General features: G+C 67.3%; 55 protein-coding genes and 1 pseudogene. 26 read left to right on the top strand and 30 right to left on the bottom strand.

The window, feature by feature from the left end:
• Positions 1 to 81: 81 nt before the first annotated feature.
• From A5712_RS22675 to A5712_RS22660, 4 genes are all read right to left on the bottom strand, one after another.
• Positions 82 to 312 (bottom strand): dsRBD fold-containing protein, encoded by a 231-nt coding sequence (locus A5712_RS22675; protein ID WP_068110070.1) that lies wholly within the window; start codon positions 310 to 312, stop codon positions 82 to 84.
• 222 nt (positions 313 to 534) lie between these two features.
• A complete protein-coding gene (locus tag A5712_RS22670; RefSeq protein ID WP_068110067.1) occupies positions 535 to 1,362 on the bottom strand; it encodes an SDR family NAD(P)-dependent oxidoreductase in 828 nt (275 codons plus the stop codon).
• A 288-nt stretch (positions 1,363 to 1,650) separates the two neighbouring features.
• Positions 1,651 to 2,877, bottom strand: a complete 1,227-nt coding sequence (locus A5712_RS22665; protein WP_068110147.1) for a cytochrome P450 — start codon at positions 2,875 to 2,877, stop codon at positions 1,651 to 1,653.
• Between the two features lie 11 nt (positions 2,878 to 2,888).
• Positions 2,889 to 3,911 carry an LLM class F420-dependent oxidoreductase gene (locus tag A5712_RS22660; RefSeq protein ID WP_068110063.1) on the bottom strand — a complete coding sequence of 341 codons (1,023 nt, stop codon included), beginning with the start codon at positions 3,909 to 3,911 and terminating at the stop codon, positions 2,889 to 2,891.
• Between the two features lie 140 nt (positions 3,912 to 4,051).
• Here A5712_RS22660 and A5712_RS22655 point away from each other — a divergent pair, with 140 nt between their 5' ends.
• The gene (locus A5712_RS22655; protein ID WP_068110059.1) at positions 4,052 to 5,548 is read left to right on the top strand and encodes an acyl-CoA carboxylase subunit beta; all 1,497 of its coding nucleotides are present in this window, start codon (positions 4,052 to 4,054) and stop codon (positions 5,546 to 5,548) included.
• 4 nt (positions 5,549 to 5,552) lie between these two features.
• Here the strand turns inward: A5712_RS22655 and A5712_RS22650 are convergent, their stop codons facing one another.
• Genes A5712_RS22650 through A5712_RS22630 form a run of 5 tightly spaced genes read right to left on the bottom strand, consistent with a single transcriptional unit; the run spans position 5,553 to position 10,175 of the window.
• Positions 5,553 to 6,599 carry a TIGR03857 family LLM class F420-dependent oxidoreductase gene (locus A5712_RS22650; RefSeq protein ID WP_068110058.1) on the bottom strand — a complete coding sequence of 349 codons (1,047 nt, stop codon included), beginning with the start codon at positions 6,597 to 6,599 and terminating at the stop codon, positions 5,553 to 5,555.
• Positions 6,596 to 6,976 carry a nuclear transport factor 2 family protein gene (locus A5712_RS22645; RefSeq protein ID WP_068110055.1) on the bottom strand — a complete coding sequence of 127 codons (381 nt, stop codon included), beginning with the start codon at positions 6,974 to 6,976 and terminating at the stop codon, positions 6,596 to 6,598. Before A5712_RS22645 ends, A5712_RS22650 begins: the two co-directional genes overlap by 4 nt.
• A complete protein-coding gene (locus A5712_RS22640; protein WP_068110053.1) occupies positions 6,976 to 8,094 on the bottom strand; it encodes a PHB depolymerase family esterase in 1,119 nt (372 codons plus the stop codon). Before A5712_RS22640 ends, A5712_RS22645 begins: the two co-directional genes overlap by 1 nt.
• 19 nt (positions 8,095 to 8,113) lie before the next feature.
• Positions 8,114 to 9,733 (bottom strand): NAD(P)/FAD-dependent oxidoreductase, encoded by a 1,620-nt coding sequence (locus tag A5712_RS22635; protein WP_068110144.1) that lies wholly within the window; start codon positions 9,731 to 9,733, stop codon positions 8,114 to 8,116.
• On the bottom strand, positions 9,723 to 10,175 hold the full coding sequence (locus A5712_RS22630; RefSeq protein ID WP_068110050.1) for a nuclear transport factor 2 family protein: 453 nt from the start codon (positions 10,173 to 10,175) through the stop codon (positions 9,723 to 9,725). The genes A5712_RS22635 and A5712_RS22630 overlap by 11 nt, the downstream gene beginning before the upstream one ends.
• Positions 10,176 to 10,258: 83 nt before the next feature.
• Between A5712_RS22630 and A5712_RS22625 the strand changes: the two genes are divergently transcribed.
• The 5 genes and pseudogenes from A5712_RS22625 (at position 10,259) to A5712_RS22610 (ending at position 14,210) form a co-directional block, all read left to right on the top strand.
• Positions 10,259 to 11,251, top strand: a complete 993-nt coding sequence (locus A5712_RS22625) for a Rieske 2Fe-2S domain-containing protein (RefSeq protein ID WP_068110047.1) — start codon at positions 10,259 to 10,261, stop codon at positions 11,249 to 11,251.
• 4 nt (positions 11,252 to 11,255) lie between these two features.
• Positions 11,256 to 11,318, top strand: a pseudogene (locus tag A5712_RS32735) (hypothetical protein); the annotation flags it as partial.
• 2 nt (positions 11,319 to 11,320) lie between these two features.
• The gene (locus tag A5712_RS22620) at positions 11,321 to 11,938 is read left to right on the top strand and encodes a cysteine hydrolase (RefSeq protein ID WP_068110044.1); all 618 of its coding nucleotides are present in this window, start codon (positions 11,321 to 11,323) and stop codon (positions 11,936 to 11,938) included.
• Complete coding sequence (locus A5712_RS22615; protein ID WP_068110141.1) at positions 11,935 to 12,549, top strand: PaaI family thioesterase; 615 nt, start codon at positions 11,935 to 11,937, stop codon at positions 12,547 to 12,549. Before A5712_RS22620 ends, A5712_RS22615 begins: the two co-directional genes overlap by 4 nt.
• A gap of 8 nt (positions 12,550 to 12,557) precedes the next feature.
• A complete protein-coding gene (locus tag A5712_RS22610) occupies positions 12,558 to 14,210 on the top strand; it encodes an acyl-CoA synthetase (RefSeq protein WP_068110041.1) in 1,653 nt (550 codons plus the stop codon).
• A gap of 3 nt (positions 14,211 to 14,213) precedes the next feature.
• Here the strand turns inward: A5712_RS22610 and A5712_RS22605 are convergent, their stop codons facing one another.
• The gene (locus A5712_RS22605) at positions 14,214 to 15,044 is read right to left on the bottom strand and encodes an SMP-30/gluconolactonase/LRE family protein (RefSeq protein WP_068110038.1); all 831 of its coding nucleotides are present in this window, start codon (positions 15,042 to 15,044) and stop codon (positions 14,214 to 14,216) included.
• A 259-nt stretch (positions 15,045 to 15,303) separates the two neighbouring features.
• On the opposite strand from A5712_RS22605, the gene A5712_RS22600 reads away from it, so the two are divergent.
• The 7 genes from A5712_RS22600 (at position 15,304) to A5712_RS22570 (ending at position 22,634) form a co-directional block, all read left to right on the top strand.
• Positions 15,304 to 16,512, top strand: a complete 1,209-nt coding sequence (locus tag A5712_RS22600; protein WP_068110036.1) for a cytochrome P450 — start codon at positions 15,304 to 15,306, stop codon at positions 16,510 to 16,512.
• Positions 16,513 to 16,533: 21 nt separating this feature from the next.
• On the top strand, positions 16,534 to 17,745 hold the full coding sequence (locus A5712_RS22595) for a CaiB/BaiF CoA-transferase family protein (RefSeq protein ID WP_068110138.1): 1,212 nt from the start codon (positions 16,534 to 16,536) through the stop codon (positions 17,743 to 17,745).
• Entirely contained in the window at positions 17,742 to 18,548 is an 807-nt protein-coding gene (locus tag A5712_RS22590; protein WP_068110033.1) for a thioesterase family protein, read from the top strand. Before A5712_RS22595 ends, A5712_RS22590 begins: the two co-directional genes overlap by 4 nt.
• A gap of 25 nt (positions 18,549 to 18,573) precedes the next feature.
• On the top strand, positions 18,574 to 19,722 hold the full coding sequence (locus A5712_RS22585) for a thiolase family protein (protein ID WP_068110030.1): 1,149 nt from the start codon (positions 18,574 to 18,576) through the stop codon (positions 19,720 to 19,722).
• A gap of 66 nt (positions 19,723 to 19,788) precedes the next feature.
• Positions 19,789 to 20,502 carry an NAD(P)-dependent oxidoreductase gene (locus tag A5712_RS22580; protein ID WP_068110027.1) on the top strand — a complete coding sequence of 238 codons (714 nt, stop codon included), beginning with the start codon at positions 19,789 to 19,791 and terminating at the stop codon, positions 20,500 to 20,502.
• Between the two features lie 210 nt (positions 20,503 to 20,712).
• The gene (locus tag A5712_RS22575; protein WP_369830425.1) at positions 20,713 to 21,003 is read left to right on the top strand and encodes a DUF485 domain-containing protein; all 291 of its coding nucleotides are present in this window, start codon (positions 20,713 to 20,715) and stop codon (positions 21,001 to 21,003) included.
• Complete coding sequence (locus A5712_RS22570; RefSeq protein ID WP_068110021.1) at positions 21,000 to 22,634, top strand: cation acetate symporter; 1,635 nt, start codon at positions 21,000 to 21,002, stop codon at positions 22,632 to 22,634. The genes A5712_RS22575 and A5712_RS22570 overlap by 4 nt, the downstream gene beginning before the upstream one ends.
• 32 nt (positions 22,635 to 22,666) lie before the next feature.
• On the opposite strand, the gene A5712_RS22565 is transcribed toward A5712_RS22570, so the two are convergent.
• Positions 22,667 to 25,420 carry a LuxR C-terminal-related transcriptional regulator gene (locus A5712_RS22565; protein ID WP_068110019.1) on the bottom strand — a complete coding sequence of 918 codons (2,754 nt, stop codon included), beginning with the start codon at positions 25,418 to 25,420 and terminating at the stop codon, positions 22,667 to 22,669.
• A 264-nt stretch (positions 25,421 to 25,684) separates the two neighbouring features.
• Between A5712_RS22565 and A5712_RS22560 the strand changes: the two genes are divergently transcribed.
• Positions 25,685 to 26,011: a hypothetical protein gene (locus A5712_RS22560; RefSeq protein ID WP_082973598.1), complete on the top strand. Its 327-nt coding sequence runs from the start codon at positions 25,685 to 25,687 to the stop codon at positions 26,009 to 26,011.
• 57 nt (positions 26,012 to 26,068) lie between these two features.
• On the opposite strand, the gene A5712_RS22555 is transcribed toward A5712_RS22560, so the two are convergent.
• The 7 genes from A5712_RS22555 to A5712_RS22525 all read right to left on the bottom strand — a co-directional run bounded on the left by A5712_RS22555 (position 26,069) and on the right by A5712_RS22525 (position 33,382).
• The gene (locus A5712_RS22555) at positions 26,069 to 27,259 is read right to left on the bottom strand and encodes an acyl-CoA dehydrogenase family protein (protein WP_068110016.1); all 1,191 of its coding nucleotides are present in this window, start codon (positions 27,257 to 27,259) and stop codon (positions 26,069 to 26,071) included.
• Positions 27,260 to 27,286: 27 nt separating this feature from the next.
• Positions 27,287 to 28,345, bottom strand: coding sequence for an acyl-CoA dehydrogenase family protein (locus A5712_RS22550; RefSeq protein WP_068110013.1), 1,059 nt, complete (start codon positions 28,343 to 28,345; stop codon positions 27,287 to 27,289).
• Position 28,346: 1 nt separating this feature from the next.
• On the bottom strand, positions 28,347 to 29,177 hold the full coding sequence (locus tag A5712_RS22545) for an amidohydrolase family protein (protein WP_068110011.1): 831 nt from the start codon (positions 29,175 to 29,177) through the stop codon (positions 28,347 to 28,349).
• Entirely contained in the window at positions 29,174 to 30,793 is a 1,620-nt protein-coding gene (locus A5712_RS22540) for an acyl-CoA synthetase (RefSeq protein ID WP_068110008.1), read from the bottom strand. The genes A5712_RS22545 and A5712_RS22540 overlap by 4 nt, the downstream gene beginning before the upstream one ends.
• Positions 30,794 to 30,815: 22 nt before the next feature.
• Positions 30,816 to 32,018 (bottom strand): amidohydrolase family protein, encoded by a 1,203-nt coding sequence (locus tag A5712_RS22535; RefSeq protein WP_068110131.1) that lies wholly within the window; start codon positions 32,016 to 32,018, stop codon positions 30,816 to 30,818.
• 31 nt (positions 32,019 to 32,049) lie between these two features.
• Positions 32,050 to 32,904, bottom strand: a complete 855-nt coding sequence (locus A5712_RS22530) for an enoyl-CoA hydratase (protein WP_068110128.1) — start codon at positions 32,902 to 32,904, stop codon at positions 32,050 to 32,052.
• A gap of 205 nt (positions 32,905 to 33,109) precedes the next feature.
• Positions 33,110 to 33,382, bottom strand: a complete 273-nt coding sequence (locus tag A5712_RS22525; protein ID WP_068110005.1) for a GlsB/YeaQ/YmgE family stress response membrane protein — start codon at positions 33,380 to 33,382, stop codon at positions 33,110 to 33,112.
• 104 nt (positions 33,383 to 33,486) lie between these two features.
• On the opposite strand from A5712_RS22525, the gene A5712_RS31005 reads away from it, so the two are divergent.
• Positions 33,487 to 33,699 carry a hypothetical protein gene (locus A5712_RS31005; protein WP_156766723.1) on the top strand — a complete coding sequence of 71 codons (213 nt, stop codon included), beginning with the start codon at positions 33,487 to 33,489 and terminating at the stop codon, positions 33,697 to 33,699.
• 95 nt (positions 33,700 to 33,794) lie between these two features.
• Positions 33,795 to 34,034, top strand: a complete 240-nt coding sequence (locus A5712_RS22520) for a CsbD family protein (protein ID WP_068110003.1) — start codon at positions 33,795 to 33,797, stop codon at positions 34,032 to 34,034.
• Between the two features lie 81 nt (positions 34,035 to 34,115).
• Here A5712_RS22520 and A5712_RS22515 read toward each other — a convergent pair whose 3' ends face one another.
• Together A5712_RS22515 and A5712_RS22510 are read right to left on the bottom strand one after the other, a co-directional pair.
• Positions 34,116 to 35,123, bottom strand: coding sequence for a dihydrodipicolinate synthase family protein (locus A5712_RS22515; RefSeq protein ID WP_068110000.1), 1,008 nt, complete (start codon positions 35,121 to 35,123; stop codon positions 34,116 to 34,118).
• A gap of 34 nt (positions 35,124 to 35,157) precedes the next feature.
• Entirely contained in the window at positions 35,158 to 35,955 is a 798-nt protein-coding gene (locus A5712_RS22510; protein WP_068109997.1) for an SDR family NAD(P)-dependent oxidoreductase, read from the bottom strand.
• Positions 35,956 to 36,094: 139 nt separating this feature from the next.
• On the opposite strand from A5712_RS22510, the gene A5712_RS22505 reads away from it, so the two are divergent.
• On the top strand, positions 36,095 to 36,901 hold the full coding sequence (locus A5712_RS22505) for a TetR/AcrR family transcriptional regulator (RefSeq protein WP_068109993.1): 807 nt from the start codon (positions 36,095 to 36,097) through the stop codon (positions 36,899 to 36,901).
• 181 nt (positions 36,902 to 37,082) lie between these two features.
• Here the strand turns inward: A5712_RS22505 and A5712_RS22500 are convergent, their stop codons facing one another.
• Both A5712_RS22500 and A5712_RS22495 read right to left on the bottom strand, forming a co-directional pair.
• Positions 37,083 to 37,988: an enoyl-CoA hydratase/isomerase family protein gene (locus A5712_RS22500; protein ID WP_068109990.1), complete on the bottom strand. Its 906-nt coding sequence runs from the start codon at positions 37,986 to 37,988 to the stop codon at positions 37,083 to 37,085.
• The gene (locus A5712_RS22495) at positions 37,985 to 38,668 is read right to left on the bottom strand and encodes a hypothetical protein (RefSeq protein WP_068109987.1); all 684 of its coding nucleotides are present in this window, start codon (positions 38,666 to 38,668) and stop codon (positions 37,985 to 37,987) included. Before A5712_RS22495 ends, A5712_RS22500 begins: the two co-directional genes overlap by 4 nt.
• A gap of 130 nt (positions 38,669 to 38,798) precedes the next feature.
• On the opposite strand from A5712_RS22495, the gene A5712_RS22490 reads away from it, so the two are divergent.
• The 6 genes from A5712_RS22490 to A5712_RS22465 are packed head-to-tail and all read left to right on the top strand — an operon-like array spanning position 38,799 to position 45,738.
• Positions 38,799 to 39,620, top strand: a complete 822-nt coding sequence (locus A5712_RS22490; RefSeq protein WP_068109984.1) for an enoyl-CoA hydratase/isomerase family protein — start codon at positions 38,799 to 38,801, stop codon at positions 39,618 to 39,620.
• Between the two features lie 10 nt (positions 39,621 to 39,630).
• Complete coding sequence (locus A5712_RS22485) at positions 39,631 to 40,443, top strand: enoyl-CoA hydratase/isomerase family protein (protein ID WP_068109980.1); 813 nt, start codon at positions 39,631 to 39,633, stop codon at positions 40,441 to 40,443.
• Positions 40,440 to 41,234: an enoyl-CoA hydratase/isomerase family protein gene (locus tag A5712_RS22480; RefSeq protein ID WP_068110126.1), complete on the top strand. Its 795-nt coding sequence runs from the start codon at positions 40,440 to 40,442 to the stop codon at positions 41,232 to 41,234. The genes A5712_RS22485 and A5712_RS22480 overlap by 4 nt, the downstream gene beginning before the upstream one ends.
• Positions 41,234 to 42,694 (top strand): class I adenylate-forming enzyme family protein, encoded by a 1,461-nt coding sequence (locus A5712_RS22475; RefSeq protein ID WP_068109977.1) that lies wholly within the window; start codon positions 41,234 to 41,236, stop codon positions 42,692 to 42,694. Before A5712_RS22480 ends, A5712_RS22475 begins: the two co-directional genes overlap by 1 nt.
• The gene (locus A5712_RS22470; RefSeq protein WP_068109974.1) at positions 42,684 to 44,225 is read left to right on the top strand and encodes a class I adenylate-forming enzyme family protein; all 1,542 of its coding nucleotides are present in this window, start codon (positions 42,684 to 42,686) and stop codon (positions 44,223 to 44,225) included. Before A5712_RS22475 ends, A5712_RS22470 begins: the two co-directional genes overlap by 11 nt.
• Positions 44,218 to 45,738, top strand: coding sequence for a class I adenylate-forming enzyme family protein (locus A5712_RS22465; RefSeq protein WP_068109970.1), 1,521 nt, complete (start codon positions 44,218 to 44,220; stop codon positions 45,736 to 45,738). Before A5712_RS22470 ends, A5712_RS22465 begins: the two co-directional genes overlap by 8 nt.
• Here the strand turns inward: A5712_RS22465 and A5712_RS22460 are convergent.
• From A5712_RS22460 to fabG, 6 genes are all read right to left on the bottom strand, one after another.
• A complete protein-coding gene (locus A5712_RS22460; RefSeq protein WP_068109967.1) occupies positions 45,735 to 46,097 on the bottom strand; it encodes a hypothetical protein in 363 nt (120 codons plus the stop codon). The two genes, A5712_RS22465 and A5712_RS22460, sit on opposite strands and share 4 nt — an antisense overlap.
• A gap of 80 nt (positions 46,098 to 46,177) precedes the next feature.
• Positions 46,178 to 46,870 (bottom strand): GntR family transcriptional regulator, encoded by a 693-nt coding sequence (locus tag A5712_RS22455; RefSeq protein ID WP_068109964.1) that lies wholly within the window; start codon positions 46,868 to 46,870, stop codon positions 46,178 to 46,180.
• A gap of 4 nt (positions 46,871 to 46,874) precedes the next feature.
• Positions 46,875 to 48,068, bottom strand: coding sequence for an acyl-CoA dehydrogenase family protein (locus tag A5712_RS22450; RefSeq protein ID WP_068109961.1), 1,194 nt, complete (start codon positions 48,066 to 48,068; stop codon positions 46,875 to 46,877).
• Positions 48,065 to 49,267, bottom strand: coding sequence for a CoA transferase (locus A5712_RS22445; RefSeq protein WP_068109959.1), 1,203 nt, complete (start codon positions 49,265 to 49,267; stop codon positions 48,065 to 48,067). The genes A5712_RS22450 and A5712_RS22445 overlap by 4 nt, the downstream gene beginning before the upstream one ends.
• Positions 49,264 to 50,481, bottom strand: a complete 1,218-nt coding sequence (locus tag A5712_RS22440; protein ID WP_068109956.1) for an acetyl-CoA C-acetyltransferase — start codon at positions 50,479 to 50,481, stop codon at positions 49,264 to 49,266. The genes A5712_RS22445 and A5712_RS22440 overlap by 4 nt, the downstream gene beginning before the upstream one ends.
• 14 nt (positions 50,482 to 50,495) lie before the next feature.
• The gene (fabG, locus tag A5712_RS22435) at positions 50,496 to 51,269 is read right to left on the bottom strand and encodes a 3-oxoacyl-ACP reductase FabG (RefSeq protein ID WP_068109952.1); all 774 of its coding nucleotides are present in this window, start codon (positions 51,267 to 51,269) and stop codon (positions 50,496 to 50,498) included.
• Positions 51,270 to 51,368: 99 nt separating this feature from the next.
• Between fabG and A5712_RS22430 the strand changes: the two genes are divergently transcribed.
• From A5712_RS22430 to A5712_RS22420, 3 genes are read left to right on the top strand one after another with little or no spacing between them, the layout of a single operon-like run.
• On the top strand, positions 51,369 to 52,541 hold the full coding sequence (locus tag A5712_RS22430) for an acyl-CoA dehydrogenase family protein (RefSeq protein WP_068109949.1): 1,173 nt from the start codon (positions 51,369 to 51,371) through the stop codon (positions 52,539 to 52,541).
• Positions 52,538 to 53,359 carry a mycofactocin-coupled SDR family oxidoreductase gene (locus A5712_RS22425; protein ID WP_068109947.1) on the top strand — a complete coding sequence of 274 codons (822 nt, stop codon included), beginning with the start codon at positions 52,538 to 52,540 and terminating at the stop codon, positions 53,357 to 53,359. The genes A5712_RS22430 and A5712_RS22425 overlap by 4 nt, the downstream gene beginning before the upstream one ends.
• Before the next feature lie 49 nt (positions 53,360 to 53,408).
• Positions 53,409 to 53,834: a pyridoxamine 5'-phosphate oxidase family protein gene (locus A5712_RS22420; RefSeq protein ID WP_068109944.1), complete on the top strand. Its 426-nt coding sequence runs from the start codon at positions 53,409 to 53,411 to the stop codon at positions 53,832 to 53,834.
• Here A5712_RS22420 and A5712_RS22415 read toward each other — a convergent pair.
• Both A5712_RS22415 and A5712_RS22410 read right to left on the bottom strand, forming a co-directional pair.
• Positions 53,831 to 54,907 carry a phosphotransferase family protein gene (locus tag A5712_RS22415; RefSeq protein WP_068109940.1) on the bottom strand — a complete coding sequence of 359 codons (1,077 nt, stop codon included), beginning with the start codon at positions 54,905 to 54,907 and terminating at the stop codon, positions 53,831 to 53,833. The two genes, A5712_RS22420 and A5712_RS22415, sit on opposite strands and share 4 nt — an antisense overlap.
• A 68-nt stretch (positions 54,908 to 54,975) precedes the next feature.
• The coding region (locus tag A5712_RS22410) for an ABC transporter ATP-binding protein (protein ID WP_156766722.1) at positions 54,976 to 55,993 on the bottom strand (1,018 nt) is incomplete at its 5' end.

The following is a 55,993-nucleotide window of genomic DNA, read 5'->3' as shown; positions in this document are numbered from 1 at the left end:
GTTCGGGGCGGCGGCCTGCCCGACGCCTTCGCAGGACTAAGCGGACCGTAGTCCGATTTTATTCCTCGCTGGTCGGTGGCGTTACCGCGGTCCGGGCCCACCGGCCGCGGTGGCCGGGGATAGCGCGGCAACCCGGTCCGCCAGGTCCGACAACGCCCGCGCGGTCGCCAACTCCTCGCGGGCCTCGCGCACCAGACGGTCGGCGGGGTGACAGTAAGCGACACCCACCCCGGCCAGATGCGCGCTACCCCATCGCAGTTCGACCTTCGCGCATGTCCTTCCGTGGCGCTCGTCGAGCGCTAGCGTGATCATCGGTTGCGTAGCAGAATTCGGGCGACTGGCGTGGTACATGCACCGATCATGCTGCGGGACAGAGTCACTTTCCCGCTCATCGAGCGGCGTGGCGCGTACTGATGACTTTGGTCCCACCGGCAACCGCCAATGGCACTTCACGGTGCGGTGCGAGCTCGAGCGTCACGCCAGCGTGGCGCTCGACAGCGACAGTCACGCTGGCGCGGCGCTCGGCGACCCCACCTAGGCGATCTTCGCCGCCGTGCGATCCCACAGCTCGCGCGCGAGGTCGGCGTCGTAGGCCGCGCGGTGGGCCTTCGCGAGCTTGCCCTTCGCGTAGTACTCGCCGGACCTCCAATCCACTCCGGGGGTGCTCGACGCCAGCCAGACCATCTGGTCGGCCCCCTCGTCCGCGCTGGAGATAAACCGGGTGATGATCGGCACGCGGTACTTCATGAAGAGGATGGGCCGCGAGCCCGATGCGTCGCCGAAGTTGGTGTTGACATAGCCCGGGTGAAACGTCGCGGACGACACTCCCGCCGCGTGGTATCGCCGGTGTAATTCCTTGGTGAACAACACGATTGCCAGCTTGGTCAGGGCGTAGGCGGTGCTAGGCCGGCGTCGGGCGGTGTTCTCCAGGTCGGTGACGCGCACGCGGGGAAGCAACTTGTGTGACGAGCTGGTCGTGTTGACGACGGTGGCGCGGGAATCGACGAGCACGTCCATCAACCGCGTGGTCAGCAGAAACGGCGCCAGGTAGTTGACCTGAAAGGTCATTTCGTGACCGTCTCGGGTCGTATGGACCTCGGTGAACATGCCGCCGGCATTGTTGGCCAGCACGTCGACACGCGGGTAGGTGGAGCGGATTTTGTCCGCCAGGTCCCGCACCTGGGACAGGTCGGCGAAATCGGCCACGAAATGGTCCGCGCCGAACTCCGCGGCCACCGCGGCGGTCTTGCTCGGCGACCGTCCCACCACGACGACGTTCTCGCCGCTGCGATGCAACCGGCGGGCCGCCGCGGCGCCGACGCCGTCACTGGCGCCGGTGATGACGATCGTCCTGCGCGTCATTGCCAAGTCCTCCCGGGGGGAGTGTAGTGAGCGCCATTGACCATCGACGAGTGATTGGCCACCGTGGATCAGTAAGCGGTTCGCTCAGCCTTCGGAGGGGGAAAGGCAGCCGGACGGCCTGACATCCCCGGGCGGCTGCTCGAGCTGGATCGGCTTCACTCCGCCGGGTCCCCACCAGGAACCGTTGGGCATCGCAATTCTGGTCAACGGCTATTGGGACAAGGACGGGCCAGTGGTGATCGCCGCCAACCATGGGCCCGCGATGCTCAAGCAGATCTCCGCCGCTATCTAGCCCGGAGTCAGCGAATAGCGCACCGGCAGGTGCTTGAGGCCGCCGACGAAGGTGGTGGCCATTAGTTCCGGATCGCCGGTCAGCTCGATGGATTTCAGCCGGGGCAGCAACTCGGAGAAGAAGCTATTGACCTCCATGCGAGCCAGCGCCGCGCCCATGCAGAAGTGCACGCCATAGCCGAAGGCCACGTGTTTGTTCGGGTCGCGCCCGACGTCGAACCGAAACGGGTCGTCGAAGACGTCCTCGTCGCGGTTGGCCGAGACATAGGACAGCAGCAGGGAATCGCCTGCGGCGATGGGGATTCCGCGCACTGTCGTGTCCCGCGCGGCGGTGCGCATGAACTCCTTGACCGGGGTGACCCAGCGGATCATCTCCTCGGTGGCCAGGGGCATCAAGTCGAGGTTGCCGCGCAGGCGCTCGCGCTGGTCCGGGTTCTCGATGAGCGCCTGCATGCCGCCCGAGATGGTCGCGCTGGTGGTGTCGTGTCCCGCGGTGGCGACGATGAGGTAGTACGAGACGGTGTCGATGTCCGAGAGCGGTTCGCCGTCCACGCGCGCGTTGGCGATCGCCGACGCCAGGTCCTCGGTCGGGTGCTCGCGCCGGGCCGCCGTCACGCCGTTGAAGTATTCGAACATGTCGAACAACGCCGGCAGCTGATCCTCGTTCGTGGTGCCGCGTTTGAATTCGGAGTCCTCGCTTCCGAACAGCTCCTGCGTCAGTTTGAGCATGCGGGGAAAGTCGGCCTCCGGCAGCCCCAGCAACGACATGATGACGTAGAGCGGGTAGTTGACCGCGACGTGCTGGACGAAGTCGCACTCGGGGCTTGCCGCCATCATCTTGTCGACATAGATCTTGGCCAACTCGTCGACCCGAACCTTCAACGCCCGCATTGCCTTTGGGCGAAACCAGTCCGAGCCGATCGCGCGCACCACCCGGTGCTGCGGATCGTCGAGGTGGATCAGGGTTCGCACGCCCACGGCGAGCGCCTGCTCGTCGCCCTCCCGCGTCGTCAGGACCGGGCGCGGCCAGTTGGTGAACAACGTGTTCTCGCGCTCGATGTCCATGATGTCGGCGTGTTTGGTGATCGCCCAGAACGGCTTATAGTTCGGCACGTCGACCCACGACACCGGGGCGTTCGCCCGCAGGTGGGTCAGCGCCGCGTGCAGCCGCGGCTCGTCGGTGTATGCCAACGGATCCGTCAACAGCTTGGCGGCGTCGTCCATCGTCGGCGTGCTCACTGGCGAAACTCCTTCATTGCGGCGCTAATACAGTTTTGCGAGGCGGTCATAAAGATCGGCAGGACCCGATCGACGACGTTCGCACAGCGGTCTTTCAGGGCGCTACCGACTTCCCCGGCCGGGCCGACGACGGCGAAGGTCGCCAGCATTTCGTCGTCGATCAATGAAGCCATGGCGTCCCACTCCCCCTGCTTGGACAGCCGGTTCAGCTCCTCGTGCAGGTCCCCCCAGCCGTGCAGCTCCAGCACCTTGCGATAGGCCGGAGTCGACCCGTAGAAGGCGATCTGCTTGCGCACCGCGGCCGTGGCCGTCTGCAGCTCGGCGTCATTCTCGCCGGTGGCCACCAGCACTTCGGCCGACAGCTCGATGTCCTTGCGGTCGCGGCCCGCTCGCTGCAACCCGCGCAGCAGCGCCGGGGTGGTGACCTCGGTGATGTACCGCTTCGACACCATCGGGTGACCGAGGTGGCCGTCGGAGACCTCGCCGCACATTTCGGTCATCGCTTCACCGACCGCGGCCACGAACACCTTCGGCGGCGGATAGGGCTGGGGCTCGGGCGTGAACATCGGGGTCATGATCTTGTGCGTGTAGAAGTCGCCCTCGAAACGTAGCTTGGTGCCGTCGCGCCACGCCGTCCAGATCGCGTGCAGCGCCGCGACGAATTCCCGCATCCGGCGCGCCGGATGGCTCCACGGCATGCTGAACCGCTTCTCGATGTGGGGCTGGATCTGGGTGCCCAGGCCGAGGATGAACCGCCCCCTCGAGTACGCCTGCAGATCCCAGCCGATATTCGCGACGATCATCGGATTCCGGGCGAACGCCACGGCGATGTTGGTGCCGACATCGAGCCGCGACGTGTGCTCGGCGGCCAGCAACAGCGGCAGGAAAGGGTCGTGACTGGTTTCCGGGGTCCATCCCCCGTCGTATCCCTGCTCTTCCAGGACTCGGGCGGCCTCGGCGGCCCGCGCCAGCTGATTGGGGATGCCCCCGTCGATCTTGAGGCGAGGGCCGTCAGACATGCGGGTAACTTTACAGTAAGCAATCCAGTATGTGACCCTGCTGGTGTTGTGGCGATCGCAAGCGCGGCGTAGCCGGGCGCAGCGGGTCGCCACCATCGGACCAGGCGCGCGACCGATCTCCCGTGAGGTAGGACATAGGCATGACAAAACCCCCCGATTGGCAGGAGACGCTCGAGGACCTCGACCGTCGCCGGCGGCGCGCGTGGGGCATGGGCGGACCCGAACGCCTGGACAAGCACCGCGGCAAGGGCAAGCTCGACGCCCGGGCGCGCATCGACCGGCTCGTCGACCCGGGAACCTTCCGCGAGATCGGCACGCTGGTCGGTGGCGAGATCGCGGCCGACGGGCTGGTCGTCGGCTCCGGCTCGATCAACGGTTCGCCGGTGATGTTGGGCTCGGAGGACTTCACCACCATGGCCGGCAGCATCGGACCGGGTGGCAACTCGAAGCGCTACCGGATCGCCGAACTGGCGTTGCGCGACAAGATTCCCCTGGTGATGCTGCTCGAAGGCGCCGGCTTCCGTCCCGGCGGTGGACATTACGGCCGCACCCCGACCGACCTGCTCTCCCAGGCGCAGTGCTCGGGCCGGGTACCGACCGTCGCCGCCGTGCTGGGCCCGTCGGCCGGGCACGGCGCTCTGGTCGCGCCGGTCTGCGACTTCCGGATCATGAGCACACAGGGCGCGATCTTCACGGCGGGGCCGCCGGTCGTCAAAGAGTCGACCGGAGAAGACATTTCGAAGGAGGACCTCGGCGGGCCCGTCACCGCCCTGCCGAGCGGGGTGATCCACAACGTGGCCGAGGACGACGAGGCCGTCATCGCGGACATCCGGCGGTACCTGTCGTATTTCCCGCCGAGCGCGTGGTCGTACCCGGCGCCGCTGCCGCCGGACGAAGCCAGCCAGCCTCGTGCGACACCCGAACTGCTGGACATCGTCTCCCGCGACAACCGCCGCGTCTACGACATGCGCGGGGTGCTGGACGTGGTCTTCGACCGGCCCGACTGGTTCGAAGTGCAGCCGCAGTACGGCAAGGCGATCATCTGCGCGTTGGCCCACCTCGGTGGGCACCCGGTCGCAGTCGTCGCGAATCAGCCCAACGTGCTCGCGGGCTCCATCGACGCCGCCGCCGCGGATAAGGCGGCGCATTTCATCCTGGTGGCCGACTCGTTCCACCTGCCCATCGTGTTCCTCGCCGACAACCCCGGCATGTTGCCCGGCAGCCGATCCGAGCGCAGCGGCGTGCTGCGCGCCGGTGCGCGGATGTTCGCCGCACAGACCGCAGCGACCACGATCAAGCTGCACGTCACGCTGCGCAAGGCATACGGATTCGGCTCAATGGTCATGTCGCTGTTGGGTTTCGATCACCAGAGCGCGACCTTCGCCTACCCGGGCGCGACCATGGGCGCCATGAGCGCGGCGGCGCTGGGCCGGGCGACGCATGCCGGTGAGGACACCACCGCGAAGCTGCGTGACGCCGAGTTGCAGGCGTCCTATCGCTCGGCCGAACATCTGGGATTCGACGAGCTCATCGATCCCCGCGAAACCCGTGACGCCCTACTGGGTTCGCTGCTTCGCGGACTGTCCAGTCGTCAGGCCGCGGCCGAGCCCGTCAGCCGGACCGTCATCCTGCCCTAGCGGTCTAAGCGCCGCCAGCCCGGTAGGCCGCGACCACGGGTTCGAGCTCGTCGGGCGTCGCCCCGTGCATGATCACCGCGTCGGCCCCGTAGTCGAATTCCTTGCGGATGCGTTCCACGCACTGCTGGGCGGACCCGGTGGCCGAGGGTTCCAGCCACTCGTCGGGGATCAGCGTCGCGATGTGCTCGATCTGCTCGGGCGTGGCCTTGTGGTCGATCCCGCCGGCGATCGACGTCACCACCGAGTCTTCCCGAAAGCGCTGCAGCACAGCGGGATCCCACTTGTTGGTCTGCACCAGCAGATCGCCGTACCCCTGCAGATACGTGGCCAGGCGCGCCACGGTCTTCTTCAGCCGGAGCTGTTCGGGAAGGTGGTCGCCGACCGTGGCGAAGCACGACCACACCCGCACGCTGTCCGGGTCGCGGCCGGCCTTCTCCGCGGCGGACTTGACGGTCGCCACGCAGCGCTGCAACGTCTCCGGGGTGAAATAGGTGTGCAGGATGACGTCGTCGAAGACGCGGCCGCCGAGCGCCAGCGTGTTCGGCCCGAACGCCACCAGCGCCAGGCGAATGTCCTCGTCGAAGTCCGGGTCCAGGAACAGGATCGGGTACTTCCCCATCGGCCCGTCGTGGTTGAAGATCAGTTCCCCGTGCCACAGCCGGCGCATGACCTGAGCCCAGTCCTCCATCTGCGCGGTCGTCACGGCCGGGATGCCGAACGCCCCGTAGATCGCGGCGATGCCGCGGCCGACACCCAGGGTGAAGCGCCCGCCGGAGAGCCGATGCATGGTGGTCGCCCACGATCCGGTGATCAGCGGATGGCGGGTGTTGTGATTGGTTGCGGCGGTGGCGATTTGCATCCGGCTGGTCACCGCGCAGGCCGCGCCGACGAGCGACGACGCCTCCTTGACGTTCCAGCGCTCGGAGATGAACGCGGTGCCGAGGCCCAGCTCCTCGCCGCGGCGGGCCTCGTCCATGAGCGTCGCGGGCCCCTCGCCGCCGGCCCCGGCGAGCAGGTAGTAGCCCAATTCGTCAAGCGTGCGCTCGCTCAATTCCAAACCCCTTGCTGGTAGCCGCAATTCCACACCTCGGTGATCCTGCCGGCGACGACGCGGAACACCTCGATGCTGGCGACGTTGGTTTCGGTGCCGTCCTTGGTGGTCATCGACGAGTCATAGACGAGCGCCACGTGCTCGCCGTCGTCGCCGGCGACCACGATGTTCAGCGCGAAGCGCAGCTTGTCGAAGATCTCCCAGAGGTCCTTGATCCGGTTGACCGCCTGCTCGCGGGTCAGGGTGTGTGCCTCACCGACCCCGTGCCGGATGACGGTGTCGGCGAACAACTCCTCGGCCAGGTCGTAGTTGCGTTCGTTCCAGACCACCAGGTTGTATAGCTCGACGACTTCGCGGGCCGTCCGCATTCCCGCCATCAGCCGGCCACGCCGCTGAGAAAGCGCTCGGTGACCGCCTGCACGCGCCGGGAAAATATGTGACCGACGTGGCTGCCGTCGTACCAGAACAACTGGCCGCCCCAGCGTTCCTGCAACGCGACCGCCGGCTCGCGCATCGCCATCCGGTCATGCCACGCCCCGACGATCAGCCGACGGTGCGGTGGTGGCGCCGGGTCGGCCCGCAACGGGTCGATCACCGAGGTCAGCTTCGCGACCTCCGGCGAGCCCAACACTTCGCGGAACCCCGCACGCGACTGCCCCCAGCGTCCCAGGTGCCGCGCGATCATCGCGTTGAGCCCGAGGATCGGGGTGTACAGCGCCACCGCGTCGATCTGCCGCTCCAGGTGGGAGACGAGCGCGGCCACCGGGGTTCCCATCGAAATCCCGGCCACCACAACGGCGGTGGCCTGTGGCTGGACCCAGCGCACCACGGCGCGGACCTCCGAGACCGACCGCATCATGCCCGCGACGTTGCCCAGGGGATCCACGTCCGGATAGGCCGGCCATTCCCGGCGCCGGCTGCCGTGGCCGGGCTGCACCGGCATGGCGACGTTGAACCCCAGCGTGTGATGTATCCGGCCGATCCGGGACAGCAGCAAGTCTTCCGTGCCGCCCTGACCGGCGCCGTGCACCCAGACCAGCCACGGCCTCGGGCCGTCGCGATGCCGGCACAGGTGCACGACCGCGCGGGCCGGGCCGCCGAAGCCTTCGGCCTCGAGCGTCGGCGGCAGCGCGGGATCGTGTTCGAACGTCATCCGCTCGTATTCCAGTCGGGCGATCCGCCGCCGCCGTATCGCCGTCGCGCGCAACGGTTTCGGCTCGGCATGCGCACCGTCGATGCCGAGGGTCGACAACTCCTCGGCGGCCGCGCTGCACGCATCGACCGGCCGCATCTCCGCCGGGTCGCCACCCAGCAGCGAAAAGCCGCTCAGCACAAGCTCGTCCAGCATCACCTCGCCGAACTGGCGCAGACCGCGCGGGGACGCCGGCACCCAACCGGTCGATTCGTGCAGGCCGGTCACGGTGCGGGGCAGCAGCATGCTCAGCTCGCGGGCCACTTCCTTGGAGAGGCCCAGCCCCCGCGTCGCCCATGACATACCGATCACCTCGTCCCGGCTAGGTCAGCTTGAACCCGATGTATCCGCCCGCCGCGATCTCGTCGCAGCGGCGCCGGTATTCGGGAATTCCGCCGGTATAGCCCATGTACATCCGTTTCTTGCCGGGCACGTTGCCACCGTTGTACCAGGAATTGCACGACGGGTGGACCAAAACCGTCGGAGCCACCAGCGCGGTGGTGTGGTCGATCCACTCCTGTTGTGCGGCGGGCAGGGCCTCGATGGTGCGGATGCCGCTGGCGCGCAGGTGCGCGATGCAGTCGCCGATCCATTCCACGTGCTGCTCCAGCGCGGCCACGAAGTTAGTTGCGGCGCTGGGGCTCCCGGGCCCCTGGACCGTGAACAGGTTGGGGAAGCCGGCGACCGCCAAACCGAGGTAGGACAACGGCCCCTCGCCGGCCCAGAATTCGGCGAGCGACATGCCGTCCCGGCCGCGGATGTCGATGCGGCTCAGCGCGCCGGTCATGGCGTCGAACCCGGTGGCGTAGACGATCACGTCGAGTTCGTACGAATCGTGTTCGGTGCGGATGCCGGCCGGTGTCACCTCGTGGATCGGCGCCGTGCGGAGGTCGACGAGCGTGACGTTGTCGCGATTGAACGTCTCGTAGTAGCCCTGGTCGATGATCGGTCGCTTGCAGGCGAAGGGATGCTCGGGCACCAACGCGGCCGCGGTCTTCGGGTCCTTGACGATCCGCGCCACCGCCTCGCCGTAGAGCTTGGCGGCCATCCGGTTGGCCTCGATGTCGAAGAAGATGTCGCCCCAGTTCAGCGCGCCCAGTATGCCGTTCTCCTCGACGGCGCGCAGTTGCTCCTCGCGCGTCGCCGACTTCAGTTGCGGCCTGCCGAGCATCCCGAGCAGCACCGAGAACGCGCTCAGCCGCGCCGCCCCGACGGGGTGGGCCCGCTGAGCCGCCCGGATCTCGTCGTAACGGCCCTTCATCTCGTCGAGTTCGCCGGGCTCGAATCGCCGCACCCGCCACGGCAGGGTGTACGCCGGCGAGCGCTGAAAGACGAAGAGCTGCAGGGCTTCCTCGGCCACGATGGGGATGAGCTGAACACCGGTCGAACCGGTTCCGATGACGCCGACGCGCTTCCCGGTGAGGTCGAAGCCCTCCTTCGGCCAGCGGCTGGTGAACAGCGACGTTCCGGCAAAGGTGGCCATCCCCGGGATGTCGGGCTCGAGCGGTGCCGACAGGATGCCGGTGGCGGCGATGACGAACGGCGCGACAAAGCGCTCGCCCACCGCAGTTCGCACCACCCATGCGGCCGCTTCCTCGTCGAAGGTCATCGCGACGACGTCGGCGCCGAACCGGATGTCGCGCCGAAGGTCCAACCGGTCGGCGACGAAGTTCAGGTAGGCCTCGATCTCCGGCTGGGCCGGCATCGACTCCGTCCACACCCATTCCTGCTGAATCTCGTCGGAGAAGCTGTACGAGTACTCGATGCTTTCAATGTCGCATCGCGCGCCCGGGTATCGGTTGAACAGCCAGGTGCCGCCGACGTTTTCGGCCCTCTCCAGCACCTGGGTCCGCAGTCCCAGCTGGCGCAGCCGGTGCAGCATGTACAGGCCGGAGAATCCGGCGCCGATGACCAGGGCGTCGAAGGACTCGCTATCCGCCATCGCCACCCCGCATCCGCAGGATGGTCCGGGTCAGATGCAGGGCCTTGATCCGCCAGCTGCCCTCCCGCTTCTCGTAGGTCTCGTGATAGTGACCGGCGCCGTGCAGCTCGCGGCCATCCGCGAAGACGAGCAGGTCCTCCATCGCCCAGATCCCGGTGGCGGTGGTTGCTGAGGTCAGGGTGATCTCAGGGGTGTGGCAGTGATGCATGGTGGCGACGTTTTCCAGGCCGCCCATCACCATCGGAACGAAACTCTCCACGCCTTCCAGCGGTGGCGCCGTCTTGGGATCGGCACCACCGGCGGATACCGCCATGTCGAGGGTGACCACCAGATCGGGGGTGAACACGGCGCGCCACGACCCGACGGCCTCTGTGTCCAGGAAGCGGCAGTAGCGGGCCTTGAGCTGCCGGATCGCTTCCAGCTCGTCAGCCGCCTGCGTCATCTGTCTCCTTGTGGCTTACCGGCCGAACTGCTGAAATCTATACTGTAACGACCTTAGTATCAACGATCGCGGGAGGCGCCGACGTGAAAGTGCCGTTCACCTGGAAGGTGACCGGGTGGTTCATGGTCGGGTGGTCACCCGAGTTCCCCGTCGGCGAGGTGCGGCCGCTGCACTACTTCGGCGAGGATCTGGTGGCCTATCGGGACGAGCAGGGCGTATTGCACGTGCTGGAAGCCCACTGCAAACACCTCGGCGCCCACATTGGCCATGGCGGCAAGGTGGTCGGCGACTGCGTAGAGTGCCCATTCCACGGTTGGCGCTGGGGTCCCGACGGCACCAACCGCTACATCCCCTATCAGCCCGACCGGCCCAACCGCGCGCTACGCCTGCGAGTGTTTCCGGTCCGCGAGCAATACGACTGCGTGTTCATCTGGCATCAGCCGGACGGCAAGGAGCCGCAGTGGGAGATGCCGGACATCTTCGGAAAGTTCCCCCAGTTCGAGACCGATCCGGCGGCCTATTACCGCGCCTATCCGGAGTTTTCCCGGCGCGCCGAGCGCGAACCGGTGCACCCGCAGATCGTGGCCGAGAATGCACCCGACAGCGCGCACTTCGAATACGTGCACCACGCCACGGTGACGCCCCGGGTGCTGGACTGGAAGATCGTCGAACACGAGTGGCAATTCGTCGCCGGTTGGCCGGACGCCAGCAGCGACAACCCCGACGATCTCGCGTTGCGTTTCCACAGCCACCTGTTCGGCCTCGGCGGCGCGATCAGCGTCTTCGAGGGCGCGCAGAATCATCGGCTGATCTTCACCTGCACGCCGGTCGACGACGAATGCTCGGACCTCTTCTACTCGATCTGGTGGCCGCGCATCCCGGGCGACGAGTCCGACGTGCCGGAGGGCAAGCTGCGCGAGGTGATCGAACGGCAGTTTCTGTCCACCGTCTTCGACGACCTGCAGATCTGGCGGTACCAGAGGTACGTGGAAAACCCGCCGCTTTCCAAGGTGGCCGCGAAAGGTTATATGGCGCTGCGCAAGTGGGCCACGCAGTTCTATGAAGTGCCGGCATGACTGCGCCAGCGACGATGCAGTGGGGGTACCGCCCGCTTGCGGGGGACGAAGCGATGAGGAGCGGCGCGCGTGGCTAAGCTCGACGACCTCGTGGCGCCCGGGCACACCGCGATCGTCACGCAGGAGTGCCAGGGCGCGGTCATCGGTCCGAACGCCGGGCTGGCGGTCCTGGCCGAGGAGGCGCGCCGCGCCGCCCTGCCGAACATCGTGCGGCTGTTGCCGGCCGCACGGGCGGCCGGAGTCCGCGTGGTGCACTGCCTGGTGCAGCGACGCCCCGACGGGCTCGGCTCCAACCACAACGCCAGAATCTTCGACGTCGGGCGCGGGCAGGTCGACATCGCCCCCGGCACGCCTGGTGCGGCCGTCCTTCCCGAATTGGGGCCCGAACCAACGGATTTGGTCCTCAGCCGCTGGCACGGCGTCGGGCCGATGGGCGGCACCGACCTCGACGCGGTGCTGCGCAACCTCGGCGTGTCCACCATCGTGGTGGTGGGCGTCTCGCTGAACATCGCGATCCCCAACGTCGTGATGGACGCGGTCAACGCCGCCTACCGCGTCGTCGTGCCGAAGGATGCCGTGGCCGGCGTTCCCACCGAGTACGGTGAGGCCATCATCGCCAACACGCTGTCGCTGCTCGCGACCATCACCACAACGGACGACCTGCTGCAAGCGTGGGACAAGCCGTGACCGACACCGCGCCAGGTGTTCGAGGCGGATTCCCCCAGATCGAGCCGGCCGAACACGCGCCGCCGGGGCTGGGACGGTTCGTCGCGGCGATGCGCCGCCTGCAGGACCTGGCCGTCTCCACGGACAGTTCGCTGTGGAGCAGCGCGGCCGAACACGTCGAGAGCGCCTGCGCGCTGCTGGACGGGTACCAGGTCCCGGAGGGCGTGTCGCCGGGCGGGCGGGTCATTGAGCTGCCCGGGCTGGGACATCCGCTGCTGCCGCCGTGGCTGGTCACCGAGTCCGGGCCGGACGGCGTCACCATGCAAGGACACTTCACCCGCTCCCACGTGGGCGGGAACAACGCCGTGCACGGCGGCATGATCCCCCTGCTGTACGACTGGCTGTTCGGCATGATCGTCTCGACCGCCGGCGTCCCCCCTACCCGAACGGCCTACCTGCACGTCGACTACCGCAGCATCACGCCGATCGACGAGCCGCTGACCGCCCACGGCAGTATCTCGGGCGTCGACGGCAGGAAATTCTTCGTAGCCGCTAGCATGACGGCGGCCGACGGCACACTGCTCAGCGAAGCCAACGGCCTGATGGTTCGCCTGCTACCCCACCAGCCGTGAGAGGCAAGATGTCCGACACCGCAACACAATTCACCGTTCCCGCTGTCTCGACGGCCGTGGCCGCGGCCATTCCCGACCGCGACCTGGTGATCAGGGGCGAACGGCGTTTCAGCTACGCACAACTGCTCGACCGGGCGAACCGGCTCGCCGCATACCTGCGCTCGCGGGGCCTGGGGTGCCACACCGAGCGCTCCGCGCTCGCCGGCCACGAGGCGGGTCAAGACCTGCTCGGCCTGTACGCCTACAACGGCAACGAATTCGTCGAGGCGCTGCTGGGCGCGTTTCAGGCCAGGGTCGCCCCCTTCAACGTCAACTACCGCTACGTCAAGAGCGAGCTGCAGTATCTGTTGAAGGACGCCGGCGCGACCGCCCTTATCTACCACGCCGCGTTCGCGCCGCGCGTGGCCGAAATCCTGCCCGACCTGCCGCAGCTGCGGGTGCTGATTCAGATCGCCGATGACTCGGGCAACGACTTGATCTACGGCGCGGTCGATTACGAGACCGTCGTCGCGTCCAGTTCGCCAGAACCGCCGCCGCTGCAGCACTCCCCCGACGACCTGTACGTGCTGTACACCGGTGGGACGACGGGCATGCCGAAGGGTGTGCTGTGGCGCCAGCACGACATCTTCATGACGTCCTTCGGCGGGCGAAACCTGGTGACGGGCGAGCCATTCGGCTCCGTCGACGAGATCGTCACCGCGGCCGCCGCGGGCGCCGGCACCAAGTTGATGATCCTGCCACCGCTGATCCACGGTGCCGCCCAGTGGAGCGTGATGACGGCGATCACCACCGGCCAGACCGTCGTCTTCCCTTCCGTCGTCGACCATTTCGACGCCGACGACGTCGTCCGCACCATCGAGCGCGAGCGGGTGATGACGGTGACGGTGGTCGGTGACGCGATGGCGCGACCCCTGGTTGCCGCCATCGAGAAGGGGATCGCCGACGTGTCGTCGTTGGCCGTGGTAGCCAACGGCGGCGCCCTGCTCACCCCGTACGTCAAGCAACGCCTGATCGAGGCGCTGCCCAACGCCCTGGTCATCGACGGCGTCGGGTCGTCGGAGACCGGCGCTCAGATGCATCACATGTCGATGTCGGGGGCCGTGTCGACCGGCACCTTCAACGCCGGACCCGACACCTTCGTCGCGGCCGAAGACCTCACCGCGATCCTGCCGCCCGGTCACGACGGCATCGGCTGGCTCGCGCAACGCGGCTACGTTCCGCTTGGCTACAAGGGCGATGCGGCTAAGACCGCCAAGACATTTCCGGTAATCGACGGGGTGCGTTACGCGGTTCCGGGCGACCGCGCGCGGCACCGCGCCGACGGCGCGATCGAACTGCTGGGCCGTGATTCGGTGACCATCAATTCCGGCGGCGAGAAGATCTTCGTCGAGGAGGTGGAAACCGCGCTCGCGTCGCATCCGGCGGTGGCCGACGTGGTGGTCGCCGGGCGGACGAGCGAGCGGTGGGGACAGGAGGTCGTCGCGGTCGTCGCCCTGGCCGACGGCGCGAGCGCCGACGCCGACGAGCTGATCAAGCACGCCGGCGAGTCGCTGGCCCGCTACAAGCTTCCCAAGGCGATCGTGTTCCGCCCGGTGATCGAGCGCAGCCCGTCGGGCAAGGCCGACTACCGGTGGGCGCGCGAGCAGGCGGAGAACGGCTGAAGGCTAAGCCGGCAGCCGAATTCTCAACAGCGCCTGCTGATACGAGGCGGTGACGAGCAGTTCGTCCGCGGAGTCCGCGCCCAGGCACACATTCGTCGGGAGCGCCCCACCGGGCAACACCACCGCATCCAGGACTTCGCCCGTCTCGGCAACAAGGTCGAGGCGGTCCGCGCCGGTCAGCGCCACCCAGGACGCCCCGTCGGCCCGCACCGCCATCCCCGCCGGCCATGCCCGCTGGAAGGTGCACACCACCTCTGCGGCGTGACCATCGAGCGATCCCGCCGCCCCGATCCGATAGCGCACGAGTTTGGCGGGGGACGTCGCGGTTACCAGCAGCCGCGTCGAATCCGGGCTGAAACCAAGGCCGTTGATCCAAACCGGCCCGGAGTCGAGGATCAAGTCCTTTTCGCCGGTGACCGGGTCGACGGCCCACACCCACCCGCGCTTGCTCTCGTCGGGGTTGAAGAGTTCCATTTCGGCGCGGGTGTCGGTGACCCAAAGTTTTCCGTCGGGACCGAACATGACATCGTTCGGCGCGTCCATGCCTTCGGCGAGGTAATCGACCCGGCCGTCGCGGATGACCTGCACCCCGGGCTCGGCCGCCGCATCGGCGCCGAAATTACCGCCGTTCTGGGCGACATAGATCGACCCGTCGGATCCGCAGCACAGACCATTGGGCCCGCCGCCGGTATCGATCCTTTCCCGCGCGCCCCCGCCCGGATCCACGATGTACACGCAGCCGTGGCTGACCGACGCCACCGCGACCCGGCCGTCGGGCAGATTCGTGGGTCCTTCGGTGAATCCCAGACCGTCAGCGATCATTTCGATCGTCATCAGGTCACCTTCTTCGGCGGTGAACAGCTTGGGCGGCCCAGGCCAACTGCTAAGGAACCATGTTACGGAGGACGTCGACGGTGCCGCCATGGATTCCGACGGGCGACGACCGCCGATGTCGTCAACCGCGTCCTCGTCGCCAAGGGATGACGCCTAGTGGTACCGAACGGGAGACCGCGCCCATATTGTCTACTGTAATAATTACAGTACGATCTTACGAAAGGACAGCCTGTTCCTGCTGAAGATGCTGGAGATCTAGGTGACGACCAACGTTTCGACTGGTTCCCAAACCGGCCCGGAGACCGTCAGCCTGCGTGATCCCTACCCGTTCTTCGCGCAGAAGCGACGGCAGGCCGGCGTGTTCCGCGGGACGGTCATGGACTACTCCAAGACGCCCGAGTCGCTGCGGCCCAAGCGTGAATATTCAGCGGTGTCGTTCGACGCGGTGAACACGGTGTTTCGCGACGGCGGGGTGTTCAGCTCGGCGCCGTACGACAAGACGATCGGCCTCTTCATGGGGCCGACCATCCTGGCGATGGCGGGAAAGAAGCACCGCGACCACCGCAACCTGGTGTCCGCGGCGTTCAAATCCAAAGCCCTTGCCCGGTGGGAACCCACCATCGTGCGGCCGATCTGCAACGCGTTGATCGACGAGTTCATCGAAACCGGCGAAGCCGACCTGGTCCGCCAATTCACCTTCGAATTTCCTACCCGCGTCATCGCCCAACTGCTGGGCTTGCCCGCCGAGGACCTGCCGACGTTTCGTAAGCACGCCGTCGCGTTGATCAGCTACCACGTCAACTACGAGCGCGCATTCGAGGCGTCGGCGGCGCTGCAGGATTACTTCGTCGAGCAGATCGAGCAGCGCAAGTCGAAGCCCACCGAGGACATCATCGGCGACCTGGTCACCGCCGAGATCGACGGCGAAAAGCTAAGTGACGAGGCGATTTACTCGTTTCTGCGGCTGCTGCTGCCCGCCGGGCTGGAGACCACCTACCGGTCGTCGGGGAACCTGCTCTATCTGCTGCTCACTCATCCGGATCAGTTCGCGGCGGTGCAAGCCGACCGAGAGCTGCTGCCACAGGCGATCGAGGAAGGGCTGCGCTACGAAACGCCGCTCACCACGGTGCAGCGGTTCGCGACGGAGGACACCGTACTCGAGGGCGTCGAGATTCCGGCGCGCGCGGTGATCGGCGTGTGCATGGGTTCGGCGAATCGCGACGAGCGGCGCTGGGAACGTGCGGAGGAATTCGACATCTTCCGCAAGCACGTGCCGCACATCTCCTTTGCCGCCGGTGAGCACACCTGCCTGGGTCTGCACCTGGCGCGGCTGGAAACCCGGGTCGCGGTCGGCTGCCTGTTGGATCGGTTGACCAACTTCACCCTGCTGACGGACGGCGACCCGCACATTCACGGCCAACCCTTCCGTTCCCCGACCGCCCTTCCGGTGACATTCGACGCGAAGTAGGGTCCGAAAATGATCAAGGTAATGGAGGGCTTTCGGGTCCTTGAGCTGGCGCAGTTCACTTTCGTCCCCGCTGCAGGAGCCATCCTCGCCGACTGGGGCGCCGACGTCATCAAGGTCGAGCACCCGCTGCGCGGCGACACCCAGCGCGGCTTCCTCAACATGGGCGGCATCCAGGTCGACCCCGAGCGGCATCCCCTGATGGAGCACCCCAACCGGGGCAAGCGCAGCGTGGGAATCGACATCTCCACCCCGGGCGGCCAGGAAGTGATCTACGAGCTCGCCAAGTCCTCCGACGTGTTCCTGACCAACTACATGCCCGCACAGCGCCAGAAGCACAAATTCGACGTGGAGCACATCCGCTCGGCGAACCCGAACATCATTTATGCGCGCGGTTCGGCCCACGGCGACAAGGGCGCCGAACGCGACATCGGTGGCTACGACGGCACCGTGTTCTGGACGCGCAGCGGGATCGGCTACGCGCTCACCCCCGAGGAGTTGGGCGGCGCACTGGGACAGGGCATTCCCGCATTCGGTGACTCCATCGGCGGCATGTTCATCGCCGGCGGCATCTCGGCCGCGCTGCTGCATCGCGAGCGCACGGGCGAGGCCGTCGAACTCGACGTGTCGTTGCTGAGCACCGCCTGGTGGGCGGCCGGCGCCAGCCTGACCCAGGGCATGGAAACCGGTGAGGTGATGCGCACGCCCATGCCTGGAACCGGCAAGTCGGTGAATCCCTTCATGGGCAACTACGAAACCTCCGACGGCGGCACGATAAACCTGTGCATCATCAGCCCGACCGGGTTGATCCGGGACACGTTCGAGCATCTCGGCATCCCCGAGGCCGCCGACGATCCGCGGTTCTCCGAGGTGCTCCCGCTGATCCAGAACGCCGACGCCGCCGCCGAGCTGATCGCAAAAGCCTTCGCCGGCAAGCCGTTTGATTACTGGCGCCAGCACCTCAAGACGATGAAGGGCCAGTGGGCGCCCTTCCAGAGCCTGCTCGATCTGGTCGGCGACGAGCAGGCCGTCGCCAACGACATGATCGCCGAGGTCGAACTCGCCGGCGGTGGAAAGCCGTTCCGCGTCGTGCGCGGCCCGGTCCAGTTCAACCACGAGCCGCTGGTGACGACCCGCGCGCCGCAAGCCTCCGAGCACACCGAGATCGTCTTGATGGAGCTCGGCATGGACTGGGACCGCATCGAAGAACTCAAGGACGCGGGGGCCATCGCTTGACCGACGCCTACTACGAGCTGGTCGATCCACACGATCCACTCGGTGAGAGGTTCAGCGCCTCGGATCACGTCATCAGCACGTGGTCGCCGACCATGCAGAACGCGGCACCCGTCTCGGCGTTGCTGGTGCGCGCTCTGGAGGGCTGCTCGGCACGCGACGACGCCCGGCTGAGCCGTGTCGTCGTCGACCTTCTCGGGCCGGTGCCGGTTGACGGGCCGCTCTGGGTTCGCGCGCATGTCGAGCGCCCAGGAACCAAGATCGAGTTGCTCGGTGCCCAAATGCTGGCGCCGGGTCCCGACGAACGCCCGCGACCGGTGGCCAACGCGATCGCCTGGCGATTTCAGCACGGCGACACGGCGGAGTTGTATTTCACACCGGCTCCCCCGCTGCGCCCCCTCGGCGAGGGGCGTCCCCATCGGCCCGACAGCGACGCGAACCAGACCTACATCCAGAGCCTGGATTGGCGCTGGCTGAACGACATCCTCAACGATGTGCCCGGAGAATGCTGGGCCCGACCCGTCGTCGACCTCGTGAAGGGCGAAGCGATGACGCCGATGCAGCGCCTGTTCGCGGTGGCCGACATCGCCAATGGCATGGGTAGCCGGCTCAGCGTCGCCGAATGGCTCTTCCTCAACACCGATCTCACCGTGCACATCCACCGCGTGCCCGACGGCGAATGGATCGGCGTTCGCGCCGAAAACCATTACGGCCGAGACGGAGTGGGCGTCTCCGTTGCCACGCTCTTCGACGAGCACGGGGCGGTGGCCGCGCTTCAGCAGGCCCAGCTGGTGCGCCGCCGCTAGAGCCGCCGGACGCAAGGAGATACGGATGACAAACGACGTAGCGATCATCGGGGTGGGTCTGCACCCCTTCGGCCGCTTCGAGGGCAAGTCGGCCATGCAGATGGGCGTCGACGCGATCTTCGCCGCGGTCGCCGACGCCGACATCGAATGGAAGGACGTCCAGTTCGCCGCCGGCGGCAGCTGGACGGTGGCGAACCCGGACGCCATCGTCGGCATGGTCGGGCTGACCGGCATCCCGTTCACCAACGTGTTCAACGCCTGCGCGACGGCGGCCAGCGCGGTCAAGGCCTGTGCCGACGGGATCAGGTTGGGCGACTACGACATCGGCATCGCCATCGGCCTGGACAAGCACCCGCGCGGGGCGTTCACCGAAGATCCGGCGCTGGTGGGCATGCCGAGGTGGTACGCCGAGAACGGGCAGTACCTGACCACCCAGTTCTTCGGCATGAAGGCGAACCGTTATCTGCACGACCACAATATCTCCCAGCAGACGCTGGCCAAGGTTGCCGCCAAGAATTTCCGTAACGGAGCGTTGAACCCCAACGCGTTTCGCCGCAAGCCGATCTCCGAAGAGAGCATCCTCGATTCGCCGGTCCTGAACTACCCGCTGACCCAATACATGTTCTGCGCGCCCGACGAGGGCGCCGCGGCCGCGGTGCTGTGCCGGGCCGACATCGCCCATCGCTACACCTCCAAACCCGTCTACCTACGAGCGGTGGAGGTTCGCACCCGCCGCTACGGGGCCTACGAGGTCAACACCACGTTCGCGCCGGTCGACGAGGACGTGGCGCCAACGGTGTACGCCGCGCGCACCGCGTTCGAAAAGGCCGGCGTGGCTCCCGCAGACGTCGACGTGATCCAACTGCAAGACACCGACGCGGGCGCCGAAATCATCCACATGGCCGAGTGCGGGTTCTGTGCGCACGGCGATCAGGAGAAGCTGCTTGCCGACGGCGCCACCGAGATCGGCGGCGCCATGCCGGTCAACACCGACGGCGGGCTGATCGCCAACGGAGAGCCGATCGGCGCCTCCGGGTTGCGCCAGATCCACGAAATCGTGCGACAGCTCCGCGGCGAGGCCGGCGATCGTCAGGTCCCCGGCGAGCCCAAGGTCGGGTTCACCCAGCTATACGGCGCCCCCGGCACCGCCGCGGCGACCATCCTGACCACCTGAGCTTCGCGAGCCCATGTAACTTTCGGCCGGCCCGCTTCGTCGTAGTGGCGAACGGGAGGAGTTCTCATGCAAATCGTCATCTTTGGCGCCAACGGATCGACCGGACGACTTGTGACGCGTCGGGTGCTGGACGCCGGGCACGCGGCCGTGGCGGTGACCCGGCGGCCCGACGAGTTTCCCATTTCCGACGCCCGGCTGACGGTCGCGGGCGCGGACGTGCGGCGCGATCACCTGGCCGAGATCGTCGCCGGCGCCGATGTCGTGTTGTCGACGCTCGGGGTGCCGTTCGTGCGCCGACCCGTCGACACGTATTCCGTCGGCACCCGCAATATAGTGAACGCGATGTGCGAGTCCGGCGTCAGCCGGCTTGTCGTGGTGAGTTCCACCGGCGCCCATCCCGCGCGCGGCCGCCGCCATACCCCACTTGCGTTGCGGCTCTTCGAGCCGATCATCGCCCGCACCATTGGCAAGACCGTCTACGACGACATCCGCCGGATGGAAACGGTGGTGCGTGAGAGCGGCCTGGACTGGACGATCGTGCGTCCGTCGGGATTGTTCGATTTGCCTCGAGTGACCAATTATGTTGCGGGAGAGACCGATCCGGTCGGTGCTTTCACGGCTCGCGTCGACCTGGCCGACTACCTCGTCAGGCTCGCCCATGACGGGACGGCGCGGCGGAAGACCGTTGTCGTCTCGACCACCGAGCACACGCCGACGGTGTGGAAAATGGTTCGACGGGAGGCACTCAAGAAAGCCTGGCCGCACGAGGTGCCGGCTTAACAAACGCCCTCAAGCAGGTTGCGGTCAGGTGCCCACGCGGCGACGCCGGGGTTAATTTAGCTCCCCGGGCAGAAATCGCACTCCTGTTGTCATCGGGTTTGCTCGTAGGCTAACGCCGAAAAGCCCTGCTCGAACCCGAGGTCAGGAGTTGCGTTGTCTACTACCGAGTTTCCATCCGAAGACGTCCCATTAGCGACGGGCGAGCAGTTCGTGACCATCCAGGCGAGCCCCGAGTTTGCCGAACTTCGCCGCAGGCTACGCCGATTCGTGTTCCCGATGACCGCGATCTTCCTCGCCTGGTACGCCGCCTACGTGCTGTTGGGCGCCTTCGCGCACGATTTCATGGCGACCAAGGTCTTCGGGAACGTCAACGTCGGACTGCTGATCGGACTGGGCCAATTCCTCACGACATTCATCATCACCGGCCTCTATGTGCGGTTCGCCGACCGGGAGCTTGATCCGAGGGCCGCCGCCATCCGCGCGGAAGGCGGGGCGTCATGACGCTGTTTGCCGCCGGGCAGCAGACGATCGGGAATCCCGTCGCCAACATCGCGATCTTCGCCGTTTTCGTCCTCATCACCCTGTACGTGGTGATCCGGGCCAGCCAGCGCAACGCCACCGCGACCGAGTTCTTCACCGCCGACCGGGCGTTCTCGGGACCGCAGAACGGCATCGCCATCGCCGGGGACTACCTGTCGGCGGCCAGCTTCCTCGGCATCGCCGGTGCGATCGCGGTCTACGGCTACGACGGGTTCCTGTATTCGATCGGATTCCTGGTGGCCTGGTTGGTGGCCCTGCTCCTGGTCGCCGAACTGATCCGCAACACAGGGAAGTTCACCATGGCGGACGTCCTGAGCTTCCGGCTCAGGCAGCGCCCGGTGCGGCTGGTCGCGGCGATCTCGACGCTGACGGTGTCCCTGTTCTACCTCCTCGCCCAGATGGCCGGCGCGGGTGGTTTGGTTGCCCTGCTGCTGAACGTCAAAGGGCGCCTTGGCGAATCGATCGTCATCGCGGTCGTCGGTGTCCTGATGATCGTCTACGTCCTGGTCGGTGGGATGAAGGGCACCACGTGGGTGCAGATCATCAAGGCCGTCCTGTTGATCCTCGGTGCGGCGACGATGACGGTGATGGTGCTGGCGAAGTTCGGCATGAACTTCTCCGACATCCTCGGTGCGGCGCAGTCGGCGGTGTCGCACGCCACCACCAAGGGTGTTTCCAGCCGCAACGTGTTGGCCCCGGGCGCGCAATACGGCGGGTCGACGACGTCGAAGATCAACCTGCTGTCGCTGGGCCTTGCGCTGGTGCTGGGCACCGCGGGGCTGCCCCACGTGTTGATGCGCTTCTACACGGTCCCGACCGCGAAAGAGGCACGCCGGTCGGTGGTCTGGGCGATCGGCCTCATCGGAGCCTTCTATCTGTTCACGCTGGCGCTGGGCTATGGCGCCGCCGCCATCGTCGGGCCCGACCGGATCCTCAAGGCCGCCGGCGGCCAGAACTCGGCGGCACCGTTGCTCGCGTTCCATCTCGGCGGCGTGGTCCTGCTCGGTGTCATCTCCGCGGTGGCGTTCGCCACGATCCTCGCCGTGGTCGCGGGTCTGACGATCACCGCGTCGACGTCGTTCGCCCACGACATCTACGCCAGCCTGATCAAGCGGCACAAGGTCACCGAGAGCGAACAAGTCCGGGTGTCCCGCATCACCGCCGTGGTGCTCGGTATTTTCGGGATTGCGCTCGGGATCCTGGCCAACGGCCAGAACGTCGCCTTCCTGGTGGCGCTGGCGTTCGCGGTCGCGGCGTCGGCCAACCTGCCGACGATCCTGTATTCGCTTTATTGGCAGCGGTTTAACACCCGCGGCGCGCTGTGGAGCATGTACGGCGGCCTGATCTCGACCATCGTTTTGATCATCTTCTCGCCCGCGGTGTCGGGAGCGAAGACCGCGATGCTCCCCGGCGCGGACTTCGCGTGGTTCCCCCTTGCCAACCCCGGAATCGTGTCGATCCCGCTGGCGTTCGTCCTCGGTATCGTCGGGACGCTGTCGTCGCCCGACCGCGGCGATCCGGAGCGCAACGCGGAGATGGAGGTGCGCTCGCTCACCGGCATCGGCGCCGAGAAGGCCGGCGTCACGCACTAGCCGCCCATCAGGCGACGGTAGGGGTCACACGATCATGTCTTGAGCTGGTCGATGCGGCGGGCCAATCCGGCGCGCGTGCGCACGTCGAGCTTGCGGTAGACCCGGGTGAGGTGGACTTCCACGGTCTTTGGGCTGATGAACAACGCGGCGGCCACCTCGCGGTTGGTCATTCCCGACGCCGCTAGCTCTGCCACTCGTCGTTCACCGGCGGTAAGCAGCTTGGCGGGACCCGTATCGACCTCAGAACGGGCTAGCGCCGCGCGGGCTCGCGCCGCCCACAGGGGCGTGTCAAGTTCGTCGAAGACCGCCAGCGCCGCGCTCACGTTGACCGTGGCATCGTCGCGGTGCCGTCGGCGGCGCTGAAGTTGGCCGAGCAGCAGCTGGGTGCGGGCCCGCTCGAACGGCATCGGCAGCCTGTCATGTTCGACCATCGCAGCCTCGGCTGCCGCGGTCGCTGCGATCACGTCGCCCCCTGCGGCCAACAGAATCGCGCGGCAGCGCGCGCCGACTGACAGCATCCACGCACGATCCATCCGGTGACCGTTGCGCTCGAGCGCGTCGATCGGCGGCTCCGCTTCGTCGTAGCGTCCGAGGGCTATCAACGCCTCAAGAACGTCGGGCAAAAAAGGCGCCTGGACGAGCTCGGTTGTCTGCCGATCCCAATTGACTTGCGACAGCATCGGTTCGGCCGTCCTTACCGCCGCGGCATAGTTGCCGAGTGATACCTCCAGAAAGACCAACGTGGTCAGCGGCCACAACGCAAGAATGTGCGCACCGCAGCGCCGGCTTGCCGAAAGGGCCTCCTCGACGTCGGCACGGGCCTCGGCTTCACGGCCGGCATGGGCGGCGAGAGTGGCGCGCATCGTCAGGGCGACGCCCTGCGCAAGGTCGGTGCCGAGCAGCACGGCCCGTGCTGCGGCGTCCTCGGCCAACAGACTGGCATTGCCAATGTTTCCACGCCACATTTCGATCTGAAACAGGTTGAAGGCCAGGTGGATCAGTTCGTTCTCTTCACCGCGCTCAATGCAGGCTTGTCGCAGTCCTACCATCGCCGCGTAGGCCGTATCCAGCTGTCCGCTCCAACCCAGCAGCAGGGCCTTTTGCATGCTTGGTCGCAGTGCCGCAGGCATGAACGCGTTGTCCTCCAGCTCCAGCGCACGCTGCAGGCCGGCTTCGTCGATGCCCTCGCCGTGCCGAAAGCGCAAATGTGCCCGCAGGCTCAGTGCCTGGCCGAGCAACTGCGGGTGACCTAGCCGCTCCGCGTTGGTGACGGCGTCATCGACGATGCGCAGGGCGGCGGCCGAATCACCGGTATTCAGCATGGCAAACGAGAGGCTGACCAATATCTGTACGCGCAGCGGTAGCTGATCGCCGACCTCACTGAGGGCGCGCTCCAGCAACTCGGCGGCCTCAAGAAAGCTCTCGCCGTACAGCGCGACCACCGCGTGCATGCTCAACGCTTCGGCTCGCTGAGTTCCGGGCGGCAATGCCCTGATGACGTCCTCGAGCAGAGCCCGTGCCCGCGCCGGGTCGCCGGCGTCGAGGTAGTTGCGTGCCAACCGGATTCGGTGCTTAGGGCTGTCTGCGCCGAGCCCGATCGCCAGCTCCAACATTTCGGCCGCGGCCATCGGCGCCCCATGCACGCGGGCGCTCCGGGCCGCCGCATCGAGGGCTTGCAGCGTGGCGGGATCGGCAGTCGGGGCGGACAATGCCAGGTGCCTGGCGCGTAACTCAGGTTCCGTGACCAAGGTGGCGAGGCGTCGGTGCATGGCGCGGCGCTGCGCTGCGGTGGCGTCGTCGTAACAGCCCTGGGCCAGTAGGGGATGGGTGAACTGCACGCGGTTCCCGGCGATTTCGACGGTGCCCTGTACTTCGGCGGCGTCCAGTAGCGCAACGACGTCGTCCGCGTCGCGGCCGGTCGCGTGTGCGATGTCTTGGATGCTCGGTGCGCCGAGACAGGACACGGTGAGCAGCACCTCACGCACCGCGGGTTCGAGCATCCCGACGCGGTTGCGCACCAACTCCATCAGCGTGGCCGGCATGGACACCCGAGCGCCTGGCGGCTGGTCGAGCACTGTGCGCGCCAGTTCGATGGCGTAAAAAGGGTTTCCGGCCGAGACCTCGTAAACGCGGGAAATCTGGGGGCGTGAAAGCGAGCGGCCTAGCCGCTGCGTCACCGCCGCGTGAAGCGCACCAATGCTCAAGGGGCCCAGCCGAGTCCTGGTCAATTGTGCGGGTGGCGCTGGGGCAAACCACGATGGCGCGCGGTCGCGGTGGCTGTTGGTGCGGAAGGTTGCCAGCATGCCAACTCGTTCGGTTAGCCGTCGTGCGACGAATCCGATGGCTAGGGCGCTGGAGGGATCCAGCCATTGCAGATCGTCGATGGCCAACAGCACCGGTGACTTCTCAGCGAGGATCTGGACGACCGACAGCACCGCGGCGGCAACGGTGCGTTGGTCGGTGGGCTCGGCGTCAGTGCTGGCTCGCAACAAGATTCGATCGAGCGCGAGACGTTGGGGATCCGGCAGTTGCCTCCAGTCCGTCCCTGCGTGGGCCATCAAGTCGGCCAACGACGCGTAGGCCAGCACCGATTCGGTCGCCGCCGCTCGCGCGGCCAAGACCGCGAAGCCGCGCTCTCGGGCTGTGTGCAGCGCCGACAACCACAGGGTGGTCTTGCCGATACCCGCGTCGCCCTCGATCACCAACGCAGACGGCCCGCCGCTCGCGGAACTGAGGAAGTCATCGACTGCCCTGGCCTCAGTCGATCCGCTCTTCCCGCCCGTCACAGGCCGGCCCGCATCAGCCACCGGCGGCGCAGAATGTGCATGACATTGGCGATTCCCGCGTTCCCTTGGGCGGTCTCCAGCAAATACGTAGCCTAGGGGCTGGTATTTGCCGGCGCAACGAAATCGTGGTGCCTGTGGATACGCCGAATGTGGACTGTGCGGCTACTGGACATCGACTGATAGTCGAATGCCTCAAATAGTGAGAGCTGTCGTTGAACAGCCAGAACGCGCCCACGTACAGATCGGAACTAAGGGAAATCCCTGATGACGCCGCAGTTGCATCCCGGTAGCTTTACCGGGATGAGTCAACGCGCCGACTGCAGGGGTTACTACCTCGTGGAGTGGTACCGTCCCGGGCTCGACCAAGACGAGATTGACCGCATCGCCGCGAGGCTCGATCAATCCACCCAGTCGATAACGGCAGACGGTGCGTCGGTGCGGCGGGTGATGACGATGGCGGTTCCCGCGGGCGAGTGGATGTTCGGCGTCTTCGAAGCCGATTCCGCGCACGCCGTTGAGCTCGTTTGCCGGCACGCGGGAATGGAACCGCAGCAGCTCAACGCCGCGCTCGAAGCGGCGCCGAACGGGTAAGGGCTGCGACGACAAGCCGACGGCGGTCGCCCTGATTGCACCTTGGCGCCGTTTGGCTCAGGTTTTTTGAAGCGGCGGCGAATAATTCGGCTTGCCCAAGCCGAGCGTGTATTGGCCGATCATGTTGCGGAACACCTCGAGCGTGCCGCCGTAGATGCCCACCAGGGGGGCGAACCGGTAGGCGTATTCGGCGCTGCCGTCGTCGGCGGCGCCGTCGGTACCGAACGGCAGGGTCGACGCGGCCCCGAGGATGTCCATCAGATCGGGAGAGATGTCGCGCATGGTCTGTGCGATGGCGACCCGCCCGTAGATGCTCGGGGACGACAGCGCGATTTCCAACCGGGCCGCGCACCGGCCAAGGCGGTACGCGACGGATTTGTCGTCGATCAGCCGGCACCCGTCCGGGCCTGGCCGCGCCACGCGGGCGGCGGCCTTGTCGACGGCCTCCGACATGAATCCCGCCTGGTGCATCATGATCGAGGTGTCCTGCAGCCCGTCCGGCGCCGCCGCAACCGCGCCGTGCTCGACGTTGAGCGGCTCGCGCAGCACGGTCCAGCCGGCGTTCACGTCACCCAGCCGGTACTTGTCGTCGACGCGGACGTCGCTGTAGTAGACGATGTTGGTGCGGTCGCCGTCTACCGTGCGGATGCCCTGGATGTCGATGCCCGGCGAGTCGAGCGGAACCAGAAACATGGTCAGGCTCTTGTGTTTCGGCGCGTCGGGGGCGGTGTTGGTGATCAGAAACACGTACTGGCAGTTGTGCGCGCCGGTGGTGAACATCTTGGAGCCGTTGATAATCCACGCATCACCGTCGCGCACGGCGCGGGTCTTGCAGGTGGCGACGTCGGAGCCGCCCTCGGGCTCGGTGTAGCCAAGGCACAGCCGGACCTCGCCGCTGAAGACCTTCGGCAGCACCTCGTCACGCAGTTCGGCCGAACCGAACTTCGCCACCGAGCGCGCCACCATCGCGGTGGTGCCCCACGTCACCCAGGGCACGTGCACCCGCCGCTTCTCCAGCTCCCAGATGCGGCGCCGCACCCGGCTGAACCCGCCCTCGGATTCCGGCTTCCACTCGGCCTCCAAATAGCCTGCGGCGCCGAACTTCAGGTGCAGGCCCTCGTCGAAGTTGTCGCCCGTCTCGCGGTCGCGGCGCCGCACCTCTTCGGTCATGTGGGTGCTCAAGAAGTTCCGCGCTTCCGCACGGAAGGCCTGATCTTCCTCGGACAGCTCGACTCGGGAGAAGTCCATCGTCGTTCGCTCCTGTCTTAAGGCGATCTAGGCGGGCTGTGGTGTGCTCTCGCGGGCCGTCACGATCTCGGCGACGCGCAGGGCGGTAGCGCCGGGATCGCCGCCGGCCAGCGGCCATCCCCGGGCGCGCACCAGATACGCCGTGGCCGCGGCTTCGGAGGAAACCCCAAGGCCGCCTTGGATGTGCACCGCCATCGTCGCCGCCTTGGCGGCCTCCTCCGCCATGAAGACGAACGCCGACGGCGCCAGCTCGGGCCGCTCGTCGGGTTCGTTGTCCAGGAACCAGGCGGCCCGGCGGGCGAGGTTGCGGCCACCCTGAACGGTGATGGCCATGTTCGCGAGCGGGTGCGAGATGGCCTGCAGCGTCGAGATCGGCACGCCCAGCGTGTAGCGGGTCTTGGCGAATTCCGCGGCGATGGTCATCGTCTCCTCGACCAGGCCGACCAACGCCGCCGCGGTCAACAGCCGCCATTCATCGAGGGCGCGTTGGTAATTCGCCACCGCGTCCGGGCCCTCGCCGATGACGGTGCGGGTGTCCGCGGCGGCCGGGTCCACCCAGGCCATCGGCAACCGGCCGATGTTGTCGACCTTGGTCGGCCGGGTGCCGAACGTCAGCCGCACCACCTGGTCGCCCTCACGCACGACGATGTGGTCGGCGATCGAGCCCGTCGGAATCAGCCGGGCACCCGGCGGACCGTCGAGGCGGGCATCGAGCCCAGCGAGCTGTTCACCATCGGCCACTCCGGCGGTGTCGGAGTTCAGCCCGCCCAGGCGCCCGAGCAGCCGCGCCGCACACACGCTGTCGATCCACGGGACCGGCGCCAGCGAGCGGCCGATCTCCTCGGCGACCAGGGTGAGATCGACCAGCGTCGCACCGTCGCCACCACAGGACTCCGGCAGTGCCATCGTGGTCGCGCCCATGGCGCACAGCCGTTCCCACAGGTTCTTGTCGAACCCGGACGCTTCCGCGGCACGCACCGTTTCGATGGAGCACTGGGTCTTGAAGAACTGCTTGTACGCATTCTGCAGAGCCACGTGGTCCTCGGACAGGCTGTAATCGAGTCTGCGCAGTTCGAAGCGGTCCATGTCAACGTTCCTTCCCGAAGAAAAACTCCTGCGCGTTGTTGTAGAGGTAGTTGTCGAGCACCTCGGGGGGCAGGTCGAGCGCGCGGGCTTCCGGTAACACCCGGCGCATGCGCAGCACCGGCCAGTCCGACGCGTAGATCACCTTGTTCGGGCCGCGGGTCCGCATGTAGTGCAGCAGGGATTCCGGCAGCCGCTTGGGAGACCACGCCGATGTCATCAGGCGCAGGTTGGCGTACTTGAGCAGCAACCGGATCGCGACGTCCCACCACGGGTCGGCGCCGTGGATCATGCACAGCTTCAGCTCGGGAAAACGCACGCACACCCGGTCCAGGTGCATGGGATGTTGGACCTCTCCCGGAATCGGTGGGCCCGGGATGCCGGTGTTGATGCACAGCGGGAGGTCCAGCTCCGCGCATTTCGCGTACAGCGGGTAGTAGACGGCGTCGCTGGGCGGATACTGCCCGTCGCCCCAAAAGCTCGGTCCCACAACCGCATACGCCACCGGTAGATCGCTCACGACGGCGGTGAGCTCGCGCAGGGACCGGACCGGCCGCAGCAGGTTGGCCCCACCCATCGCCAGGGCGAACCGGTCCGGCTTGGCTTCGATGAACTTGCGCGCCGTGGTGGACGGGCTGGCCAGCGAATCCATCAGGATCGCCCGCTGCACTCCCTGTTCGTCCATCTCGTCGAGCAGCTCGGACAGGTCGACGGGCGCGAACATCGACTCCGGCCCCTTGAAGTAGTCGTCGCGGACCTTGAGCATCCAGGTGGGTTGGGAGTCCGCCTCACCAAAGTGCACGTTGACGAGGCAGTCAATCGCCTTGGTGTTCATGGCACCTTCTCTTCAGCTTGCTCTCGGGCCCACCGGTAGTTGGGCTTGCCGTTGCCCAGACGCTGAATCTGCTCGACGAAGATGAACGCCTTGGGCGCCTTGAAATGTGCCAGTTGCGCCGTGCAGAAGGTATAGAGGTCACGCCCGTCGGCGCTCAGGTCGGCGCCCGGGTGTTGCGCGACGAGCGCGACGACTTCCTGGCCCCACCGCTCGCTGGGCCGTCCCACCACGAGGGCGTCGGCGATGCCCGGATGTGCGCGCAGCACTTCCTCGACCTCTTCGACGAAGACCTTTTCGCCGCCGGTGTTGATCACCAGCGAGTCACGCCCGAAAAGGCGTATGGTGCCGTCCTTTTCGATGGATGCGCGGTCGCCCGGTATCACCACCCGCCGGCCCTCGATCCGGGGGAAGGTGCGCCGGGTGGCCTCAGCGTCGTCGAAGTAGCCCAGCGGAATCCGTCCCGTCCTGGCGGCCCACCCGATCTCGTGGTCACCGGGACGCAGAAACCTGGTGCGATCGGCGGAGACGACGGTGGCGCCTTCCCGGGGTGCGAAGGTCTCGCTCGCGGTGCCGTTGTGGCTATGACCGAAGGCCATGTTGCCGCTCTCCGAGGATCCGTAGCCTTCGATGATGGTGATGTGCGGAATGCATTCCATCAGCGCGCGTTTGTATTTCGCGTTGGTGGCGGCCCCGCCGGTGCCGATGGCGTTCAGCGCGGACAAGTCGTAGCGGTGGGCGCGCAGTTCGGCGATCAGCGGCCCGGCGTACGCGTCGCCGACCATCGTCATCATGCCTACCTTTTCGCGCTCGGCGGTTTCCCACACGGACCGGACGTCGAGCTTATTGCGGTCGTCATAGAGCACGACCGTCAGGCCCGCACACAGCGCGGCGAACGCGGTCCACATGCCGGCAGCGTGCATCAGCGGCGAGACGGCGAACCAGGGCGGCCCGCCGCCGCGCACCTTGTCATGAATCTCGGTGACGCTCGCGTGGTCGGCCCCCACCATCGACGACACGTACATGTCGCTTTGGCGCCACAGGACGCCCTTGGGGCGTCCGGTCGTTCCGCCGGTACACATCATGATCAGGTCGTCGGGCGACCCAGCGGGGCGAAAGCCGGTGGCGCCGGCTGCCAGCGCGTCGTCCAGCGACACGGCGCCCGGCAATTCCGGGGCGCCGCTGCCGTCGTCGATGGACACCAGCAGCTCCGTCCCCTCCGGGGGGAGCACGTCGGCGAACCGCGCGCCGAGGGCGCGGTGATAGATGATCGCCCTGGGACGGACATAGGCCAGCAGGTCGGCGATTTCGCGCGGCGAGTAGTGGTGGTTCACGTTGACCGGGACGGTGCGCGCCTTGAGGCATCCGATCACCATGTCGGGGTACAGGTCGTTGTACATGATGAGCGCGACCCGGTCCTGGCCGCATTCCCACGGCTCGAGCGTCTCGCGCTCGGCGTAGGCCCCGAATCCCTTGCCGCTGAGGTAATTCGCCAGACCATCGGTGCGCCGGGCGGATTCGGCAAACGTGCTGCGGCGGTCTCCGCAGACGGTCATCAAACGGTCGGGGATGACGTCGGCGATGGCGTCAAGAACCGCGCCTACGGTCCATTCGCTCACTAGCGTAACCAGCCTCGAATGATCAAGCGGACGACCCGACCTGGACACCGAGGAGATCTAGAGCGTTGTCCCGCATGATTTTCCGAACATCCGAGTCGCTGAATCCGACGAGCTCTTCGGCGAACGATAGCGGCGACTCGAGGCCTTCACCGTGCGGCCAGTCGGAACCGAACAGGATTTTGTCGACGCCGATGACCTTGGCCAGCTCCGTCAGGTCGTCCTCGTAGTACGGCGCGATCCACACGTTGTTGCGCAGCTGCTCCACCGGATCTTCGGGGAAATTGCGCGGATAGTTGTTGGCCGCCTTCTTCAGGCGCTTGACCAGCCGGTGCACGAAGTAGGAGCCGTTCTCGATGCTGACCGCGCGAAGCTTGGGATGCCGGGTGAACACGCCGTGCACGATCATCGACGCCATGGTGTCGTGGATGGCGCGGTCGTCCAGGAGCACCGTATCCAGTGGATCCTTTTCGCCGAACCCCTCGAAGGTTCCCTTGCCGCCCCACTGCGCCGCGATGTGCAGGTATCCGCTGTCGCTGAGGTGAAACCCGACCGGAACCCCCGCCTCGGCCAGCCGCGCCCACACCGGGTCGTGGCTGCGATCGCCCAGCGACCTCGGCTTGACGACGCCGGGCACCGGCGCCGGCCGCACCAGGACCAGCTTGGCGCCGCGCGCCAACACGAACTCCAGCTCGTCGACGGCGCCGGCCGGGTCGGCCAGCGAGATGATCGGCGCGGCGATGATGCGGTGGTCGGGCCGGTCGAAACCCCAATCCTCGTCCAGCCACAGGTTGAACGCGTGCACCGACGCCATCGTCGCGTCGATGTCCCCCTTGAGCGCCTCCTCCACGCCGCAGCCGAACGTCGGCAGCATGAAAACCGTTTCGATGTCCTGGGTGTCCATCACCGCAACGCGCGCTTCGCGGTTCTGGTACTCCGGGTGTTCGGCGAGCCGCTCGACCTTCATCAGCGACGCCGGGTCGACGCCTTCCGGAATCTCACCACGGAACAACAGGTCGAGGCAGCCCGGCACGATGATCGGGTCGAAGGTGGGATTGGGAACGAAATGGTTGACGCGGCCGCCGATTACGGCCAGGGTGCGCTTGCCCTGAGTGACCATCTGCACGCCGCGGTGCTTGAATGCCTTGTCCAAGTGACGGGTAAAGGCATCCAGCGGTTCGTAATAGTGGTTGTCGACGTCGATCGCCTTGTAATCCAAGTGGGCCATGATCATCCTTTCCCGGTACCACCGGCGAAATTCAAGCGTCGGTTGGGGCGAGGTTCCCCAACAAGGGCGGGAATTGCGGCGGCCGCTTCTCCAGGAAGCTGGTGATCCCCTCGATGACGTCCGGGCGCGGCATCGCCTCGCGCAGCAGGACCTCGGCCCGTGACGTGGCGTCGGCGACGTCGCGAGTGGCGTCGCCGTATACCTGCCGTTTGATCACCGCCATCGAAGCCGGCGAGCAATTCCGAGCGATGTCCTCCGCGTATTCCAGGGCGCGGCTCAGCAGATTTTCGGGCGCGACGACTTCTTTGACGAGCCCAAGCTCGGCCGCCTCCTCGGCGAGGAAGGTGCGCCCGCTCAACAACAGGTCGAGGGCGACGCCCCAGGTCGTCAGGCGCGGAAGTATCCAGGAGATGCCGAATTCGGCGATCAGGCCGCGGCGCGCGAACACCGCGCCGAACTTGGCGCCCGCGGCCGCGAACCGGACGTCGCACATGAGCGCCTGCGTCAGGCCGATGCCGACGCAGGCTCCGTTGATGGCCGCGATGACAGGCTTGCGCAGTGTGGTCACGAAATGGGGTGGGCGCTCGCCGACCAGCTCGGCCAGGTCGGTCTGACCAGCCTTCTCCATCTTCTCGCCGTAGCTGGACGCCGAACTCGGCGCGCCCAGATAGGCGCCAGCGCAGAAACCCTTGCCCCGGCCGGTCACTACGATCACCCGGACGTCGGGATCCTGTTCGGCTCGGTCGATCCCGGCGTAGAAGCCGGCGGCGATGTCCGGGCCCCAGGCGTTCAGGCGATCCGGGCGGTTGAAGGTCAGGATCGCGACGCCGCTCGCCGTGGCCTCGTAGAGCACCGCGTCTTCGGAGGCGCCGTCACTGCCGGACATCTGCCGCGGCACCTCCTCACGCTTGCCAACCGGATCCCCACCGACTTTGTACGCATACTGTATACCTATCGGTAGCGCATTCCACAACTGCGTCCCCGGCCGGCGGCAGCACGGTCCAGCAGCGATTTTGCCGCTGCTGAACCGCTAACCGCGCGATGGTCGAAGGTGCTTGGCGATCTTCGGTTTCCGGTCATCCGGCTGTCGCCTAACGGGCCGCCCGTCGCCCGGTGATGAGCTTGACGATCGCCAGCAAGAGCACCGCGCCGAGCAGACACGTGAGGAACGAGAAGAACAGGCCTCCCCCGGCGACGTCCACGCCGAAGCCGCGCAGCAGGAACCCCCCGATCAAGCCGCCCACGACGCCGACCACGATATTGAGGATCAGCCCCATCTGGGCGTCGGTCCCCATGATTTTGCTGCCGACCCAACCGGCCAGTCCCCCGATGACTATCCAGCCGATCACACCGAGAGTGAGCATTCCGCAATCCCTTCGGTAGGCGAGCCCTTCGGTAGGCGAGTAGCCATCACCCTATGCCGGTTGCGGGCGTTTGAAACGGCGATCTGGCGGGTTATCGATGACTGGTGAAGACACTGTTGACAGCGCTCGTTCATCGCCTCCGCCAAGCCCGCGGAGTGTTGCTGCGGGCCCAGTTGGCGCTGACGGGCGCCCAGATCCTGTTCTGGGTGACGCTGATCGGTGCTCCGGTCGGTCTTGCGCTGCGGGCCCGACAGCGCCGGATGCGACGTGAGTTGCCGCGGGCGGGCGATGCGGTCGTACCGCCGCAGGTCAACTGAGGTTGTGGCGTGTGCCACGTTGTGATCACGTTTGCGGTGACCGGGCAACCGGGAACGCTCCAGCCAAGCCATCCATCAACGGGAGGGAGATGCAAATGGTTGACAGCAAGAGCGGTCCCATCGAGCTGGTCCGGGGCGTCATCGAGGACGTTTTCGGAAAGGCCAAGGAATTCATCGGCACGATCCTCGGCCGGGATGACCTGATCAACGAGGGTGAGGCCCAGCAGGACAAGGCCGAAGCGCAGCGCAACGCGGGGAAGAAGGAAGCCGCGGCCGAGAAGGCTCGCGCCAAGGCCAAGGCCGCCGAATCGCGCGAGCGCGCTGAGCAGAACTAAATAGCGCGCAGAAGGAGCGGGCCCGGTTTCCGACCGGGCCCGTTTCTCGTCGTAATCGGTTGCGCTGTAACGGCGCGGCGGCTATGCCGCGATGAGCCCCAGCCGCCGGTAGGCGTTTTCGATCTGGGTCTTCGCCTCGCTCGGCAACTGCGCCTGTGGGGGCCGGGAGTGGGGATAGTCGCCTATCGGTAGACCCAGCAGTGCGGCGGCGTACTTGAATGCACCACCCCAGTGGGTGAAGTAATCCGACCGGCCCGGGTAGCAGGTCCACCACGATCCGATGTCGAGGTCGAACTGGTCCATCCCGGACTCTCGCCCGTAGTCCATCGCCTCGAGGAGCTTGTCGCTGCACACCAAATCCCAGTACTCGGAAAACAGACGCCGCTGCGGGGTCTCGAACAGGTAACCGGCCGTGCCCAATTGCGCCGGGCAGACGATGCCGGCCCGCAGCCACCCCGCGCGGTACACGGTCCGATCGCATTCCCAGACCGCCAGGCCGGGCGCCAACTCGTGCAGCCGCCGGCTCGCCTCCGGGCGGAACGCGCCCTCCTTGGTGGCGCACACGGCGGGCACCTCGTCGTAAATCCGCGCGCTTTCGGCCGGAGTCAGCACGTAGCCGGAGGACGGGGAGTTGAACATGCCCAATGCGATATCGGTGCGCGCGGCAACGTACTTGAAGAACCTCAGTACGCCCTCGCCGCCGTGGGCCTCCATCATCGGCGTTTGGATGTAGGCGATGTCGGCGCCCACCTCTTGGGCGTGCCGTGTCAGCTCCAGACAGTCCTTCGCCGACATCGCCGCGGTGCAGGCCTGGATGACGACATGGGGGTTCAGGCCGCGCGCCTCCTCGATCGCCACCTCCAGCAACCGCTTGCGCTCCTCGAGGGTCAGTGACCAGAACTCCGCGATCCCGCTGGTGCACCACAACATCGGGTGCCCAAGGTCGCCGACGCAGTAGCGGACCAATGTCCGGTAGGCGTCCCAGTCGATGTCGTCACCGTCGGTGCCGCAGAACGGCGTGTAGAGGGAGTCGCCGATTCCCCGCAACGCCCCGCGCGCCCAAACACGCGCCTCGCCAGCCGTCGCCATCGTCCACTCCTTCTGTCGGCCAAACGATTTGGAGTCAGGTGAAGTCCGATCCACCGTCGACGTTGATGTTCGCTCCGGTCATGTAAGAGTTGCGCCGCGACGCCAGGAACGCGGCGACGGGGCCGATCTCCTCCGGTAGGCCCGCCCGGGGCATTTGCGCCGGATGCCCGAAATGCTCGGCGATGGCGTCCATCAGCGCATAGGGGTCGGTGCCGTCGACGCCGACGGACTTCGCCCAGCCGACCAGGGACTCGGAGGCGATGCTGCCCGGCGACACCACGTTGACCAGAATCTCGTCCTTGGCCAACAGCAGCGAGAGGTTCTTCGAGACGCTGGTCAACATCGACTTGGCCGCCGTGTAGGCCGGCAGCATGACGCTTTGCCGCTGAGTCGAGTGCGCCGAGAAGTTGACGATCCGCGCCCATTGGGCCTTGCGCAGCAGCGGAAGTGCCGAACGAACACAGCGCACCATGCCCATGACGCCATCTTCGACGGCCTGGTGCCATTGTTCGTCGCTGAGATCCTCGAAACTGCCTGCCGCGCCGGGCCCTACGGTGTTGATCAGCACGTTGAGTTCGCCGTCCCACCGCTCGGCGAGTTCGGCGAACACCTTGTCGACGGCGCCGGCGTCAGCGATGTCGGCGTCGAGCCCGACCGCATCCGGGCTGCCGCGACCGGTCAAGTCCGTCACCGCGGAATCGAGCGCCGCACGGCTGCGGCCGACCAGCGCCACCCGGGCACCCTCGTCGGCCAGGCAGCGGGCCGTGGCCAGACCCATGCCGCGACTTCCTCCGACCACCACCGCGGTGGCATTCGTCAGCCCTAGATCCATGTGTCCAGCCGTTTTACCAAAAAGCCTACGATAGGTATTACAGTAGCAGATGGAAAACTCGACGACACGCCCGCGTATGCGCAGGTCAGAGAGGAACCGCCGGTAGATTCCACCTTACCGGTGGCACGGCTAGATCGTGATGGAGGTGCCCGTAGTGGCAAAGCAGGCAACCGCTGATAAGCGTCAACGGCGCGAGCGTGGGTCCATCAATCCCGACGACATCATCAGCGGCGCATTCGAACTCGCGGAGCAAGTGTCGATAGACAACCTGAGCATGCCACTGCTCGGCAAACATCTAGGCGTGGGCGTCACCAGCATCTACTGGTACTTCCGCAAGAAGGACGATCTGCTCAACGCGATGACGGACCGCGCCCTCAGCAAGTACGTCTTCGCCACCCCCTACGTCGAGGCCAGCGACTGGCGCGAGACGCTACGCAACCATGCCCGCCTGATGCGTAAGACGTTCATGGGCAATCCAATTCTGTGCGACCTGATTCTGATTCGCGCCGCCCTCAGTCCGAAGGCCGCGCGGTTGGGCGCGCAGGAGATGGAGCGCGCGATAGCCAACCTGGTCGAGGCCGGCCTGTCACCCGAGGATGCCTTCGACACCTACTCCGCCGTTTCGGTTCACGTCCGTGGCTCGGTGGTGCTGCATCGGCTGTACGAGAAGAACCAGACCCCGGACAGCGGGCCGCGCGCCATCGAGGACGCCGTGGCCATCGATCCCGCCACCACGCCGCTGATCGCACAGGTGACCGGGCAGGGACACCGCATCGGGGCGCCCGACGAAACGAATTTCGAATTCGGCCTGGACTGCATCCTCGACCACGCGGCCAGCCTGATCGAAAAGGGGGCTAAAGGCGGCAAGTCCGCGCCGTCGGGGCAACGCAAGGCGACCAAGTCGCCCGCCCAGCGGGGGCGGAGCAAGGCGGCCGCGACGGGGTAACTGCCCGCCAGGTCACATCGGCCACACGCGTCGCTAGCGAAGGCAGAAGGGTTTGTGCCCGCCTCATAGCGACAAGTCGATCAGCTGCAAACGATGCGCCCGCGTTGTCGCTCGGAGGCGGGCAAACTGTCGATCCCCCTTCTGCTGAAGCTCTGGTGGCAGAAGCGAATTGACGCGGCGGCTACCCTTGTGTTTCCGGCGGCTCCGGCACGTGGAAATGCTCGTCACGTAGCCGGAAGGCTTCCTTCGCGCCGTGCTCCGCTCGCGTTTTGACGAAGTTGAACTCGCCCGGCGCGAATTGCAAGTTGGTGCCGTAGGCGTGAAACAGGTAGCTCGCGACTTCTTCGCCCTGGTATGCCTGGCTCTGCTCGACGAGGCGGAACGCCTCCTTGGCGATGACGACCCCGTCGGCGGGCATCTTCGCCGCCTTCTCTGCCCAGTAGCGAGCCCGCGCCGTCACCGCGCCGGGATCGCAAGTGTCGGTGAAGATTCCGAGGTGCTCGATCTCGGCGGCCTCGATGATGTCACCCGTCAGCAGCAGCCGCCGCGCCAGCACCGGCCCCAGCCGGTGGAAGAACATGTGCAGGCTGCCCAGGGCAGGGCCGAGGAAGCGGGTGGCCGGCATGCCGATCTTCGTGTCGCGCGCGATGACGGAGATGTCGGTCATCAGCGCCATCTCGAAGCCGCCGCCGAGCGCGTAGCCGGCAATCTCCCCCACCGTCACCTTTGGGAAGCCCATGAAGTTGTGGTAGAAGCCAAAGGACTTGCGGTCCACGGTGAGTCGCCGGCGCTGACTGGGACGACGCCTGGCCGACGCGTCATCGGACGCCTTGGCCTTGCCGCCGTACCAGCCGTAGGCGTTGTTCATGTCGGCCCCGGTGGAAAAGACTCCCTCGGCTCCGCGCAACAGCACCACGGTGAGGTCGTCGTCCTCCGCCACTCGGTCCAGGCAGCGGGCGATGGCCTCGCGCATCGTCGCGTCGTAGGAGTTGCGCTGCTTGGGGTTGTTCAGCGTGATCGTCGCGATGCGCCGCTCGGGGTCAACGTCGAAGAGCACACGATCGTCCGAAACGCTGGAGCCGCTCATCTGCCAGACTCCTTTCGCCGCCTGCCGAATTTGAAGCCGGTCAGCTCCTCGGGCCGCGACGCCAACGTCTTGACCTCGCCCATACACAGCACCTCGTCTTCGAGCAGCAGGCGCGCCGTCGACTCGATGCCCCGTTCGACCGGTGAGCGAACGATGTCGAAGCGCAGGTAGGTCAGCACGGGCGTCGGCCGGCGGAAGGTGACAAGCAGCGACCGGGTCTTGCCGGAAAGGCCGGTGACGCAATTGTGGTGCTGGATCACGCTGTCGAAGAACACGGCGATGAAGCCGCCGTGCACCAGCCCCGGTGGCCCCTCGTAGACGAGCGGGAAGCACACCACCCCGGCGGCCTTCTCGGCATCGAGCTCGTCGAATCGGTACTCGGGAAAGCATGGGTTGTAGGCACCGATGTCGGTGGCATGGTTGAGGTATACGCGCCGGGGGTCGTCGGCAACCTCGCCGATTCGCGGTGCGCTGTCCGTCGGGGCCGCGGCGGCCAACTCGCCTTCCCACTCGGCGAACTTCGCGAGCATCGCGTCGACGGTGGGGTGCGGGTGCTCCAGCGACAACAGCAGCGAGCTGAGGCGCCGCATGGCGCCGGCCGCCGCGACCGTTTGGGCCAGCGGTGCCTCGCCGAATTTCGCGTCGCCGGCGTAGGGCGAAGCGGTGGTGCCGTCGGCCATGCTGCCCTTATCCACGGGTTTCGCCCCGCTCTGTTCCGTCGTTAGGGTTTCCTTGCTAACTTATACCTCGTATCAATCGTATTGCCTACTGTATGGGTAACCGTATCGGCGGAGAAAGGCCGGGTAGACGGTGAGTCATGGGGCCGACGCGGCCGAGGCCGAGGGATCGGTCGACGCGTGCCGGGATGGCGCGGTCCTGCGGGTCACCTTGAATCGCCCGGCGCGGCGTAACGCCTTGACCCACTTGATGATCGGTCAGTTGGTCGGCGCGCTGACCGATGCGGCCGCCGACGATTCGTTGCGCGCGATCCACATCCGCGGCGCGGGAGAAGACTTCTGCGCCGGCGCCGACTGGGTGGCCGCCAATGAGCCCGGCGGCCAACGTCCCCGCGCGGGTGATCTGGTGCGGCGGATCCCGCACGCCGCCCACCGGGTCATCGAACTCGTCGCGAGCGTTCAGCTGCCGGTGGTCTGCAGCGTGCGGGGATGGGCGGTGGGGTTCGGCTGCAACCTCGCACTGGCCGCCGACTTCACCGTCGCCGCCGCCGACGCGGTGTTGTGGGAACCGTTCGTGGACCGCGGTTTCAGCCCGGACTCGGGCTCCACCTGGCTGCTGCCCCGCCTGGTCGGGCTGGCACGGGCCAGGCGGATGCTGCTGCTGGGCGAGAAGGTCAACGCGACCGACGCGGCCGCCTGGGGGCTGATCCACCAGGCGGTGAGCGGGCCCGAACTCGACGACACCGCCGGGAAACTGGTGGAGCGGCTGGCCTCGGGACCGACGGCCGCGATCGGGCTGGCCAAGCAGGCCCTGAACTTCGGTCAGCACGCGACGTTGAGTCAATCGCTGACGCAGGAGCTGTTCAATCTGGAAGTCTCGTGTCGGACAGGCGATTTCAAAGAGGGGCTGGAGGCGTTTCGGCAACGGCGGGCGCCAAAGTTCCAGGGCAGATGAGGGAGCGCGGATGCCTACTGACTCGTTCGACACCATCAACTACCACGTCGACGGGCACACGGCCACCATCACACTGAACCGCCCGGAGGCGCTCAACGCGCTGAGCCCGCACATGATCACCGAACTCCGCGCCGCCTACGACGAAGCCGAGAACGACGACAAGGTGTGGCTGCTCGTCGTCACCGGCACCGGCCGCGCGTTCTGCACGGGGGCCGACGTGAAGGCCATTCCCGAAGACGGCAAGGTGATCTACGAGCGCCCGTACCTCTCGACATACGACCAGTGGGAGGCACCGCAGGAGGGCACCCCGCCGTTTCGCACCATGGCCAAGCCGGTGCTGACCGCGGTCAACGGGCTGTGCTGCGGTGCCGGCATGGACTGGGTCACTACGACGGACATCGTCATCGCATCCGAGCAGGCGACCTTTTTCGATCCGCACGTGAGCATCGGGCTGGTGGCCGGGCGCGAATTGGTGCGGGTGTCCAGAGTGTTGCCCCGCTCGATCGCGCTGCGAATGGCCTTGATGGGCAAGCACGAGCGGATGAGCGCGCAACGCGCCTACGAACTCGGGTTGATCAGCGAAATCGTCGAGCACGACCGCCTATTGGACCGGGCCTACGAGATCGCCGACATCGTCAACTCCAACGCGCCCCTGGCGGTGCGGGGGACCCGGCTGGCCATCCTCAAGGGCCTGAACGTGCCGCTGCACGAGGCCGAGATACTCGCCGAGACCTTCCGCGAGCGCGTGCTGCGAACCGAGGACGCGCAGGAAGGCCCCAAGGCCTTCGTCGAAAAGCGGCAGCCGAATTGGCAATGCAGATGAGCTTCGAAACCATCCTGCTCGAGGTCGACGCCGACGACCACGTCGCCACCATCACGCTGAATCGGCCCGAGCAACTAAACGCGTTCAACCGCACCATGTGTGAGGAGATGGCCCGGGCCTGGCGCGCGGTCAAGCTTGACGAGTCCGTACACGCGGTGGTGCTGCGGGCGGCCGGCGACCGGGCGTTCAGCGCCGGTCTGGACGTCAAGACGCCGTACGGTCAACCGGAAAACGTGTGGAACCACGAGGATCCGGGCGAGGCGCTCAGTCCCAAGTGGCAGAAGATGTGGAAACCCGTGGTGTGCGCCGTCCAGGGCATGTGCACCGCGGGCGCGTTCTATTTCCTCAACGAATCCGACGTTGTCATCTGCTCGGACGACGCAACGTTTTTCGACTCGCACGTATCGGCGGGCCTGGTGTGCGCGCTGGAGCCGATCGGCCTGATGCGGCGCATCGGCCTGGGCGAGACCTTGCGGATGGCTTTGATGGGCAACGACGAGCGAGTCGGGGCCGACACCGCGCTGCGCATCGGCTTGGTTTCGGAGGTCGTCGCCCGCGACCGACTGTGGGGGCGCGCCCACGAGATCGCCGCGACCATCGCCGCCAAGCCGCCGTCGGCGACCCAGGGCACGGTGAAGGCGATCTGGGAGTCGTTGGACCGGCCCTACCGCGCCGCCCTGGAGCAGGGGCTCATCTACACGCGTCTGGGCAACCCGCTCGGCACCGCGGAATTGCGCGAATTGCGCGCCCAGCAAGGCGAGGCCGCTGCGCGCGAACCGAAGATCCGGTGATGCACCCGCTCAGCCGGCGCATCGCCGACGTGCTCGACCTGCAGCGCGACGCGCACGCGATCGAGTATGGGGGCCAATGGATCTCGTGGCGCCAGGTGGGCGACACCGCGCGGCGCGTCGAATCCGTGGCCGCCGGGGCCTCCGGCGTCGGCATGCTGCTGCGCAACCGGCCCGGCCACGTCGCGGCCTTCCTCGGGGTGCTGCTGGGCGGCGGAACGGTGGTCACCATCAACCCCGGCCGCGGTGACGACCGCACCCGCGCCGACATCGCCGCACTGCGGCTGCCGTTGATCATCGGCGAACCCGACGACCTGGCCACGCTGGTCTCGGCCGGCACCGCGACGGTGGCGATCATCGGCACCTGCGTCGACGCCCGGGGGCGGGCCTGCGACAGATCCGCCGCCCAGCGCGGCGTGGCGGTGCGGATGCTGACGAGCGGGACGACGGGGCCGCCCAAGCGGATCGATCTCAGCTACGACATGCTGGCGCGCAGCGTGATGGGCCCCGACCCGGAAACCGCCCCGGCGCCAACGCAGCTGCGCCGCGGCGTCGCGATAGTCAACTCGCCGCTGGTGCACATCGGCGGGGTGTTCCGGGTTCTGCAGTGCGTCGCCGAGGCCAGACCCTTTGTGCTGCTGGAGCGCTTCGAGCTGCAGGCATGGGCCGAGGCGGTGCGCACCCACCGGCCCCGCGCGGTGTCGCTGGTGCCGGCCGCGCTGCGGACGGTGCTGCACTCCGACCTGACGCGCGCGGACCTGGAGAGCATCCGCGCCGTCACCTGCGGCACCGCCCCGCTGTCGGCCGACGACGCCGACGCCTTCACCGAGAAGTACGGCATCCCGGTCCTCACCTCCTATGCGGCAACGGAATTCGGCGGCGGTGTCGCCGGCTGGACCCTCGCCGATTACGAAAAGCACTGGCGAGCCAAGCGCGGCAGCGTCGGACGGGCCAACCCGGGCGCACACCTGCGGGTGGTCGATGACGAGGGCGCGCCGCTCGGGCCCGACCGGGTCGGCCTGCTGGAGGTCAAGCCCGGACAACTGGGCCCATCGGCGAAATGGATGCGAACCACCGATCTGGCCCGCATCGACGCGGACGGCTTCGTCTGGATGGTCGGGCGGGCCGACCAGGCGATCATCCGCGGCGGGTTCAAGGTGATGCCCGACGACGTACGCGTCGCGCTGGAAGACCATCCCGCGGTGGCGGGCGCCGCCGTGGTCGCGCGGTCCGACGAACGCCTCGGGGAGACGCCCGTCGCGATGGTGCAACTGCGGCAGCCCGCGTCCGCCGACTCCGACACACTGGCGCAGTATCTGCGAACGCGGCTGGCCCGCTATGAAATCCCCACCGAGATCGCGATCGTCGACGCGATCCCGCGAACGCCTTCGGGCAAAGCCGATCTCAGCCAGGTCAGGCTGTACTTCAGCAAGTCCGCCGACCATCGCGACCATGCCCGGTGACTCCCCCACGGTCGCCGAGGTCCTGCGGCACCAGGCCCAGTCCCGCGCGGAGCACGCGCTTCTGGTGTGCGACGGCGGGCGCATCGGCTACGCGGAGGCCGAGCGGCGCTCGGCGGAGCTGGCCCGCGGGCTGATCGCGCTGGGGGCGGGCAAGGGCACCCACGTGGGGCTGCTCTACCCGAACGGCATCGAATTCGTCGTCGGGATGCTCGCGGCCGCGCGAATCGGCGCGGTGGTGATCCCGTTCTCCACGTTCGCCACCGCTCGCGAGCTGCGCGAGCAGCTCGTCGACAGCGACACCGAAATCCTGCTGTCCGCCGACTCTTTTCGCTCCCACGATTACGCGCAACGGCTGGCCGAGGCGCTGTCGCGTCCCGAGCCGGTCCCCGATGAGCGGCTGTTCACCAGCGCCGCGCCGCAATTGCGTCACGTCATCGTCAATTCCGACCATCCGTACCGGATAGCCCGCGCCGTCGCGCCCGGGCTGCTCGAGGCGATGGAGGACGACGTCGACGGCTGCGATCCGCTGGCCATCGTGTACACGTCGGGCTCCACCAGCGCCCCGAAGGGCGTGGTGCACACGCACGCCGGCCTGCTCGCCCACCAGCGGAACCTCAACGAGATCCGCGGCCTGACCGCGGCGGACCGGCTGTTCTGCAATTCGCCGTTCTTCTGGATCGGCGGGTTCGCGTTCGGCCTGCTCGCCACGCTGGTCGCCGGGTCCACCCTGGTTTGCTCGAATGCCACCGACCCGGGTGCGACCCTCGACCTGCTGGAGGCCGAAAGGCCCACCATCACCAATGGTTTCGTCGCCGGGATCGCGCATCTGGCGGATCATCCGAGCTTTCCCGGGCGCGACCTGTCGTCGATGCGCCGGGGCAACCTGTATTCGATCATGGCGCCCGACGCCCGACCGGCCGATCCGGAACTGCGGCACAACATGCTGGGCCTGACCGAGGCCGGCAGCGTGGTGTTGATCAGTGGCGACGAATCCGACCAACCCGAACACCGCCGCGGATCCTTCGGCAAGCCGGCTCCCGGATTCGACACCAAGATCGTCGACCCGGATGCCTCGGGCATTGGGGAGCTGTGCATCCGCGGGCCCTACGTGATGCAGGGGTATTACAAACGCAGCCGCGAGGAGTGCTTCGACGCCGACGGGTGGTTCCACACGGGCGATTTGGTGCGCGTCGACGCCGACGGGTATTTCTATTTCGCCGGCCGGCTCGACGCGATGATCAAGACGGCGGGGGCCAACGTCTCGGCGGCCGAGGTCGAGAAGGCGATCGCCAAGGTCACCGGCGCCGAGGCGCACGTCGTGGGCATTCCGGACCCGTGGCGGGGGGAACTCGTCGCCGCCGTCGTCGCCCGTCCGGGTCTCGACGAAGCCGCGCTGCGGGAGCGGCTCAAGGCGGAATTGTCGGCGTACAAGATCCCGAAGCGGTTCATCGCCCTGCCGCGCAACGAGATTCCGCGGCTGTCGAGCGGAAAGGTCGACATCCAACGGCTGCGGAGGCTGTTCGATGCCTGAGCGCACCATCGACCAACTGGTGCGGTCTCGCGCAGCGCAGCACGGCCCCAAGCCGGCGGTGATCGACCCGACGGCCCGGCTGAACTATCGCGAACTCGACTCCACCACAGGCGATCTAGCCGCGGTCTTCATTGACGCCGGTGTCGGCAAGGGAACCCGCGTCGGGCTGATCATGCCGAACAGCGTCCGCTGGGTGCAGGTGGCGATCGCCCTGACGCGCCTCGGCGCCGTGCTGGTTCCGCTCAGCACCCTGCTACGACCCGGCGAACTGGTCGCGCAGCTGCGGGCCGCGTCGGTTCAATTCCTGGTGAGCGTGGAAGAGTTCCGTGGCCACCGGTACCTGGAGGACATCGCGGCGGTGCCGCGACTGGAACTTTCCGCCCTGCGCCAGGTTTGGCCGATCGACCGGCTCGACAACGCCGTTTCGAGCGAGCCGGCCCGCCGGATCGTCGACGCTATGACCGAGACGGTCACGGCCGCCGATCCGATGGTCATCATGTTCACCTCGGGCAGCAGCGGAACACCCAAGGGCGTCATCCACTCCCACGGCAACGCGTTGGCGGCCGTGGGGTCGGGCTTGGCGGCGCGCTGCATCACGCCCGACACCCGGCTGTATCTTCCGATGCCGTTCTTCTGGGTGGGCGGATTCGGCAGCGGCATCCTGTCCACGCTGCTCGCCGGCGCGACCCTGGTGACCGAGGAAATACCGCGGCCCGAAACCACCCTGCGGCTGCTGGAATCCGAACGGGTCACGCTGTTTCGCGGATGGCCCGATCAGGCCGAGGCACTGGCACGGCACGCTGACACCGTCGGTGCCGACCTGTCGGCGCTGCGGCCGGGAAGCCTGGAAGCCCTGCTGCCGCCGGAGCGGCGGCCCCAACCCGGCGCGCGAGCCACGTTGTTCGGCATGACTGAGGCGTTCGGTCCCTATTGCGGCTACGCGGCCGACACCGACCTACCGCCTTCCGCGTGGGGCAGCTGCGGCAAGCCGTTCCCCGGCATGGAGGTCCGCATCGTCGACACCGACAGCGGCGGGGCGGTTGCGGCGGGATCCGTTGGGCAGATCCAGATCCGGGGGCCACACACGTTGCGCGGCATCTGCCGTCGCAGCCGAGAGGAGCTGTTCACCCGCGACGGCTACTACCCGACCGGTGACCTCGGCCGCTTCGACGAGGACGGGTTCCTGTTCTACCACGGCCGGTCCGACGACATGTTCAAGGTTAGCGGCGCGACCGTCTATCCCAGCGAGGTGGAGCGGGCCCTGCGCGCGATCGACGGCGTCCAGAGCGCCTACGTCACCAACGTGGCCGAACGGGTCGGCGCCGCGGTAGTGTGTGCGAGCCCCCTGACCGCAGAGCAGCTGCGCACGTCGGCGCGAAAGCTGTTGAGCGCGTTCAAGGTCCCGACAGCGTGGCTGTTGCTGGAATCGGACGATGAGGTCCCGCGTGGGGCCACCGGCAAGGTCGACGTTGGCCGGCTGCGGGAGCTGTTGATCGAGGCGAATATCCCCTAGGGAACCCGCGTCCAGGGTTGGCAGTTCTGCGACTCGAAGGCCTTTACCGAGGTATTGATGTTCGCGAACATCGGGCCGACGGACATGTTCGTCTGCAGCACGTGGTCCTTGTTCGCATCGGGGGTGCTGTAGGTGAACCACGCGCACATCGAGTCCTGGGTCGGCACGTTGTTTATCCAGACGCCGAAGGCCGACGCCGAACCGCCCGTTCGGTAAAGGCCGGGCGCGATGTCGGGCCCCACGACAAAGACACCGTTGCCCGGGATCGGATCCATCGGGTCGGCGACGGCGGGCGTCGCGAGCGGAATCGCGGCCACACATGCGAAAAATACGGCCGCTGCGCGAAGCGTTCGGGGCATTGTTCCTCGCTTTGTGTTGTTTGCCCCCTCCGATGGCAGCCTAAGCCCAGGCGCGGGTCGGCAACAACAGCTGTCCCGGCTCACCCGGGTTCCGGGTGACTCCCATTCGCTACGACGCCCCGCGCGGTGAGGTGATCGATGAGCGGGACGGCGCCCGCGGCAAGGTGTTGTGACATCGCCGCCCGCGCGAGCTCCTGGTCGTGCTTTTTCAGGGCAGACAGGATCCGGCGATGATCCTTGATCGACTGCTCCGGCCAGCCTTCGATGGCGGGGAACACCGATTCCGGTGCGTAACGGGTGATCTGCGACATCAGCTGGGCGAGCTTCGGCGAGTCCGCGGCGACGTTGATGGCGCGGTGGAATTCGTGGTTGAGGCGCACGGTCCGTTCCGTGTCGTCGCCGGCGTAGGCCTCTTCGAGCTCGGCCTGGATCTGCTTGAGTTCGCGAAGCTGTTCGTCGGTGATGCTGACCGCGGCCCGCGCGGCCAGCTCGCCTCCCACGTAGCCCTGCACGTTGGCGACGTCGGTCACGTCGCGCCCGGTCACCGGTAACACCACAAAGCCGCGGTGCGGCTGCTGGGCGACCAACCCTTCCGCGCGCAGCGCAAACAGCGCCTCTCGCACCGGCGTGACACTGATCCCGAGCTCCGCGGCCAATTGGTCAAGGCGCACATACGTTCCCGCCGCGTACGTGCCGTCGAAGATCCTTCGGCGGACGAAGCGCGCCACGTCGTCGGAGAGTTGTGGCCGCGCAGCGAAATCCGGGGTGGTCATCGCCTCACACCTGATACTCGGCGAGTAGCCGCTTGCTGATGATGGACTTCTGGATTTCGCTGGTTCCCTCGCCGATGAGCAGGAAAGGGGCGTCGCGCATCAGCCGCTCGATCTCGTATTCCTTGGAATAACCGTAGCCGCCGTGGATTCGGAAGCTCTGCTGGGTGACTTCCGAACAGTATTCGCTGGCAAGGTATTTGGCCATTCCGGCGGCGACGTCGTTGCGCTCGCCGGAATCCTTCAGCCGCGCCGCGTTGACCATCATCAGGTGCGCGGCTTCCACTTTGGTCGCCATCTCGGCCAACTGGAACGCGATGGCCTGGTGTTCGGCGATCGGCTTGCCGAAGGTCTGCCGCTGCTGGGCGTAGCGCACCGCGAGTTCGAAGGCGCGGATGCCGATGCCGCACGCGCGCGCCGACACGTTGACCCGGCCGACTTCGATGCCGTCCATCATCTGGAAGAAGCCCTGGCCGGGCGTGCCGCCGAGGATGTCGTCGGCGCTCGCCCGGTAGCCGTCGAAGATCAGCTCGGTGGTGTCGATGCCCTTGTAGCCCAGCTTGTCGATCTTGCCGGGAATCACCAGGCCGGGCACGACCTCGCCGAAGCCCGTTGGCTTTTCGACGAGGAATGCGGTGAGGTTGCGGTGCGGCTTGTCCGCACCTTCGTCGGTGCGCACCAGCACCGCGATCAGGGTCGAGCTGCCTCCATTGGTCAGCCACATCTTCTGGCCGTTGATGGTGTAGCCACCGCCCGCGTCGCGTTGGGCCCGGGTACGGATGGCGGCGACGTCGGAGCCGAGCTCGGGTTCGGACATCGAAAACGCGCCGCGCGACTCGCCGGTCGCCATGCGCGGCAGGAACCGTTGCCTCTGGGCGTCGGTGCCGTGCTGGCGCAGCATGTAGGCCACGATGAAGTGCGTGTTGAGCACCCCGGACACGCTCATCCAGCCGCGGGCCAACTCCTCGACGCACAGCGCGTAGGTCAGCAGCGACTCCCCCAGCCCGCCGTATTCCTCGGGAATCATCAGCCCGAACAGGCCCATCTCGCGCATCTGATCGACGATGGCCTGCGGGTAGGCATCGTCGCGCTCGAGCTGCGGCGCGTTGGGAATGACTTCCTTCTCGACGAATTGGCGTACCGTGGCGACGATTTCGGTCTGGAACTCGGTGAGACCGAGGGTTTGGGCGAGTCTGGTCATGCGCTTTCCGTCCCTATCGTTTTGGCGCTCGTCAGGCGCGCGATGTCCGCGGTCGTCAACCCCAAACACTCGGCGAGCACCTCGGCGGTGTCCTGTCCCAGCGCGGGGGCCGCCGCGCTCACGGGATGGGTGCCCTCGAACGCCACCGGCAGGCCGGGGGCGAGGTACTCCCCGACGCCCGGTTGGTGCAGCCGGCAAAACAGCGGGTTGGCCGTCACCTTGGCGCCGGCGGCGGCCTCGGCGAAGGTGCGGTACCGCTCGAACAAAACCGTGGTCCCCGACAGCGCGGCGGAGACCTCGTCGGCCGTGTGATCGGAGAACCAGGTCGCGAACAGCCCGGAGAGGGCGTCCCGGTAGCGATAGCGGTCGCCCTCCGCGCCGAAGTCCACGCCCAGCGCCTCCTCGAGCGCCGACACTGCGGCAGCCGTGCCGGTCACCGCCACGAGGTCGCGAAAGTGCCTGCGCGTCAAGGCGACCACCATGAAGCCGACCCCGTCGCGGGTGGTGAAGTCCTGCCCGTACTGGCCGTAGATGGCGTTGCCGAGCCGTTGGCGCTGTGTCCCGTTGACCTGTGGTTCGGTCAGCAACCCGAGGTTGCCGGCCGTGGCCAGCGCGACGTCCTCCAGCGCCAGGCTGATGCGCGCGCCCGCCCCACTGTGGTCGCGGCGCCGAACCGCGGTGACGACGGCCAGCGCGGCGTACAGGCCGCAGCACACGTCCCAGGCCGGCAGCACGTGGTTGATCGGGCCGGCGTGCTCGGCCGGGCCGGTGACGAGCGGGTACCCGATGCCCGCGTTGACGGTGTAGTCCACCGCGGTGGACCCGTCGCCGCGTCCGAGCAGCTGGACGTGGATGACGTCGGGACGCTTGGCGGCCAACACGTCGTGGCCGAGCCAGGACAACCCGGCGGCGTTGGTGACCACGATGCCGTCGCCCTCGACGATCAGCCGCTGGACCAGCTCCTGGCCCTCGGCCGAGCGCAGATCGATGGCGGCCGAACGCTTTCCCTTGTTCAGTCCGGTCCAGTAGATCGACGTGCCGGCGGCGGACAGCGGCCAGCGCTCGAGGTCGGAGGCGCCGCCGATCGGGTCGACGCGGATCACCTGCGCGCCAAGCTGACCCAGCGTCATCCCGCACAGCGGTGCGGCGACGAAGCTGGACACCTCCACGATGGTGAGGCCGCTCAGCGGAGCGCTCACGACGGGGCGACCCGCTCGAAGACCGCGGCCAGGCCCTGGCCCCCGCCGATGCACATGGTCTCCAACCCGTAGCGGGCCTGGCGGCGGTTGAGTTCGCGCGCCAGGGTCGCCAGCATCCGGCCGCCGGTCGCGCCGACGGGGTGGCCCAGCGAAATTCCGGACCCGTGCACATTGGTCCGATCGTGGTCGGCGGCGCCGAAATTCCATTCGCGCATCACCGCAAGCGCCTGCGCGGCAAACGCCTCGTTGAGCTCGATCACGTCGATGTCGGACAGCCGCAGGCCCGCCTTGGCCAAGGCGACCTCGGTGGCCGGCACCGGGCCGATGCCCATGATGTTGGGCGCCACGCCCGCCGACCCCCACGACACCAGGCGGACCAGCGGCGTCAGGCCGCATTCGGCCGCCTTCTCCGGCGTGGTCACGACACACATCGACGCCGCATCGTTCTGCCCGCTGGCGTTGCCGGCCGTCACCGTCGCCTCCGGATCCTCGGCCAGCAGAACGGGTTTGAGCTTGCCCAACGACTCCACCGAGGTGTCGGCGCGCGGATGCTCGTCGGTGTCGATCAATTCTTCACCCTGGCGGGTGCGGACGGAGACCGCAATGATCTCCTCGGCCATGATGCCGTCCTTCTGGGCGGCCACCGCGCGCTGGTGCGAGCGCACCGCGAGCTCGTCTTGCTCCTGGCGCGAAATGCCGTACTCGCGGCGCAGGTTTTCGGCGGTCTCCAGCATCCCGCCCGGCACCGGGTAGTGCCGGCCACCGGCCGTGGTGCGTCCCCGCGCCAGCCCGTCGTGCACCCGGATCCCGCCGCGGGCGCCGCCCCAACGCATGTCGGTCGAGTAGAAGGCGACGTTGCTCATGCTTTCGCAGCCGCCGGCGATCACGAGATCGTGGTCGCCGTTGCCCACTTGCAGGCACGCCTGGATCACCGCCTGCAGTCCCGACCCGCAGCGCCGGTCGACCTGCATCCCCGGAACCGTCACGGGCAGGCCGGAATCCAGCGCCACGACCCGCCCGATCGCCGGCGCTTCGCTGCTGGGATAGCAGTGCCCCAGGATGACGTCCTGCACAGATTCGGGCGCGATTCCGGTCCGCTCGAGTAGCCCTCTGAGGGCGGCCACGCCCAGGTCGACGGCGGTCAGCGACTTGAACATTCCGCCGTAGCGGCCGATGGGCGTGCGCACGGGCTCACAGATGACGGTCTGACGCATAGTCGTTGCTCCGCTCAGATGTGCCGGCCGCCCGTGACTTCCATCACGGTGCCGGTCATGTACGAGGACAGATCGGAGGCGAGGAACAACGCGACGGTCGCGACCTCGCTGGGCTCGCCGGCGCGGCCCATCGGGATCTCGGCCACCTTCTCGTCCCAAATGCGTTGCGGCATAGCCTCCGTCATGGCCGAGCGAATCAGGCCGGGAGCGATCGCGTTGACCCGCACCCCGAGGTAGGCAAGCTCTTTGGCCGCGGCCTTGGTCATGCCGACGATCCCGGCCTTGGCCGCCGAATAGTTGGTCTGGCCGACCATGCCGACCTTGCCCGACACCGACGACATGTTCACGATGGCGCCGCGCTTGTTTTCCCGCATGATCGCCGCCGCCAGCCGGATGCCGTTCCACGTCCCCTTAAGGTGCACGTCGATGACCTGATCGAACTGCTCTTCGGTCATCTTGCGCATTGTCGCGTCGCGGGTGATGCCGGCGTTGTTGACCATGATGTCCAGGCCGCCGAAGTGCTCGACGGCGGTCTGAATCAACGTCTCGACCTCGGCCGCCTGCGTCACGTCGCAGCGAACGGCCAGCGCCACCTGGTCGCCGCCCAGTTTGTCGGCCGCGGCCTGGGTCGCCTCGAGGTTGACGTCCCCGAGGACGACCCGCGCCCCCTCGGCGACGAATCTCTCCGCAATGGCGAAGCCCAGCCCTTGCGCACCACCTGTGACGACTGCAGTCTGACCTTCCAGCAACGACACGTTATCCCGCCTCCCTCGCTTTGCTCCCGCCATGGGGTGCCCGTCGGCGAATATCATATTTCATATAGGATCGCGCTCGGCGCCGGGTGCGCCGCGGCCAAGCGACAAACTTCGAAAGAGGAGCGCCCGCCTATGACGACTGCCGAGATTCAGGAAGTACCCGACGAGGACTTCCGGGAGATCCTCGCCCAGACCCGGCACTTCGTCCGCAGCGCCGTCGTCCCGCGCGAGCAGGAAATCCTGACCGACGATCGGGTGCCGGACGACCTGCGCGACCACGCCAAGAAGATGGGTCTGTTCGGGTATGCGATCCCCCAGCGGTGGGGCGGCCTCGGCCTGAACCTCATCCAAGACGTCGAGCTGGCAATGGAATTGGGCTACACCTCGCTCGCGGTGCGATCGATGTTCGGCACCAACAACGGCATCGCGGGACAGGTTCTGGTCGGCTTCGGCACCGACGAACAGAAGCGCCGCTGGCTGGAGTCGATGGCGTCGGGCGACGTCGTCGCCTCCTTCGCGCTGACCGAGCCCGGCGCCGGCTCGAACCCGGCCGGCCTGCGGACCAAGGCCGTTCGCGACGGTGACGAGTGGGTGATCTCTGGTGAGAAGCGCTTCATCACCAACGCGCCCGTCGCCGACCTGTTCGTGGTGTTCGCGCGCACCCGGGCGGCCGACGAGCAGGGGCCAGGGATCGCCGTCTTCCTCGTCCCCGCGGACGCCACGGGCGTCCAGGTGGGCGCCAAGGACGCGAAGATGGGCCAGGAGGGCGCCTGGACCGCCGACGTCAGCTTCAGCGACGTCCGCGTCGGGGGCGACGCGCTGATCGGCGGCAGCGAGGACATCGGCTACCGGGCCGCGATGACGTCGTTGGCGCGCGGCCGCGTGCACATCGCGGCAATCGCGGTGGGCGCCGCGCAACGCGCGCTCGATGAATCGGTGGCCTATGCAGCCACGGCGACGCAGGGCGGGACGCCGATCGGGAGCTTTCAGTTGGTGCAGGCGATGCTCGCCGACCAGCAGGCCGGGGTGCTGGCCGGGCGCGCGCTGGTGCGCGAGGCCGCGCGCCTGTGGGTCAGCAACGAAGACCGCCGGATCGCGCCGTCGGCGGCCAAGCTGTTCTGCACCGAAATGGCCGGCAAGGTGGCCGATCTCGCGGTGCAGGTGCACGGCGGCAGCGGCTACATGCACGGCGTTCCCGTCGAACGCATCTATCGCGACGTGCGCCTGTTGCGGCTCTACGAGGGCACCAGCGAGATCCAGCGCCTGATCATCGGTTCGAACCTCGTCAAGGCGGCGCAGCGATGAGCGGCAGGTTGGCGGGGCGGGTGGCCCTCATCACCGGGGCGGCGCGCGGCCAGGGCCGGGCCCACGCACTTCGCATGGCCCGGGAGGGCGCCGACATCATCGCCGTCGACATCGCTGGCAAGCTCCCGTCCTGCGTGCCCTACGATTCCGCCACTCCCGACGACCTCGCCGAAACCGTCCGCCTGGTGGAACAGGAGGACCGTCGAATCTTCGCCACCCCCACCGACGTTCGCGACTTCGGTGAACTCCGCCGGGTGGTCGAGGACGGCGTCGGCGCCTTCGGACGCCTCGACATCATCGTCGCCAACGCCGGCATCTCGGCGCCGCAGGCGTGGAACGACATCACCCCCGAATCGTTCCGCGACGTCATGGAGATCAACGTGACCGGCACCTGGAACACCGTGATGGCGGGCGCCGACAAGATCATCGAAGGTGGCCGCGGCGGCTCGATCATCTTGATCAGTTCCGCGGCCGGCATGAAGTTGCAACCGTTCATGGTGCACTACACCACCAGCAAGCACGCGGTCGCCGGGATGGCGCGCGCGTTCGCCGCCGAGTTGGGCAAGCATTCGATCCGGGTCAACAGCGTGCACCCGGGTCCGGTGAACACCCCGATGGGATCCGGCGACATGATCGCGGCGATGGCCAAGGCCATGGAAACCAACCCGCAGCTGACCAACATGCTCACACCCTTCCTGCCCACCTGGGCCGCCGAGCCCGAAGACGTCGCCGACGCCGTGTGCTGGCTGGCCAGCGACGAATCGCGCAACATCACCGCCGCGCAGATCCCGGTGGACCAGGGTTCGACGCAATACTGATTCGGCCCTCGCGGGGAATAGCCAACACGGATTGGCGTTGCTAGGCGGCATGAAAGCCTTCAGCGAAACCGAACGCCAGGAGTTCCTCGCCGATACCCACGTTGGCGTCCTGTCCGTCGCCGCCGACGGCCGGCCGCCGGCCAGCGTCCCGATCTGGTACGACTACACGCCCGGGGGCGACATTCGGATCATGACGGGCGCGTCGAGCCGCAAGGCGCGGCTCATCGAGCGCGCGGGCGCGGTGACGCTCGTGGTTCAGCGCGAGGAGTTGCCGTACCAATATGTGGTGGTGGAGGGCACCGTCGTCGGGACCACAAAGCCGGCCCCGGCCGACGCGCAGGAAGCCATCGCGATCCGCTACCTCGGCGAGGAGGGCGCGCGCGCGTTCCTGCGCAGCATGGAGGGCGTCGAGGAGGTGCTGTACACCATCCGCCCGGATCGCTGGCTGTCCGCCGACTTCACCGGCGACCTCTAGCCGAGCAGCTCCAGCGTTTCGAGCTCGCGGATCGCCCGGCAGCCGCGGGTCAGCATGGCGAGCACCATGTCGTCGCCGCGCTCGGTGGCGGCGGCGAACGCGAATCCCAGCGCCGAGATCAGCGGTGCCTGCAGCACGCCGAGCCGGTAGTCACGCCAGCACGTTTCGCCGTCGTAGCCGGTGACCCCGGAAGTCGTCAGGGCTCGGTGATAGTCGGCGACGAGGCCTTCCTCAAGGCTCGCGCGCAGTTGCGGATCCAGGCTGGTCGCGGTGAAGTAGGCCAGATCCCTGGCCGGCAGGCCCACGCCGAGCGTCTGCCAGTCGACCACGCTCACCCGGGTCCGCTCGGGATCGAACAGCATGTTGTCCAGCCGATAGTCGCCGTGCAGCAGCGCGAACCGGTCATATTCGGCCAAAAGCCACGGCGCCACCAAACCCATTGCCGCCGTGAAGGTATCCCGGTCTTCGGCGCTCATCCGACCGCCCAGCTTTTCGAGCGTGATGTCGGCGCTCATCTTGGCCACCTCGCCCATGCCGTTGGCACCCGCCTCGTCCGGCCGCCCGAACGCGATTCCTTCGAAATCCAGCCAGGCCCGATCGCACCAGGTCGGGGCGTGCAGGCCGGCCAGGGCGGTAACCGCAAGGCGCGCTTCGGCTTCGCCGCAGCCCGTGAGCTGGTCGCCCTGCACCGCCGGGGCCTGATCGGCGAGCAACAGCGCGAAATCCATTGCATCCTCGGTGATCTCGCAATAGAAGCACTCCGGCGTCGGCACCTGCACCCGATCGGCCACGGACGAGTAGAACGCGCATTCGCTGCGATATCCGATGACGACCCGGTCGCGCACCGTGTCGTCCTGGGCGGGGAGCTTGATGACGAAGGTCTGCGGCAGGTCGCCGGGATCCGTCGCGTAGCTGGCCGTGACCCGGTAGGTGGCGCCGGTCTGGCCGGTGCCGATGGCAACCACATCGACGCCCGACACCGCGACGGGTGCGCGCCGTTCGCTGAGCACGCCCGACAACCATTCCGGGGTCACGTCGCCGGGGTACCGGGGAATCGACACCACCGCATCCATGAGCAGGCCTCCAGCGCTCGGACAGTCAATTGACCGATCAACTGTAAGGCATACGGCAAGAGCCGCGGTCAACCGCCGTGATCGACCGCGATGTGCCACTCGGCGGCCTCGCGCTGCTGGCGCCAGAATTCCTCGAAACGTCCGCCCGCGGAAAGCAGTTCGTCCACCGTGCCGTCCTCGATAATGCGGCCGTCGTCCACGAAGAGCACCCGGTCGGCGTGGCGAATGCTCGCCAAGCGGTGCGCGACGATAACCCGGGTGCGCGCCTGCCGATCGGCGCTGAGCGCGTCGACCACCGCGGCCTCGTTTTCGGTGTCCAGGGCGCTGGTCGCCTCGTCGACCAGCAGCAACGGCGCGTCCTTGAGCAGGGCACGCGCGATGCTCACACGTTGCCGCTCTCCGCCGGACAGCGCCGACCCGGCCTCGCCGACGACCGTGTCCGCCCCGTCGGGCAGCCGGCCGGTGAGTTCGTCGACCCGCGCCAGGGCGACGGCGCGTGCGAACTGCTCGTCTCCGGCGGCCGGGTTTCCGGCGAGGACGTTCTCGCGGATCGTGCCGTGGAACAGGTACGGATGTTGGAACACGACGCTGCTGGTCGCGCGCCGGGTCTCAGCGTCCAGCGTCGCCGCGTCGACACCGTCGATGAGCACGCGGCCCCGGGTTGGCTCGTGCAGGCCGGCGATCAGCGCCAGGATGGTGCTCTTGCCCGATCCGGACGGGCCGACGATTGCCGTCGTGGTGCCCGGCCGCAGCGAGAAGCTGAGCCCGTCGAGGGCCGGCGCGCTCGCCCCGTCATAGCCGAAGGTGACGTCGTCGAACTCGATTTGCGCGGCCGCGGCGAGCCCGGACAGCGTTGCGGCTCCGGCCTGCAGGACGGGCGCGCTGAGCACGGACCGGATGCGGTCCAGGGTGGCGCGGGTGCTCTCGAGCGCGGGGGCCAGCTCGCTGAGGGTGGTGAACGGCTCGAGGTAGCGGGCGATCACGACGATCAGCGCGACGGCCTCCGGCACGCTCAGGGTCCCGCTCAGCGCCAGCACCGTCGTCGTGCCCGCCAGCAGGATGAGGGCCAACTGGCTCGCGGCGCTG

Source organism: Mycobacterium sp. E2327, assembly GCF_001672675.1.
Lineage (GTDB): Bacteria > Actinomycetota > Actinomycetes > Mycobacteriales > Mycobacteriaceae > Mycobacterium.
This window is presented reverse-complemented; position numbering and strand designations above follow the sequence as displayed.

Bases quoted from the DNA above. Each gene is read 5' to 3' on its own strand.
- A5712_RS22675 (WP_068110070.1), bottom strand. From the start codon at position 312: ATGATCACGCTAGCGCTCGACGAGCGCCACGGAAGGACATGCGCGAAG.
- A5712_RS22670 (WP_068110067.1), bottom strand. From the start codon at position 1,362: ATGACGCGCAGGACGATCGTCATCACCGGCGCCAGTGACGGCGTCGGC.
- A5712_RS22665 (WP_068110147.1), bottom strand. From the start codon at position 2,877: ATGGACGACGCCGCCAAGCTGTTGACGGATCCGTTGGCATACACCGAC.
- A5712_RS22660 (WP_068110063.1), bottom strand. From the start codon at position 3,911: ATGTCTGACGGCCCTCGCCTCAAGATCGACGGGGGCATCCCCAATCAG.
- A5712_RS22655 (WP_068110059.1), top strand. From the start codon at position 4,052: ATGACAAAACCCCCCGATTGGCAGGAGACGCTCGAGGACCTCGACCGT.
- A5712_RS22645 (WP_068110055.1), bottom strand. From the start codon at position 6,976: ATGGCGGGAATGCGGACGGCCCGCGAAGTCGTCGAGCTATACAACCTG.
- A5712_RS22640 (WP_068110053.1), bottom strand. From the start codon at position 8,094: ATGTCATGGGCGACGCGGGGGCTGGGCCTCTCCAAGGAAGTGGCCCGC.
- A5712_RS22635 (WP_068110144.1), bottom strand. From the start codon at position 9,733: ATGGCGGATAGCGAGTCCTTCGACGCCCTGGTCATCGGCGCCGGATTC.
- A5712_RS22630 (WP_068110050.1), bottom strand. From the start codon at position 10,175: ATGACGCAGGCGGCTGACGAGCTGGAAGCGATCCGGCAGCTCAAGGCC.
- A5712_RS22610 (WP_068110041.1), top strand. From the start codon at position 12,558: ATGTCCGACACCGCAACACAATTCACCGTTCCCGCTGTCTCGACGGCC.
- A5712_RS22605 (WP_068110038.1), bottom strand. From the start codon at position 15,044: ATGACGATCGAAATGATCGCTGACGGTCTGGGATTCACCGAAGGACCC.
- A5712_RS22595 (WP_068110138.1), top strand. From the start codon at position 16,534: ATGGAGGGCTTTCGGGTCCTTGAGCTGGCGCAGTTCACTTTCGTCCCC.
- A5712_RS22585 (WP_068110030.1), top strand. From the start codon at position 18,574: ATGACAAACGACGTAGCGATCATCGGGGTGGGTCTGCACCCCTTCGGC.
- A5712_RS22580 (WP_068110027.1), top strand. From the start codon at position 19,789: ATGCAAATCGTCATCTTTGGCGCCAACGGATCGACCGGACGACTTGTG.
- A5712_RS22570 (WP_068110021.1), top strand. From the start codon at position 21,000: ATGACGCTGTTTGCCGCCGGGCAGCAGACGATCGGGAATCCCGTCGCC.
- A5712_RS22560 (WP_082973598.1), top strand. From the start codon at position 25,685: ATGACGCCGCAGTTGCATCCCGGTAGCTTTACCGGGATGAGTCAACGC.
- A5712_RS22555 (WP_068110016.1), bottom strand. From the start codon at position 27,259: ATGGACTTCTCCCGAGTCGAGCTGTCCGAGGAAGATCAGGCCTTCCGT.
- A5712_RS22550 (WP_068110013.1), bottom strand. From the start codon at position 28,345: ATGGACCGCTTCGAACTGCGCAGACTCGATTACAGCCTGTCCGAGGAC.
- A5712_RS22545 (WP_068110011.1), bottom strand. From the start codon at position 29,177: ATGAACACCAAGGCGATTGACTGCCTCGTCAACGTGCACTTTGGTGAG.
- A5712_RS22535 (WP_068110131.1), bottom strand. From the start codon at position 32,018: ATGGCCCACTTGGATTACAAGGCGATCGACGTCGACAACCACTATTAC.
- A5712_RS22530 (WP_068110128.1), bottom strand. From the start codon at position 32,904: ATGTCCGGCAGTGACGGCGCCTCCGAAGACGCGGTGCTCTACGAGGCC.
- A5712_RS22525 (WP_068110005.1), bottom strand. From the start codon at position 33,382: ATGCTCACTCTCGGTGTGATCGGCTGGATAGTCATCGGGGGACTGGCC.
- A5712_RS22520 (WP_068110003.1), top strand. From the start codon at position 33,795: ATGGTTGACAGCAAGAGCGGTCCCATCGAGCTGGTCCGGGGCGTCATC.
- A5712_RS22515 (WP_068110000.1), bottom strand. From the start codon at position 35,123: ATGGCGACGGCTGGCGAGGCGCGTGTTTGGGCGCGCGGGGCGTTGCGG.
- A5712_RS22510 (WP_068109997.1), bottom strand. From the start codon at position 35,955: ATGGATCTAGGGCTGACGAATGCCACCGCGGTGGTGGTCGGAGGAAGT.
- A5712_RS22505 (WP_068109993.1), top strand. From the start codon at position 36,095: ATGGAGGTGCCCGTAGTGGCAAAGCAGGCAACCGCTGATAAGCGTCAA.
- A5712_RS22500 (WP_068109990.1), bottom strand. From the start codon at position 37,988: ATGAGCGGCTCCAGCGTTTCGGACGATCGTGTGCTCTTCGACGTTGAC.
- A5712_RS22495 (WP_068109987.1), bottom strand. From the start codon at position 38,668: ATGGCCGACGGCACCACCGCTTCGCCCTACGCCGGCGACGCGAAATTC.
- A5712_RS22485 (WP_068109980.1), top strand. From the start codon at position 39,631: ATGCCTACTGACTCGTTCGACACCATCAACTACCACGTCGACGGGCAC.
- A5712_RS22480 (WP_068110126.1), top strand. From the start codon at position 40,440: ATGAGCTTCGAAACCATCCTGCTCGAGGTCGACGCCGACGACCACGTC.
- A5712_RS22475 (WP_068109977.1), top strand. From the start codon at position 41,234: ATGCACCCGCTCAGCCGGCGCATCGCCGACGTGCTCGACCTGCAGCGC.
- A5712_RS22470 (WP_068109974.1), top strand. From the start codon at position 42,684: ATGCCCGGTGACTCCCCCACGGTCGCCGAGGTCCTGCGGCACCAGGCC.
- A5712_RS22465 (WP_068109970.1), top strand. From the start codon at position 44,218: ATGCCTGAGCGCACCATCGACCAACTGGTGCGGTCTCGCGCAGCGCAG.
- A5712_RS22460 (WP_068109967.1), bottom strand. From the start codon at position 46,097: ATGCCCCGAACGCTTCGCGCAGCGGCCGTATTTTTCGCATGTGTGGCC.
- A5712_RS22455 (WP_068109964.1), bottom strand. From the start codon at position 46,870: ATGACCACCCCGGATTTCGCTGCGCGGCCACAACTCTCCGACGACGTG.
- A5712_RS22450 (WP_068109961.1), bottom strand. From the start codon at position 48,068: ATGACCAGACTCGCCCAAACCCTCGGTCTCACCGAGTTCCAGACCGAA.
- A5712_RS22440 (WP_068109956.1), bottom strand. From the start codon at position 50,481: ATGCGTCAGACCGTCATCTGTGAGCCCGTGCGCACGCCCATCGGCCGC.
- fabG (WP_068109952.1), bottom strand. From the start codon at position 51,269: ATGGCGGGAGCAAAGCGAGGGAGGCGGGATAACGTGTCGTTGCTGGAA.
- A5712_RS22430 (WP_068109949.1), top strand. From the start codon at position 51,369: ATGACGACTGCCGAGATTCAGGAAGTACCCGACGAGGACTTCCGGGAG.
- A5712_RS22425 (WP_068109947.1), top strand. From the start codon at position 52,538: ATGAGCGGCAGGTTGGCGGGGCGGGTGGCCCTCATCACCGGGGCGGCG.
- A5712_RS22420 (WP_068109944.1), top strand. From the start codon at position 53,409: ATGAAAGCCTTCAGCGAAACCGAACGCCAGGAGTTCCTCGCCGATACC.
- A5712_RS22415 (WP_068109940.1), bottom strand. From the start codon at position 54,907: ATGGATGCGGTGGTGTCGATTCCCCGGTACCCCGGCGACGTGACCCCG.